Below are 57,147 nucleotides of genomic sequence, written 5' to 3' on the forward strand. Positions count from 1 at the left end.
AGGGCCCGGGGACGGACCGCCGCCGAGATCGACCTCGATATCCAGATGCGCACGGCTCAGCACATTTTCGAGGTGCTCGGCGAGCTCAAGGGGTGCGCCGCGAAACTCGGGCAGTTGCTGTCGATCTTCGAACTCGCGCTCCCGCACGGCGCCGCCGAGCCCTATCGGCATGCGCTCACCCGGCTGCAGGAGGCCGCACCGATCATGTTGCCCGCCACGGTGCGTGACGCCATGGCCGCCGGGCTGGGCAACGACTGGCACGACAACTTCCGCGCCTTCGACGACAAGCGGGCGGCCGGAGCCTCCATCGGACAGGTGCATCGCGGTATCTGGCGCGACGGGCGGCCGGTCGCGGTGAAGGTGATGTATCCGGGCGTGCGAGCCTCGGTGCTCGACGATCTGGATCAGCTGCGGCGCGTCTCGGTGCTGGCGAGCGTGTTCTTCCCGGCGGCGGACGTGAAGCCGATCACCGAGGCCGTATGTTCCGGTATCGCAGCGGAACTCGACTACGCGACCGAAGCCGACACGCAGCGCCGCTTCGCCGCGACCTACGCCGACGACCCCGATTTCGTGGTGCCGCGGGTGACCGCCCAGCGCGGCGATGTGATCGTCACCGAATGGCTCACCGGCACACCGGTATCGCGCATCCTCGACTCCGGCGCACCGGAGGAACGCAGCCGCGTCGGCATGCTGATCGCACGGTTCGTGCTGTCGTCGGGCGTGCGCACCGGCTGGGCCTACTGCGATCCCCATCCCGGCAACTTCCGGGTGCTGCCCGACGGACGGCTCGGCGTCGTCGACTTCGGGGCGTGCGCGCCGTGGCCACCCGCCGATTTCGGCGATCTGGTCACCGACGTCGTGGGCGCGACCGTCAACGGTCTACCGCATCAGCTCGAAATCGCCTTCCGCCGCCACGGATTCGCGGCCGCGGGCCGGCCAATCGAGCTCGAGCCGCTGGCCGAAGCCCTGCGCATGGTGCTCGAGCCCCTCATGACACCGACCTTCCGCATCGATGCCGACTGGCTACGCAGGCAGGTACGGCGCTTCATGGAACCGCGCCTGAGCAACGCCAACCGGCAACTGACCGCGCCACCGGCACTCGTCCCGTTCGGCCGCGCCGTGCTCACGCTCATGGGCGTCGCCGCGCAACTCGGCACCGAGGGACCGATCCGCACCGAAATCGCGCGCTGGGTACCGGAAGTCGCGGCGGTCCTGGAACGCTACGACGCGTGCCACGCCAACCCGACCGACCTCGGTATCGCGCGGCACCTGCGCAGCGTCCCCGCGACCGGGCGGCGGTCCGAGGCCGGCTGAGGCAAGTATCGTCGGAACCGCCGGTCGAGTCACCGGCGGATCGGGGGGGACCGTGACCGAAACAGCCGAGGACACCCGCCTCACGCCCGACGCTCGGGTGACGAGAATTCCTTACAGCGCCGTCACTTTCGGCGTCTGCCTGGCAACGGCGCTCGGGCTGGAGGTGTGGGTACTCACCGGTTGCCCGGGTGGAGCACTCGCGTTGACCGCCCTCGTCCTGCCGACAGCATTGATCTTCCCGGTGTTTCCCCGGCGATTCCGGGAGTTCGCGACCGGCATTGTCTTCGGCTGGATCACCGTGCCGTTGAGCATGTGCCTGGCACCCGCGATGATCCTGGTGCGAACGTTCGGTTGGATGAGCAGACACAGCGACGATCGCCGACCACGGCCGCGCACCGACGACTCGTTCTGGCGGCTCGCCACCACCGCGGTACCCGTCGGCTGGTTCGCCGCCTTCTGGCTGATGACGTTCACCACCTCCGCGATCACGGGATGGATTGTGCGGCAGCCCCATCCGCTGCCACCCGAGCTCGGGGCACTCACCGGCGTCCTCGGGGTCCTGGCGATCGCCGGATTACTGCTGGTGGACGCGGCGCGCGTCCCCGCCCGGTCCCGCGTGCTGCGCACGTGGGCGCTGGCCCTGGTCGCGGGGCTGCTGCTGACACCGATCCCCTGGTACCTGAAGGAGAACTTCTACGGCCACTGGACCGGGCGACTGGGCGAGGATCGGGCGCGGAGTGAGCTGCGGGACTTCGACATCGACGTGCCTGCCGCGTATCACCTGGTGGTGCTGACCCGGGACACGGCGGATTTCGGCTTCGATTCGGTCTTCGACGGCCGATTCACCGGGCCCGCCACCGCCTTCGACGAGCACGATCGGGTGATGGCGGGCTCTTTCCTGCAGCACCCCCGTCGGCCCCACCCGGTGGCCTGCGACGAGATGAAGTGGCGTCCGGCGGGACTGGACTGTTCGGCCCGGGAGTTGCTGCTCGACAACTCCGCCCCGCCGCAGCGGATCCTGCTCACGCGGTCGGACCATTCCTCTGACCTCTACGTCCATCTGGAGACGCACACGGACTACTGACGTATTCTGTCTGAGACAATCAAGGGGAAGGGGTCTCAGGAATGCTCACCATCATCATTATCGCGGCCGTGATCATCGTGCTCGGCGCGATCGGCGCGGGCATCGCCGCACTGATTCTGCGTGGCTGGGCGAAGGGGGTGCTGGCCGGTGGCGGTTTCTCGGTAAACCCGCTGACCGCCGCGCAACTCGACACATTTCTCACCGACGCCGCCTTCACCGTGACCGCGCGGCGCGAATTCCCCTACCCCGCACACAAAGTCTGGGATGCGCTGCAACTCAATGGCACCTTCTCCTGGATTCCCTTCGTCAACGGCATTCGCTATCGCGACGACTATCGCCGCGAGGGCGCGTCGCGCAGCTTCGACGGGATGCTGTTCGCATGCGAGGAAAAGACCGTCACCATGGCACAGAACACGCGACTCACGGTTACGGGTACAAAGATCTCGATTCCCTTCCTGATCAACGCTTTCGCACAGGATTACCGGCTCACCGAGAGCGAGGGCATCACCACCCTGAACTGGACCATCGCCGTCAGCCCCCGCATCGGATCGTTCCTGCCGATGCGCTGGGCGGCGCCGTTCGTGCGGCCGTTCCTGACGATCGGCATCAAGGGATTGGCGGCGCGCATCTGAGTGTCGGCGCGCCGCAATGGAATTCTCGGGCTAGCCTCGCAGCAGCTCGCGAATGTTCTGCAGGACTTGCCGATTGCTGGAAAAGGATACGAAAAAGTGAATAGCCTGGCAGATTTTTCCACCCGCAACGGCGGATTCCGCTCCGTCGTGGTGACCGCGGTCGAGATGACCACCTCGATCGCCCCCGATACGGAAGGCACCTGGCAGGGCCTGCTGGCGGGGGCGAGCGGCATCGCCACCCTCACCGATCCGGAAATGACCAAGCTCGCACTGCCGGTCACCATCGGCGGCAAACTCGCGGCGGATCCGACGAACGAATTGGACCGGATCAAGAAGCGCCGCATGTGTTACGTGCAGCAGATGTCGTATGTGATGGGCAAACGCCTCTGGGCCACCGCGGGCAGCCCCGAGGTCGACAAGGACCGGCTCGGCGTGTGCATCGGCACCGGGCTCGGTGGCGCGGACACCATCGTGGACGCCAATGACGCCATGCGCGATCACGGTTACCGCAAGGTGTCGCCGTTTGCGGTCCCCATGTCCATGCCCAACGGTGTCTCCGGCGTGGTCGGGCTGGAGCTCGGGGCGCGCGCCGGCCTGGTCACCCCGGTCTCGGCGTGCGCGTCCGGCAACGAGGCGCTGGTGCACGCCTGGCGGTCCATCGTGCTCGGCGAGGCCGACATGGTGGTGGCCGGAGGCGTGGAGGGCTACATCAATCCCGTTGCCATTGCCGGATTCTCCATGGCACGCGCGCTGAGCACCCGCCTCGACGAGCCCGAACGCGCCTCGCGGCCCTTCGACCGCGATCGCGACGGATTCGTCTTCGGTGAGGCCGCCGCGTTGCTGCTGGTCGAATCCGAGGAGCATGCGCTGGCGCGCGGGGCCAAGCCGCTGGCGCGACTGCTCGGGGCCGGGCTCACCGCCGATGGCTACCACATGGTCGCCCCCGATCCGGAGGGTCTGGGCTGCGCGCGGGCCATGCGCCGGGCCCGGGAATCCGCCGGTGTCGCCGCCGCCGAGATCGACCACGTCAATGCGCACGCCACCGGCACCAGCATCGGAGATCTGGCCGAGGCCAAGGGGATTGCGGCGGCCATCGGCAATCACCCCTCGGTGTACGCGCCCAAATCCGCACTGGGGCATTCGGTGGGCGCGGTCGGTGCGCTGGAAGCCATCATCTCCGTGCTGACGCTGCGCGATCAGGTGATCCCGCCGACGCTGAACCTCGAAAACCAGGACCCCGAGGTCGATCTGGACGTGGTGCACACCAAGCCGCGCCACACCGATGTCGAGTTCGCGATGAACAACTCGTTCGGGTTCGGCGGCCACAATGCCGCCGTCCTGTTCGGCCGGTACTGATTCTCGGCCGCTACTGATTCTCGAAACGCTCGAGTTTGCGGGCCAGATAGTCGTCCATCCGGGTGAGCACTCCGCGGCTGCTCACCCGGGCACGCAAACCGGTGAGCCGGTCCGGCTTGAAGATCCGCGCCGCCAGGCGCGCGCCACCCGGTGAGACCCGGGTGGCGAGGTAGAGGGCGCGGGCCTCGATGGGCGTCGGCACCACGGCGGGATTGCGGCCCGCCACCCGGACGATGGTGCGCGCGATACTGTCCGGACTGTGCGCGACGAAGCGCTGCGCGAGCGCCGAGACGCTCAGCGTGCGCGCGGCTTCGGCCGAGTCCTCCGCATCGGCGTCGGCATCCTCGTAGAGGCCGGTGTGCACCAGCGCGGGGCAGACCGCGGTGACGCCCACCCCGGTTCCGGCGAACTCCAATCGCAGTCCCTCGGTGAGCATCTGCGCGGCGGCCTTGGTGGCGCAGTACGGGGTGCTGAGCGGGATCGGCGTGAAGGCGGCCACCGAGGTCACATTGATGATGCGACCGCCACGTCCGGATTCACTCATCTGCCGCCCGAAGTAGGTGCAGCCGTGCACGAGTCCCCAGACGTTCACGCCCATCAGCCGTTCCCATTCGTCGAGGGTGTGCTCGAGAAACGGTCCGGCCGTGGTGTATCCGGCATTGTTGACCAGCACCTTCGGGGTGCCGAATTCGGCGTGCACGTCCTCGGCGAAGCTCTCCATGGCCCGGGCGTCGGCCACGTCGACCGCGAACGGCGTGGCGTCTCCACCGAATTCGGTGATGGCCTCGGCGGTCTGCACCGCCCGGTCCTTGTCCAGGTCCGCGACGATGACCACGGCCCGTTTGCGCGCGAAGCGCTGCGCCACCGCGCGGCCGATGCCCGCGCCGGCACCGGTGATGACGACAACCTCGTTGTCGAAGCCTGTCATGAGTGGTTCCCCTGTTTCCGCTGCGGTGCCGCTACCGGTGGCGTCTACTGTCCCAGACAGTGTACACTCTGATCTCTCCACCGGAGGAGCAGAATGCGGAGACCATTTCCCCCACGGCGACCACTTCGCCCGAAGATCGCCGTGGTGACCGGAGCAGGCAGCGGCATCGGACGCGGCACCGCCAAGTCCCTCGCGGCCCGCGGCGCCGAAGTCGTGGTCGCCGACATCAACTACGCGACCGCCAAAGACACAGTGGCCCTGATCCGTTCGGCCGGAGGTGCGGCCGTCCCCTACGCCCTGGATGTGGGTGATCCGCTGGCCCTGGAGGCCTTCGCCAACTATGTCGCGGCCGCGCACGGCGTCCCCGACGTGGTGGTCAACAATGCCGGAATCGTGGTCGGCGGACCGTTCTTCGATATCCGCCCCGCCGATCTGCATCGCATCGCCGACGTCAATCTCACCGCGATCGTGCACGGCTGCAGGCTCTTCGGCGCGCAGATGGCCGAGCGGGGCCACGGTGGGCACCTGGTCAATGTCTCCTCCATCGCCGCCTTCGCCCCGGTCCGGCTGGGCACCCCGTACGCATTCACCTCGGCCGGGATCAAACACTTCAGCGAAACCCTGCGCACCGAACTGGCTTCCGAGGGCATCGGGGTGACCGTGGTGTGCCCCGGGCTCATCGCCACCAATCTGGCGGCGACCGCGACCCTGGCCACCCTCAGTCCCGAACAGGTCGCCATCGCCCGCCAGATCGTCGTCAAGGGAATGAGCCTGATCGGTATGCACCCGGATCGGGCGGGCGAAAAGATCGTGGCGGCCGCCGAAAACAATCGCGCGCTGCTGGCGCTGCGGCCGGAATCGTGGCTGGCCTACGTGCTGACGAGAGCCTTCCCCCGCACCAGCCGCACCCTCATGCGGGTGATCAGCGGACCCGAGGTAGAGCGGGTCGCACGATTCGTCATCGACCACCCCGGTTTCCTCGGCGTGGCCCGGGAAGCGGCCGAGATAATGCCCCAACGTCGCGGACTCCAAACGTATTGGGAGCCGCCCGAATACGATGACCCTCCAGCACCCCCGATTCCCCTGAGGAGATGACGTGAATATCGATCAGCCGCCCGCCGAGCCACCGACCCGCGGGGCCCGGGTGATCCTGGTCGTCATGGCCATCACGGTGATCACCGCGCTGGTCACCGCCGCCATGATGGCGGGATGACCGGCGCGGCCGCGCACCTCGCGTGCTAGGCCGCCTCACCCTCCACGGCGTAACCGGGTAGCCACTGCTGCACCAGCCCCACGAACGGGCCCTCGGCATCCAATTGCGCACAGACACCGATGATTCCGCCCAGCACCCGGCCCAGCATCACCAGGTCGGGCAGCTCCGGCGGCGTCCGGACCGCGAAGGTGTTGTTCATCGACATGTTCTTCACGTCCATGGCGCGGATCATGTGCTCCTGCAACATGCGGCGGCTGAGGTGCACGGTGTCGCCGCTCAGTTCGGCGACGATCGGCGCGACCACGTTCTTGACCGGATCCAGGTCGAGTTCGTGACCCGGACGCACGAAACCGTTGGCGCGCAGCGTCGCCAGCAACAGGTCGTAGTCCTCGGCCATGGCGTGGCGGGCCAGTTCGCCGACCACCGGCGGCAATCCGTCGGGCAGGGCGATGGTCGCACCGAAGTCGATGATGCCCAGCCGGCCGTCGGGCAGCAGCTGATAGTTGCCCGGATGCGGATCGCAGTGCAGCTGGCCGACCCGCGCCGGACTGCTGAGCCCGAATTCGGCCAGCAGCAGTCCGGCCCGATTGCGCTGCGCGACCGTGCCTTCGGCGATGACGCGGCTCAGTGGCACCGCCTCCATCCATTCGGTGACCAGCACCTTCGGCGCGCTGGCGATCACCTTCGGCACGAAGAACCGCGGGTCGTCGGCGAAGGCGCGCGCGAAGGTGCGCTGATGGTCGGCCTCGATGCGGTAGTCGAGCTCGTCGGCGGTGCGGTCGATGAACTCGTCGATGAGCGACTTCATGTCCACGCCCGGCATGAAGACGCCGAAGGTGCCGGTGAGCATGCGCAGCAGTTTGAGGTCCGACAGCAAAGCCACGTCGGCGCCGGGGTATTGGATCTTCACCGCGACGACGCGGCCGTCCTTCCACACCGCGCGGTGCACCTGGCCGATGCTGGCCGCCGCCACCGGCTGATCGTCGAATTCGGTGAAGCGCTCGCGCCAGCGGGTGCCCAGCTGCTCGTCCAGCACGCGGTGCGCCTGGTGGGTGGGCATGGGCGGGGCCTGATTCTGCAGGCGGGTCAGCGCATCCCGATAGCGGTCGGCGAATTTCGGCGGCACCGCGGCCTCGGCGACGCTGAGCGCCTGCCCGAGTTTCATGGCGCCGCCCTTGAGTTCGCCCAGTACGCGGAAGATCTCGTCGGCGGCCTTGTCGATGAGCGCCTCGTCGACGGTGCCGCGTTCCGCGCCGGTCATGATGGCCTTGCCGGTGGCGGTCAGGCGGCGGGCCATGATCCCCATGGGCAGGGCGGCCAGTTTCGCCGAGCGGGCCAGACCGGTTCGTCTCTTGCCTGCCATGGGGTGCCTCGATTCGTTCGCCGTTGAATACCGTGCCGGGGGCACATGCCGAACATAAATTGTCTGAGACAATCAGTCAATCGGTGTGCGCCACACCACTTTTGCGAACGGACAATACGCACAAAAGGCAATCCCGGCCCCGCGTGCGCGCGGAAGCCGGGATCGAGACGGATGGGTGACGGCGCGATCAGGCCGTCGCGCTGTGCCGCTGCTCCCCGGAATCGGTGTCGAGACCGACCAATTCGTCGAACCGGGCCAGCACCTTCGTGTGGTACATGGCGAACAGATCCTCGAACAGCGCCAACTGCGCCTGCGAGGGCCCGGTCTCGGACTCCCACACCGCCAGCAGCGCGCGCCACACCAGCACGTGCAGATCGGCCGACACCGCGAAGTAGGCCTCGACCGCCTCCGGCACCTCGAACAGCATCTCCCCCACCGAGTTCAGCACCGCGCGCTGCAGGGTGTGGCCGAGATCGGTGAGCACCGTGCGCACCAGATCGACCTCGAGCTCGAGCATCCGGGCGTGATCGGGTTCGGCGCTGCGCGCCTCGGTCTCGAGCTCGTCGACCGCGGCGGTCAACGTGGCGGCATCGGCGGATTGCTCACTCGCGGTGTAATCGAGCAAGGCCTCGAGCACGATGGCGCGTTCGGCCGCCACGATATTGCCGAACATCTCCGCGGCCAGCTCGGGCGCGGGCATGGACAGCCGGAACAGCCGGCGGTACACGTCCACTCCCCCGGCCCGGCGCACATCACGCACCGTGAAGCCGCGGCCGCGATGCGCGTCGACGAAGCCGTAGGATTCCAATCGGCCCAGCACCAATTGCGCCGTCGCCCGATTCATCTCGAATTCCTCGGCGACCTGGCGGACCGACGGCATCAGATCGCCCGGCGCGAGCTCTCCGGTCGCGACACGGCGAGCGAGCTCGTCCGCGACATCGGTGACCACCGTCTGGGCACCCATCCCGTCACCTTTCGACAACTATCGGATACGTCCCAGACAGTTTATGCTGTTGTGTGCCAAACTGCACGTGCATACGCGCCGTTCGGCCCGGAATCTGATATGACGATCGCCACGTATCGTGGAGACGTAAGGCACCCGGGCAGTGGGAATCGGGCCGTATGCCGCGCACACGACGAGGTGAGCAATGTCGATTCGGCGGATCGGTGGACGCCAAGGGGGAGACGGGCCGCCGGTGCGCGCCGCCGTCCGCAATGCCAGGATCGCCAGTCTCCCAGTCGCATTCGCCGGACGTCAGGCCGCCGGGGTGGGCAAGCGGGCGCTGGGGAAATCCGCCGCCGAGGTCAATCGCGATATCCAACTGCGTACCGCCCAGCACATTTTCGAGGTGCTCGGCGAATTGAAGGGCTGTGCCGCCAAACTCGGGCAACTGCTCTCGCTCTACGAACTCGCACTGCCCTCGGAGATCGCCGCACCGTATCGGACAGCGCTGACCCAGCTGCAGGATTCCGCGCCGACCATGCTGCCCGCCACCGTGCACGAGGCCATGGCCGCGGGCATGGGCGAGAACTGGCGCCGGCATTTCACCGCATTCGATGATCGCCGCGCGGCGGCCGCCTCGATCGGGCAGGTGCATCGCGCGGTGTGGCGCGACGGCCGCCACGCCGCGGTCAAGGTGATGTATCCCGGCGCCCGCCAGGCCGTACTCGCCGACCTCGAACAGCTGCGCCGGATCTCGGTGCTGGCCACCGTCTTCGCGCCCGGCGCGGACGTGCCCGCCGTGACCGAGGCCCTGTGCACCTGTGTCGCCGAGGAACTCGACTACGCCGCCGAGGCCGAGCACCAGCGTCGCTTCGCGCAGGCCTACGCCGACGACCCCGACTTCGTGGTGCCCGCCGTGCTCGCCCAGCGCGGCGACGTCCTGGTGACCGAATGGCTCAACGGCACACCGGTTTCCCGGATCATCGAATCCGGCGCACCCGAGGAACGCAGCCGGGTCGGCATGCTCATCATCCGATTCCTGCTGTCCTCGTGGTCACGCACCGGACTGCTGTACTGCGACCCGCACCCGGGCAATTTCCGGGTGCTCCCGGACGGGCGGCTGGGCGTGGTGGATTTCGGGGCCTGCACGCCCTGGCCGCCCCCGGGATTCGAGGAGTTGGTCGGCGAGCTGATGGATGCCGCGTTGAACGGCGGCACAGCCGAATTGGACGCCGCGGTCCGACGGCACCGCTTCGTCCGCCCCGGCCGCAGCTTCGACGTGGCGGCCCTCGCCGAGGGACTCGAGGCCGCGGGCGAACCGCTCACGGCCCCGACCTTCCGGCTCTGCACCGCCTGGCTGCGCGGCCACGTCCGCTCCGCCCTCGCCCCGCGGCTGTCGAACGTGAACCGCCAACTCGACATGCCCGCCTACTTCACGCCCTTCGCGCGCTCGTTCCTCACCGCGCTCGGCGTGGTCTGCCAGCTCGACACCGACGGCCCGATCCGCGCCGAATTCGCGCGCTGGTCACCGGAATTGGCGGCGGTGTTCGAACGCTACGACAGCCGCCGCGCCCACCCCACCGATCTGGGCATCGTCCGGCACCTGCGAGCGGTCCCCACCGAACGACGCGCCTCTTCGGTCGGCTGAGCGTCCCGTCCGAAAACCCGCTGGCGCACAGCACATCCCGATACCATTTTCCCGGGAGGTGCGCCATGACGAAGGTGCTCGTGATCACCGGTGACGCCGCAGAAGACCTCGAGGTCATGTACCCGTACCAGCGCCTGCTGGAAGAGGGATACGAGGTCGACATCGCGGCCCCGACAGCCAAGAAACTCCAGTTCGTAGTCCACGATTTCGTCGAGGGCTTCGACACCTACACCGAAAAGCTCGGCCGCACTTGGCCCGCCGACCTCGCCTTCACCGACGTCGACCCCACTGCCTACGCGGCCCTGGTCATCCCCGGCGGCCGAGCCCCCGAGTTCCTCCGCAACAACGAGGACTGCCGCCGGATCGTGCGCCACTTCACCGACACCGACAAGCCGATCGCCGCCCTCTGCCACGGCCCCCTCATCCTGGCCGCCGCCGGCGTCCTGAACGACCGCACCTCCAGCAGCTATCCCGCCCTCGAACCCGACATCCGCGCCGCGGGTGCCACGTGGATCGACAGCCCCGACCACATCGACGGCAACCTGGTCACCGGCCGAGCCTGGCCCGACCACCCCCGATGGATGCGAGCCTTCCTCGAAGTCCTCCGCAAATCCGCACCCCCGCCCACCGCCTGATCGAACCGTCAAGCGGATTCGGAGGCGGAACCGAGGCGAGGAAAGGGCGTGGTGGAGAAGATGATCTCCACCGGCACTTCGAAATAGGCGGCCAGCCGCAACGCGAGGTGCAGGCTCGGGCTGTATTCGCCGCGCTCCAGGTAGCCGACCGTTTGATAGTGCACTCCCAGTGCTTCGGCCAGTGCCCGGCGCGAGACGCCACGCTCGGCGCGCAGCATCGCGATGCGGTTGTAGATGACCTCAGTAGGCACTCTGGAGTGCCTTCTCGCGGCGGCTCGCCACCTTCGAACCGGATTCGTGCCGCGCCATCCGACGCAACACGCTCGGCGCCAGGAGCAGTCCGACCAAGGCCCAACCACCCAGCACCGCAGCGGTTTCCAGATGCCGCCAAGACTGATCGAGCTCGATCGCCACGGTGTCGGCGGGCAGCAGGGCCGACCGCATACCGAGTCCGACCCAGTACATCGGGAACACCTGGGCCAGGCCCTGCAGCCAGCCGGGCAGGGCGGTGATCGGATAGTAGATGCCCGAGATCGCGGTTAATCCCATCAGCGGCATCGTCAGGAAGAAGGTGGCGCGAGGGCCCTCGAGGATCGCGCCCAGTACGGCGCCCAGCGGCAGCACGGCGAGCAGGCCGAGCGCGACCACCCACACCAGGGTCAGCCAGTGGCCGGTGCTGCCGAGCGAGAGTCCGCCGACGATCACGGCTCCAACGCTCAACAGTAGGGCCACCTGGACCAGCACCAGGCCCGCGCTCACCCCGATCTTGCCGATGAAGAAGGCCACCATTCCGTTCGGTGTCGCCTTGGCCCGCAACAGGGTTCCGTCCTCCCGGTCGAGAACCAGGTAGTTCGCGATCCCGTAGAGCCCGTTGAAGACGATCATGCTGCCGAGCACGCCCGGCAAGGCCAGCGCACCGAGTTTCAGCCCGGTCTGGTGGAACGACCCGTCCCGCATGAAGTACAGCGCAATCAGGATCAGGATCGGGAAGAAGAGCAGATTGACCAGATCTGTTGCGTTGGTGAAGGACTGCCGTAGCTCGATTCCGGCACGGGTGATTCCCGCGCGGATCGCGACCATCGTCGGACTCATCGGGTGATCTCCTCCAGCGTGTGCGCCTCGGCCACCTCGAGGCCGGACTCGAATCGGCGAACCAGTGTCATGTACGTGTCTTCCAGGGACGCCCGGCGCACCTCGAGTTCATCGACGCGCTCACCGTGCTGCTTGAACAGTTCGTAGACGAACTTGGTCGACTCGGCGGTGGTATCGACGAATCGTTGCCCGTCCACCGTCCAGCGCACCTCCGCTTCGGTGGCGACACGCCGGGAGAGCTCATCGGGCGAGCCGTCGGCGACGATGCGCCCACCGGCGAGGATGAGAATCCGGTCGGCGAGCTTCTCCGCCTCGTCGAGGTCGTGGGTGGTGAGCAGGATGGTGGTCTGCTGGTCGTCGGCGAGCCGGTGCACCAGGTCGTGGAATTCCCGCCGCGCCTGCGGATCGAAGCCCGCGGTCGGTTCGTCCAGGAACAGGATTTCGGGGCGTCCGACGACACCGATCGCCACATCCATCCGTCGGCGCTGACCGCCGGACAAGGCGCTGATCTTGGTACTCGCCTGTTCGGTGAGCCCTACCAGCGCGATGAGTTCGTCTGCGTCCCAAGGGCGTCGAGTGCCCTCGGTGCCGTAGGGCGTGTAGAACGACCCCAGGTAGGTGAGCAGTTCACGCACCCGCCATTTGGCATGATCGCGCCACGACTGCAGCACCACCCCGACTCGTGCTCGCCATTGCTCGTCACCCTGCGCAGGGTCGGTGCCGAGCACGACGACCTCGCCCGCCGACCGGGCTCGGAACCCCTCCAGGATCTCGATGGTGGTGGTCTTGCCCGCGCCGTTCGGCCCCAGCAGCACCAGGACTTCGCCCCGGTGCGCCTGAAATGTCACGTCGCGCAGAACGTCGGTAGTGCCGTACTGCATGCGTAGCTTCTCGACGCTGAGAACCACGCCCTCACCCACTGCCATGGTTTCCCTCCCGTTGTGGGTCGATGATGATATGTAGCATATCTACTACATTCCGACGCGGCAATGCTCTACTACAAACTGTCGTTATCAGGACGAGAGTGGGGCATAGAACCGTTCTATGCATCCATCGAATCATGGCCGCTACCGGGCGAAGTCCATCTGACAGAGGGTGGATACATGACCACAGTGACCTTCCGCCGGACCGTTGAAGCCGCACCCGCCGCCTCTCGGCAGGCGTCCGCGGCGGCCGTCGAGGGGCGGGAGCCCCTGCGCCACCTGGCCCCGAACTGGTTCGCGGTGGTCATGGGTACCGGCATCGTCGCCAATGCCGCGGCCACCCTGCCCGCTCAGTTCCCCGCTCTCCGGCCCGCCGCCACCGTCATCTGGGCACTGGCCGCCGGACTGCTGGTCGTCCTCGCCGGGGCCTGGCTGCTGCACTGGCGTCGCTACCCCGAAGAGGCTCGCGCACACGGCCGGAACCCCGTGATGATGCAGTTCTACGGGGCACTTCCCATGGCGCTCATGACCGTCGGCGCGGGCACCCTGCTGCTGGGCAAGGACGTCATCGGACTGTCCGCCGCCGTGGCCGTCGACTGGGTCCTGTGGTCGGTCGGCACCGTGATCGGTCTCGGGACCGCCGCGAGCATCCCCTACCGGATGATCACCCGCCACAACTTCAACCCCGATTCCGCCTTCGGCGGCTGGCTGATGCCCGTGGTTCCTCCCATGGTCTCGGCCGCCCTCGGCGCCCTGCTGGTCCCCCACACCCCCGCCGGACAGCTGCGGCTGACCATGTTCGTGGCCTGCCTGGCCATGTTCGGGCTGAGCCTGATCGCCGCCTTCGTCACCACCACCCTGATCTGGTCGCGACTGCTGCACCACGGGCTGCCTCCCGTCGGGATGGTCGCCACCGTCTGGCTGGTGCTGGGCCCCCTGGGCCAGGGCGTCACCGCCGCCGGGTCGCTGGCCAATGTGGCTCCCAGCGCCCTGAATTCGAGCGACGCCGCCGGGTTCCAAATGTTCTCGCTGCTGTTCGGCATCCCCACCTGGGGCTTCGCAATGCTGTGGCTGGCCCTGGCCGTCGCGGTCACCTGGCACGCCCGGAAGTCGATGCCCTTCAACATGACCTGGTGGGGCTTCACCTTCCCCGTCGGCTGCTGCGTCACCGGCAGCACCGCCCTGTTCCAGCACACCGGCGCGGACCTGTTCGCCGTCACCGCGGTCGCCCTGTACGCCCTGCTGGTCGCCGCCTGGGCCGTGGTCGCCGCCAAGACCGTGGGTGCCGTGATGCGCGGCGAACTGCTCGCCACCGCCCGCTGAGATAGCCCTGACCACCCTCGTCCCGGAGTGATCGAAAGATCACTCCGGGACGATTCGTGCCGGAAACTTCCGAAACCTGCCCGCTGTAACCCCTTCCGCTATCTACTGACAGACGTGAACACGCGTCGATGTTTCCGGTGGATGCAGAAAGCGGCGGTTCATGGTGCGACGGGTCGAATCCGAGCGCCGGACGCAGCCGGTCACGAGTACTGGCTCGGGTCGGGAGTTGCGGCTGGTGTCCGGTGACAGTTACGCCGGCTGGGATGCGGTGTACAAGGACAATGTCACCTGGGTGTACGCATTGATGTTCGGCAAGGTGGGCAATCGCCCCGATGCCGAGGATCTCACCACCGAGGTGTTCATGGCCGCACTCAAACCGCTGCGCATCACGGCCAGCGTCCCCGAGGTGCGGGCCTATCTGCGTGCCACCGCACGCACCGTCCTGGCCGCGCACTGGAAGGCGCGCATGGGCCGGGAGATCACCACCATCGACGGCGATATCGCCGATGATCCACCCGAGGAACTGCCCGATTCGGGGGCCGAGGCTCGCGCCAAGGCCGTGCTGTCCGAGCTTCCGGACCGGTATCGGAGCATTCTGGAACTGAGATTCTTGCAAGGGCTCTCGGTGAAGGAGGCGGCGCAGAGCCTCGGCGTGACGGTGGCGAATGCGAAGGTGTTGCAGCATCGGGCGTTGCAGATGGCGTCCCAGTTGAACGAGGGAGGTGTGCGGTGAGCGGGCGGGAAGTGCGGCGTTTCGTCGACGAGCTACTGGCCGGAAAGCAATCGACCGGTTTCCGGCCCGATGAGGTCGAGGCCGAGGAGATGCGCACGGCCATCGAGCTGCGCTCCGCGCGGCTGGGCAGCGACGCGCCCAGCGAAGAATTCCTCAGCGGCCTGCAACGCCGGCTCGCGGCCGAACTGGACGACGAGCCCGCCGAGATCCGGCCCGCCAACGGCTACCGCCGCCGCAACCTGCTGATCGGCACCTCCGCCGCCGCGGCCGCCGCGACGGTCGGCGCGGTGGTGGACCGCACCCTGATCGGTCATGGTCAAACCGGTGCTCCGCCCGCCGCGCAGCAGGCTCCGCTGGCCCCGAATACGGGTGCGTGGCTGCCGATCGCGCGCGCCAGCGACCTGCCGGAGGGTTCGACGATCGCTTTCGATGTCGGCACGGTGAACGGATTCGTGCGCCGCGACAAGGGAAACCCGGTCGCGGTTTCCGGCGTGTGCACCCATCAGGGCTGCAAGCTGTGGCTCGACGCTCCGGCCGAGCGCCTGCGCTGCCCCTGCCATTCGACGTCGTTCTCGGTCGAGGGTCAGGTGGTGTCGCATCAGCTGCCCGTCGCACCTGCTCCACTGCCGACCGTGCAGGTGCGCGAGAACAACGGCACCATCGAGGTTTTCGCACCCACGGAGCCTGCCTAGTCGTCAATAGTGTTCGCGCGCAGCGGTTTCCGACTCGTGTAACCCCCGCCCCTATCTAAAGATGACCGGTTCGCAGCAGCGAACGGACCCATCCCGGATGGAGGCCCGGACACCCATGAGACCCACCCGCAGCCCTCGGCGAGCAGTGCCAGTCAAGCGCACAGTGATCGCCGTCAGCGTCGCCGCGGCAGCCCTGCTGACGGCGAGCGCGTGCAGTTCCAGCGGTGGCGGCAAAGCCCCCGACAATGCCGCCCCCGGTTTCACTTTCGCTTCCGGCACCGCTACGCCCGGCATGGTGCCGGACGGCAGCGGGCCGACCGGTATGCCCGGCATGTCCATGCCGAGTACGTCCGCCGCAGCGGCGGCACCGGCCGGCCCGAATGCTGTCAATATCGACAACTTCGCCTTCGGGCCCAGTTCCCTGACCGTGAAAACCGGTACCACGGTGACCTGGACCAACAAGGACGAAGAGCCGCACACCGTGGTCGCCAACGACGGCAGTTTCCGCTCGCCGACCCTGGGCACCGGCGCGACCTACACCTTCACGTTCACCAAGGCGGGCAGCTTCGCCTATGTCTGCTCGATTCATCCGTTCATGCACGCGACAGTGGTGGTGACCCAATGAGCTACGAGGACGAGGCCCACGATCCGCAGAAGATGACCCGCCGCCAGCTCATGCGCCACAGCGCGTGGTTCGGTGCCGCGGTGGGCCTGGCGGTGGTGGGCGGTGAGGTGGTCTCGCATGTGGCGGGCACCGCGCTCGCCGATTCGGCGCGGCCGACGCTGCGGTTCGCGCAGGTCAGCGACAGTCACATCGGGTTCACCGGTACCGCCAACACGAGTGTGACCGATACCTTCACCGAGGCGATCTCACAGGTGAATTCGCTGGGGTACGAACCGGATTTCGTGATCCACACCGGTGATCTGACCCATCTGTCCACCCAGGAGCAGTTCGATCAGTGCAAGCAGATGATGCAGGGGTTCAAGACTCCGCATGTGTTCACCGTTCCGGGAGAACATGATTCGAGCGATGACGGCGGCTCGCGCTACCGGTCGACCTTCGGTGGCGGGACGCGTGGCGACGGCTGGTACAGCTTCGATATCGCGGGCGTGCACGTGATCGGACTGGTCAATACGTTGAATCTGAAGAACCTCGGACATCTCGGACAGGATCAGCTGGACTTCATCCAGAAGGATGTGGCCGGATTGTCCAGTGACACACCCCTCATCGTGTTCAGTCACATCCCGCTGTTCGCCATGTACCCCCAATGGGGCTGGGGCACAGACGATGCCACCCAAGCGCTCAGTTACATGAAGCGGTTCTCCTCGGTGACCTGCCTCAACGGCCATGTGCACCAACTCTTCACCAAGACCGAGGGCAATGTCACCTTCTACAGCGGCACCACCACCGCGTATCCGCTGCCCAAGCCCGGTGACGGCCCCGCGCCCAAGCCGGTGACGCTGCCGGCGGGGCAGCTGCATCAGGCACTGGGGATCCGTGAAGTCACGTATCAGAAGGGGCAACAGCAACTCGCTATCAAGGAACAAACGCTGAAATGACCGCAGCGCGACGGCGTGTCGTGCGCGGGTCTCACAACGTTGTGATTTCGTCTGCCCGACCTGGCGATGGAAGATCGAAAACGGAGGGTAATCTACTACGCTGGGCAGTAACAAGATGCTGTGCAGCAGTGCGGCGCACGGCGATTACAGGAGGGAGAGCCCATGCCACCCCGCCGTTTTCGGACGAACGCCGCCGCGAGCGTTTTAGTGGCGCTCGTTCTGGTGGTGACGGCATGCTCGTCGAACCTTCCGGGGGGAACGGTCGGTCCGCGCACTCCGGTTGCGCAGTCCATCACCGTCAAGCCCGCGCAGGGGGCAGACAAGGTGGATCCGTCGGCGCCGGTCGAGGTCAGCACCACCAGCGGTGTGCTGACCGATGTCAGCCTCACCAATGAGGACGGCAAGGCCATCGACGGCACCTACACGCCGGACAAGACCGCGTGGAAGCCGAACGAGCAGCTCGGCTACGGGCGCACCTACACGCTGAAGGCGTCGGGCGAGGATATGACCGGTCTGACCGGACCGGTCACCTCCACGTTCACGACCATCACGCCGAAGAACCAGACCAAGGTGTATCTCACGACCACCGGCGGTCAGGCCATCGTGGACGGCAACAGCTACGGCGTCGGCACGGTCATCGTCGCGCATTTCGACGAGGACATCCCCAACCGAGCGGCGGCCGAGAAGCGCATGGTCGTCACCGCCGACCCACCCGTCGAGGGTGCCTGGTACTGGATGGACAACCGCAACGCGCACTGGCGGCCGAGGGACTACTGGAAGTCCGGCACCAAGGTGAACGTGGCGGCCAGCCTCTACGGCATCGAGGTCGGCAACGGCCTGTTCGGCCAGGAGGACACCAAGGCCAACTTCGTCATCGGCCCGTCCCACGTGTCGATCGCCGATGACAACACCCACCAGGTCCAGGTCTTCGAGAACGGTCAGCTGATCCGCACCATGCCCACTTCCATGGGCCGAGGCGGCAGCGAAACCATCGCCGGAAAGACCTTCACCTTCTGGACCATGCCCGGCACCTACACGGTCATGGACAAGGCCAACCCGGTCATCATGGATTCGTCCACCTACGGCCTGCCGGTCAACTCCCGCCTCGGCTACAAGGAGGCGATCAGCTGGGCCACCCGCATCAGCACAGACGGCATCTACCTCCACGAACTGGACACCACCGTCTGGGCCCAAGGCAACACCGACACCTCCCACGGCTGCCTCAACCTCAACGCCGACAACGCCCAGTGGTTCTTCAACTTCGCCCAACCCGGCGACGTCGTAGAAGTCCACAACACAGGCGGTGCCCCGCTACAGGTCTGGCAGAACGGCGACTGGACCCTCAGCTGGGACGACTGGCTCGCCGGTTCGGCCTCCCACTGAATACCCTCGCGCGCGGCGGCTCACCCCGCCGCGCGCGAGACCTCAACCCGCAAACCAACATTCGATGCCCCGTGTGCGTCGAAAATCGATAGCCTGACCGGCAGCGCCGAACGTACGCTGCGCGAATGTGTATCTACCCGAGCCGAACGCACCTGGTGTGTCTCCCCTGCCGGGTTTCGCACAAATCCACGATCGGCCACGGCCCCACCCGCTGCCCGCAGTGCCAGGGTGAATTCATCGATGCCGGGCCGGATCTCGCGGTGCCGAGGAAAGTTGATCGCGCCGGGTGGCGCGCCCTCGAGGCAGTACTCACCTCGGGCCTCGATTTCTATGGTGGCTGCTGCGGCACCGGCTCCGGCTATCGGCCTCGAACACCGCATGAGGTGCGGCAGCGTCTGCTTCTCGCCGAGCGCACGGGTATCGCGGTCTCCGACGCGTTGGGCCGGCCGGATCTCTGAGAAATCCGTAGGCCCGTAGGGGGATTCAACCGGCTCGGGGTCAGGCTGCGGCGGCGTTTCTCAGGCGGCGGGCATTGGTTGCGAGTTCGACGGCGTCGGGGCCGCTGATTCGGCGTTCGATGGCTTCGGCGAAGCGGCGGATGGTGAAGGCGCGTAGGGCGGGGCGGGTCAGAGTCAGGGATAGGTTCAGGAAGGGGTCGAGCAGGGCGGGGATGCCTAGGTTGCGGCGGGCCGGGCGCGGGATTGTGGCGATCAGTTGGGGAGTTATCAAGGCCGACAGGAGGAGTGGGGTCAGTTCCTGGAGTTGGGAGAGGGTGAAGCCGCGCAGGAGGGCGAGGGCGGGAGCCAGGGCGACGGTGGGGGTGAAGGAATCGATTACGCCGTAGCGGTGGGAGATGGCGGCGTAGTAGGTGGCCACTTCGGCGCAGGTGGTGGGGATTTCGTCGGGGGTTGCGCCCATGAGGAGGCCGAATTGCTTTGCTTCCAGCCAGAATTGGTCGCGGTCGGCGGGGGGTAGTTGGCGGGGTCGGTGGATGCCCTCGTAGGCGAGGTTTTCGTAGCAGAGGAGGGCGGCTTGCATGATGGTGACGTGGGCGAAGAGGACCAGTTCGGGGCCTTGGGCGGCGTACGGCTCGCCGGTGCCAGGGATCGCACCGGTCATCGGGCGATGGTAGCGGCGTAGGTGGGCGGCCACTCGGTCGGCGGTGGGCTTGTCGCCCAGGATGATCGGGACGGGGACGCCCACAGTGCGTTGGGCTCGGCGGACCGCCATGATCGGGCTCATGCTGCGGTGGGTGCGGGCGGTGACGGCGAGGGGGTCGTGGTCCAGCAGAACCGCTTGCAGGGGGATGTGCGGGAGTTCGAGGAGGGCGGTCACCGAGGCCAGGAAGGGGGTGACCGCCGGGTGCAGGAGGACTCGCCAGACTTGGGAGCCGGGGCCGAAGTAGCCGTAGTCGGTGGGGCCGGCGGGGGTCGGAGCGGGACCGCGTCGCCAGATCCGGATATCGTCGGATGCCATGTTGATCACCTCGTCGTGATGCCATATCGACTGTGAGACAAGCGTATTGACCAGTCGGCCGACTTTACAAGTCATATGACTTGTTCGTTGCCGGAACGGTATCGTGGGCTGATGCCGGTCACGACGGGAAATAGCAAGCGGGACAAGGCCGAGCGCCCGTCCGCCAAGACCGAACCCGTACCCGCCAGACTCGAGTCCGCGCCCACCAGAACCGAGCGCACGCCCGCGAAAGCCGGTCGCAGTCGCGCCGCACAGCGCGAAGAGACGCGGGTCGCGATTCTGGACGCCACCCTCGCGAGCCTGGTCGAGCTCGGGCATGCCGCCACCACGACCCGCGGTGTCGCCGAACGCGCGGGCGTGAGTCAGGGCGCGCTGCAGCACTACTATCCGACCCGCGCCGAACTGCTGGACGCCGCGATCCGCCATATCGCCGACATCATGGCCGACGCCGTGGTCGAAACCTATTCGACGGTAACGGGTTCCGACCGGGAGCGGGTCGGGGTCCTGGTCGACGAGCTGTGGACATTGGCGCAGGTCGCCCCCGTGAGTGTGGGTTTCGAATTCCTGGCCGCGGCCCGCACCGACCCCGAGATGTCCGCCACCGTGGCGCATCTGGCGGAACACCTGGAGGCCACGGTGTTCTCGGTGGCGCAGCAGATTCTCGGCGAGCTGGCCGACCGGCCGGGCGCGCGGGACTGGATGCGCATCACCCTGCTCACCATCTCGGGTGTCCTGCTGACCGCGTCGGTGCCCGCCGCGACCAGTCTGGTGCCGGAATGGGCGGTGGTCCGTCATCACATCATGACCAGTTTCGATACCTGGCGCGCGGAACCATCCTGACACCGGTCCACAATGTCCAGAATGTAGGGATCGCCCAGAGAAAGGTCGTTCCGACGATGAAGTCGACCCGCATAGTCCTGGCCTCCCGCCCGATCGGCATGCCCGAGCAGGAGAACTTCCGCACCGAGACGGTCGAGCTGGAGCCGCCGAAACCCGGCCAGGCGCTGTTGCAGACGCTGTACCTGTCGCTGGATCCGTACATGCGCGGCCGCATGAGCGACGCACCGTCCTACGCCCCGCCGGTCGAGGTCGATCAGACCATGTGCGGCGGCACGGTCTCGCAGGTCCTCGAATCCACCGATCCCGCACTGCGTTCCGGCGATATCGTGCTCGGCTACGGCGGCTGGCAGACCCATTCGGTCGAGTGGGTGGCCGGCCTGCAGAAGCTGGATCCCGCGCTCGCGCCGCTCACCACCGCCCTGGGTGTCCTGGGCATGCCGGGTCTGACCGCCTATTCCGGCCTGCTGACGATCGGTAAACCGCAGCCCGGTGAGACCGTCGTGGTGGCCGCCGCGACCGGCCCGGTCGGCGCGACCGTCGGCCAGATCGCGAAGATCAAGGGCGCGCGGGCGGTCGGCATCGCGGGCGGCCCGGAGAAGGTGGCCCTGCTGCGGGAACGCTTCGGCTTCGACGCGGCCATCGACCATCGTGCCCCGGATTTCGCCGAGCAGTTGGCCGCCGCCACCCCCGACGGTATCGACGTCTATTTCGAGAATGTCGGCGGCGCGGTCTTCGACGCGGTCCTCCCCCGCCTCAACCAGTACGCCCGAATCCCGGTGTGCGGCTTGATCGCCAACTACAACGACACCGATCTCCCGCCCGGCCCGGACCGCCTGCCGCTGATCATGTCGGCCATCCTGCGCCGCAGCCTGACCGTGCGCGGTTTCATCGTCTCCGAATTCATGAATCAGGCCGCCGAATTCATCCCCGCCGCCGCGCAGTGGCTCGCCGAGGGCAAACTCACCTATCTCGAGGATGTCGTCGACGGCCTCGACCACACCGTCGAATCCTTCCAGGGCCTGCTCACCGGCAAGAACCGGGGCAAGCTGGTCATCAAGGTGTCGGAGTAGCCGCTACTTCATAGCGGTCATGTAGGGCCGCAGGCCGAGCGTGATGTCCACGCACGCACCCAGCAGGACATCACGCTCGACCGGGTCGAGCGGATGCTTCAGCCACAGCCGAGTGCCCAGGATCGGAACCGGCAGCGCCTGCCCGGCCCGATCCCACCAGAACGTTTCGTTGTAGAGATCGCTGACGATCCGCCGCACAGTCCACCCGCCGACCGTGCGCACCACGTCGAGACGGGCGTTCTCCTCACCCATGCGGTCGAGCACAATCATGCGGAACAGCTCGGGGGTGCGGGGTTCCTCGGGGTCGGGCACGAAGTGGAAAAGCGTTCCCGCCGTGGACCCTACGGCCGTCGAGGTGTCCGCGCGCTGGATGGTGCCGATGGCGGTACCGTCGCCCCGGCTCAGCACGGTCGGGGCGGCATCGCGCGACTCCACCCACACCACGGAGCCGTCGGCGTAGGTGATGCGATGCTTGCCCGCGCCACCGTTCTTGAACCCGAAGAGGATGGCCGTCTTGGCCCCGAACGCGTTTCCGGCCCCCTGTACCCCGACGGCGAGCGGATCACCGGGCCCGGCGTTGAACGTGATCTTCAAGGCGTTGCTCGCCTTGTGAACGACCCGGCCCTCGATCATCGTCGAGCCGTCCTGCGGCGCTGACATCGTTCGATGGTAGGCCCGCCGCAGCTGGTCCGAGGGGGTTTCGGCGGGCCACGCCGGAGGCGACGCGCCGCCTAGCCGTTCGGGAAGCCGACCTTGGCCAGTGCCGTGGTCCAGTCGGTGGCGATGGCCACCTGGGCGTCGACGAGGGCGACCTTGCCGCTGCAGATCAGGGTGTGCAGCTTGTTCTCGACGCCGTCCTTCGGATTGTTGGGTCCGGCGCCGGCCTGGTGGCCGGGTGACGGCGGTTCGACCCAGATATTGCGGGGATCGTTGGGGTCGCCGCCGATCTCCAGGGAGATGAGGTGGTCGTACTCGGCGTCGTGGGGGTCGCCGGTGTAGTCGTAGGACTTGATGTTGGCGGCCTTCTCGGTATTGGTGACCGAGCTGCTGGGCCGAATCGTGGCCGTGTAACCGGATTTACAGATGGTCTCGGCCAGATTCGCCGCTGTCACTTTGGGATTGGTGGCACCGGGGGTGCAGGCCGGGTCCGGCAGTGGCTCACCGGCGGCGGTCTTGCGGTAGTGGCAGCTGCCGGGCGCGGGCTGCGCGGCCGCGGTGTAGCTGGACTGCGGACCGGGACCGACCGGTATGGTCCCTTCCTTCTCCTTGGCCGCAGGCTGCGGAACCGCCTGTGCGGGAGCATTGGCGGGCTTGGCCGCCTCCTTGGAACATCCCGCGATCAATCCCACGACCAGCAGAGCTATCGCAAGCCCTTTGTGCGCCTTCATAACTTCCCCTGCTCGAGCCGGACAGCAGCCTAATTGTGCGTTACCACTTGGCGATCGGCTACCCGCACCGACGACACACCGGGAGGAAACGCGGAAAACGACACCCACCCGGCCAATACAGACCGACCAGTTATGCTGCAGCGATGGCAGCAGATCCGACCGGTAAGTCCGGAGTACGCACCCGCGCTCTCGCCCTCGGTGGCCTGCTGCTCGGTACCGGCACCTTGCATTTCGTCATCCCGAAGTTCTTCGACGGGTTGATCCCGCCCGAGCTGCCGGGCGAACCCCGCACCTACACCCAGGTTTCGGGCGTGGCCGAACTGACCGCGGGCACGCTGCTGCTGGTCCCCCGCACCCGCAGCCTCGGCGCGCGCCTCGCGGTGCTCATCTTCCTCGCCGTCTTCCCGGGCAACCTGCAGATGCTGCGCGTCTGGTGGCCCAGCGATATGCCGATGGTCATGAAACTCGGTGCCGTGCTGCGGCTTCCGCTGCAGATTCCGATGGTGACCACCGCGCGCAGGGTGTACCGCGACGCGCGGTGATCGACCGGTTCAGTCCCGGGTCACGAACTCGTCGAAGACCGGGTCGGGCAGTTTGAGCTGGGCGTGAATATCACCGCCCAGCCCGAAATGTCCTATCGCGCCGCCGTAGTTCTGCTGATAGCTCTGCCAGAGCACCACCACGCTGATGATCCGGTTCGCTCCCGGTAACGCCGGATCCGGGAACGGGTTGGGCAGCACGGCCCGGTAGGTCGCCGTCCCGTCCGCATCGGTGATGAAGACATTCGGGACACCCAGCGGCCCGGGCCGGGTCGGTGCGTCCCGGTCCAAGTCCTTGGCACGCAAGGACATCACCGTGTAGAGCGAGTCCGGGATGAGCCCGCTGAACTCGAACCGGAACTCACCGTGGCGAGCCTCCTCGTCGACCGTCACCTCCAGGGTGCCGCGTGCCTTCAGCCACTCCCCCAGCGTCACCGCCGTGGTGAGCTTGCGCCCGTCCTCCGGTCGGATATCCGGAATCGGTGTCTCGTGGAACGGGTAGCTCGGCCGCCGCACCGTATCGGCGTCCGGCCGCTGGTCGGGGGCGAACACCATCGGATAGTTGTTGGCGGGCAAGGGCAGTGGCAGCGTGTGCAGCACGCTCCCGGCGTCCGCGTCCGGCAGTTCCTCGGGCAGTTCCCGCACGATCGTGTACGCCGCCAGGTCACCGAACTTCGGTACGGCGGTGTCGGCGGCGACGATGGCCCGCCCCCACCGCCGGGTGACCGTCCCGTCCGGACCCGGCACGGTGAGGTAGCCGACGACGATGAAATTGCCGTCAGCGTCCAGGACTTCGCTCGGCGGATACAGCGGCCCCTGCGTGGTCGGGGTCAGGTCGTAACTCTTGCTCACCATACGGACAGTGCTTCCTGCTCGGAGAGAAGGCGACCCGGATCGTCGACGCTGTCGCCGACCCGATCGCCGAGATGAATCCACCCGGTGCTGCCACCACGGTCTGCAGAAGCATGCGCGGTGAGGACCGCGTCGTCACCGCGAAAACCCGGGTGCCCCACGGCTTGTAGGAACGGCAGATCGCTGGCGTGATCGCCGTAGCCGTAACTGTGCTCGCGGGCGATCCCGTGCTCACGCAGGTATTCGGCCACGGCGGCGGCCTTGGCATGGCCGATCATGGGCCGCCACACCTCGCCGGTCAGCACGCCCTGCTCGTCGACCACCGGGGTGGTGGCGATGACCTGGTCGGCCCCGAGCGCCGCCGCCACGGGCGCAATGGCCGCCGGGAACGATCCCGACAGCAGCACCGTGGCATGTCCCGAATCGCGGTGTGCGCGCAGTGTTTCCACCGCCTCGGCGTAGTAGCCGCCGCCTCCCGCACCGAACTGCGCGAACCAGCGTCGCCCGGCCTCGGCCAGCGCATCGGCCCGTGCCCCGCGGTAGGCCCGGTAGTAGTGCCGGTTGACCTCCTCCCGTGGTGTCCCGGCCGCGGCCCGCTGTTTGATCTCGTCGCTCAGTCGCGCGTATTCGCTGCCATCGTCACCGTTCTCGGCCAGCCAGAAGCGTTGGAAGGCGAACATGCTCTTGACGGTGATGAGGGTTTCGTCGACGTCGAAGAACGCCGCGCCGGCGGTCATGCCACTTCCAGGTAGGCCGCGATCGCCTTGGCCGCCTTGTGCCGTTCGATCTGGGAGATGCGCTCATTGGGCAGTGCGGCATAGGTGATGCGGGTGGTGGCGACGCTGCGGTCGAGCTGGCGCACATCGACCTCGATGGCGAACTCCAGCTTGGCCGGATCGGTGACCGAGATCGGAGTGAGCACCGCGTGCAGCGTGGCGGGCAGGGGAAACAGGAAGGACTTGAACTCCAATTCGATGCTGTTCCACACGATATAGAAGTGCTGTTCGGGCCAGCGGCGGCCGTACTCGAGTTCGAACGCGCCGAGGAACAGCTGCCGCACCGCCTCCACGATCACGATGCCCTGCACGTGTTCGCCGGTCTGATGGTCGAGCAGCAGTTCATTGTCGCCGTGGATGCGCAGGTCCGCCCGGAACTCGGTATCGGACTCGCGAATCAGATTGGCCAGCAGCACATTCGAGTGCTGATACTTGTGCACCTGGTGGCGCGGGGCCGGTTCGTCGACCGGTCCGCTGACCCGCAGTCCGGCCGGGGCGTGCACCAGCGCCACATGCTCGACATAGTCGAGATCGTGGCGCGTGACCCCCTGGCCGAGCCGCACGGTCAGCGGCCGGTCCGACTCCCGCCACCGGCCGCCCCGTAGCGCGGCCACCAGCCCCGACACCGTGAAGGCCCGGTCGTCCGCGGCGATGCCCCGGAAGCGGTCGGCCACCAGCAGCACCTCGCCGACGGCCACCTCCTCCGCCACCGCGGACACCGAATCGAGCTGGGCTACAGACATTTTCCCTCCGAGAGCAAACGCAAGACGCTTATGGCGACGCTCGCCGCCATCCGGTCGTCACCCGGAGCACCCCGCCGCCGTGGAGGGTTGCCGCCCAGCCAGCCGGGGCTTGACACTGGAACTCATGACCGTGATCGAAAAGTTATGCGGCCCAGGGAATTTCAGAAACAGTTTCAACCACACCGATCGAAACCCGGACACGAAGGACGCCGCTGTCCCCCGCGCTCCGATTCACTCCGCGGCAGCCACGCCCACGCGCGTCGAGGCGGCAGCCAGTGCCGCGCCCACCGCCGCCAGCACCGCGATGGCTAGCGCGACGGCCGAATAGCCGTGGTGGGCCACCAGATTGGCGATCTGCGGGCCCGCACTGGCCCCGACGAACAGGGCGAAGGTGTACAACGCCGTGGCGGTGCCCCGCGCCGCCCCCGCATGCACCGCGATCGCCTGCACCGCCGTCGGAGCCGCCACCGCGATCGCCGTGACGAATACGAACAGCCACACCGCAACCCAGACGCCGCCGAACGGCACCGCCGTGATCGCCGCCGCGCCCGCCGCGATCGCCAGAGCGACGATCAAGCGGATGGCCGGGGCGATAACGCCCAGCCGCCCGGCCAGCAACGGCACCGCCACCATGGCCGGAATCGCACTGGCGCGCAGCGCAAGCAGGGCAGCATTGCCGGACCCCACCCCCTCCGGCGGAGCGAGCTGAACACCGGTATAGATCCCCACGAACGAACCCAGAATGGCCAGGCAGCTCAGATAGAGCAACGCCAGCCGGGCCTGCCCCAGCAGAATCCCGAAAGGCGCGAAGACACTACGCACCCCGCCGACCGGCGCAGCATCCGGTACCGGCACCGCGACCGACACTGCCGACGGCGCGACCTCCGCCGCCTCGGGCACTGCCTCCGCGACCTCGACGGCCACCGGCATGCCGTCCGCCGACTCCGCACCTACCGCCGATGCCGACCTCGGTCCGGCCTCCGGTGCCCCATCCTTCGGAGCAACCCGTAATGGCGGTGGCACGGCCGCCGGCGTGGCGGCCGGCGCCTCCAGCACCACGTGGAGCAGCGCCGCCGACAGTGCGAAAGCGATTGCGCCCGCGATGAAGATCGCGTGCCAGCCGAGTGCGTTGCCGATGAGCTGGGCCAGGACCTGTGCCACCACTCCCGCTCCGAGGAAGGAGCTGGTCAGGCAGGTGAGGGCGAAGATCCTGCGCTGCGGGGCAATTCGCTCGGACAGGTAGGCGAAGGCGGCGGGGGCGAAGAAGGAAGCGGTGAGCCCCTGCAGGATTCGCGCCGACAGCCCACTCACCAATCCGGGTGCGAGCGCCACCAGCAGTGAGCTCACCACCGTCGCCAACAGCCCGCCGACAATGACCGGCCGCCGCCCCCACCGGTCCGACAGCGGCCCCGTTACCAGGAATCCCGCCCCGTAGGCGAGCCCGAACGCGGTGGTTGTCCAGGTGGCCGCAGACTTGGACGTATCCCAGTCCACCGCAAGCCGATTCAGCACCGGCAACACCGCATACAGCTGCCCGACCACCAGAATCCCGACCGCACACACGGCCGCAACCGTGCGCCCGGTCGGTGCCCATTCCGACTCGGCGGTACCGCGCACCGCGAGAGATCCATCGACCGCGGGGGCTACATCCACCTCCAGAGATACGCCCGCCGCTGCCGGTATGTCCGCCGCAGTAGATACGTCGACCTCGGAAGCCCCTTCCCCCTCTGGAGATACGTCCGCCCCGAAAGGTACGTCCACTGCCGCAGATACGTCCGCCTCGGGAGATACGTCCGCGGCGGAGGTTGTGTCGGCCTCGGGCACCGAATCTGTTTCGAGGGCTGTGTCCGTGCCGGACGGGCGGTTCGGGTCAGTAGTCGGCGGCGAGGTCACGGGCACGCTCCTGGGCGGCGATGAATCCCGCTTCCGGGTTGTCGGTGAGCACGGTGGGTGCGAACCGGATTTCGGCAATGTCCTTGATGCCGACGAAGTTCAGCCAGTCGGCGACGAAGGGGGTGGCGAAGTCGGAGCCGAATTCCACTGGGACGCCGGGCTGGTGGACGCCGCTGGTGTAGACGGTGACCGCGCGTTTGTCGGTGAGCAGGCCCGAGTAGCCGGTCTGGGGGTCGAAGTTGAACGCCCAGCCGGGCTGGGTGATGATGTCGACCCACTGTTTGAAGATGTAGGGCACGCCCGCGTTCCAGATCGGGATGTTGAGGACGTAGAGATCCGCGGCCGCGAAGCGGTCGAATACGGTGCGCGCCAACTCCCAGGCGGCGAGCTGCGGGGGCGTCTGGTCACGACCGGTGAACAGCGCGAGCTTGGCTTCGGCGGCGTGCGTGCCGAAGTCGGGCAGTTCGGCGTCGAACAGGTCGAGGGTGTCGACGGTGAGTTCCGGATCGCGAGCGGCCAGCCCGTCGATGAAGGTCTGGGCCAGCGCCCGGGACTGGCTGTGCGCACCGCGCGCCGAGGCATTGACATGCAGCAGGGTGGTCATCGAATTCCTTTCGTGGACAACGAAGTCCACGTCTATCAAGATCCACCCACCCGGCACGACGGTTACGTGCGCGCTGATCCGAAGCCCGGCTGCGTTCAGGCCAGGATGAAGCTGAGCTGCAGGGCGTAACCTCCGCCCTGGCGCATCCACGAGTACCCGAACCAGACGCCCGGGGTGACCTCACGGATTTCGTCGTAGAGCTGCGGGACCGGTGACGGCGCGTAGTCGAGGACCCAGGCCGGGCCGCCGTCCACCACCGAGGGCCCGGTGAAGACATTCGCTTGGAACCCCTCGATCCCGGCGGCGGTGAGACGGTTGAACAGATACCCGCCCCCGGGGTTCGTGTAGAAGTCCTTGCCGATCCAGAACAGCGGCGCCCACGACTGCATGTCCCGCGGCGAGGCCACCCAGCCGTCCTTCGACCCGATCGGGACATCACCGCGCGGGGCGTCGCGGTAGATCGCGTCCTGCTGCGCCGGGCTGCATCTGAAGCGCAAAGAGTCCACTGTTGCTGATGTGTTGTTGGAGAACAAGACACAGCCGCCGCCGTAGTCCGCGTCGGCGTGAGCGAGCGCCGGAACGGCCAGCGATAACACCCCCAGACCGAGGATGGCGAGGCTTTTTATCAGGGCATTTCGGAAGAACTCACGCCTTGTACCCATCACTGTCTCCATCGGGATAAGTCCCGACCCACCAGTGATCTTAGTTCGCGCCAAATTAGCTGATCAGAACCGATTCCGAACCGAGACCAGATCGGTTCGCAGTTAACAGGAAATTGACAGGCTTCAACTGGAAATGTCTCGAGGTTCGTGTCGATGTAATGGACTATGACCTCGATTCAGGCCCGCACACCGCACGCTCGGTGGACTTGGATCGCGGCCGGCAGTTTCGTCGCCGTGATCTCGTTGGCAGCATTCAGCGCCCCGCGCGCATTCGCCACTTCTCGTGACCAGATAGGTCAAGACCAGGTACCGGAGACCCCGCCGCCGGGAACGACGCTCGTCGTTCCGCACCCGATCGCGGTGACCGCGATCGCGCAGCAGATGCAGGCGGCCATCCAGGCCGCCTCGCCGGGCACCAGCGTGGGCATCGACGTGGTGGACACCACCTCCGGCACCCCGGTCGCCAGCCTCAATGCCGATCAGCAGTTCTACACCGCTTCGGTGGTGAAGCTGCTCATCGCCCTGGACACCTTGAAAACCCAGAACTGGCAACCGGATCCGGATACCACCGACCGGCTCACCCAGATGCTGTCGACCAGCGATGACGATATCGCCGACGAACTGTGGGACGAAGGCGGCAACGACGCCATCATCGACCGGATGGTGAGCACCATCGGCCTGACGGCCACCACCGCGCCGGAGGACACCGCGCAGTGGGGTGAAACCCTCACCACCCCACGGGATGTGGTGGCGATCTTCCACTACATCACCGGCTCGGTCCCGGCCTCGGCGCGGGATCTGATCATCGGTGCGCTGCACAACACGTCCGAGACCGCCGCCGACGGCACCAACCAGTACTTCGGCATTCCCGACGCGCTGACCGGTGCGAGCTGGGCGGTCAAACAGGGCTGGATGGATCTGGATTCCTCGACCACCCTCGACACCACCGGGCTGGTCAGCCCCGCCCCCGATCAGCCGTATCGCTATGCGGTGGTGGTGCTCTCGCAGCAACCGGCGGGCACCAGCTGGTCGGTGGCGGGGTCGGCCCTCACGGCCGGGGTACAGCTGCTGCACACAGTGCTGAAGTAGGTCTCAGGACACCGGCATGGCCGCGCCGATGCCGATGGCCGCCAGCGGGATTGCCGCGATGGCGGCCAGCGGCACCCAGATCGGCGAGGTGAGCAGACCCAGCAGGATCAACATCGGATTCCTTTCGTCGGGTCGCGGGGCTGGCCCGCGACCTATTGACCGGCCTTCAGCTGCTGGACGTAGATGATCGGCAGGTATTGGCTGACACAGTCGGCCACGACGTCCTGGCCGGGATTGAACTGCGCGTAGGCCGGTGGGGTCGAGAAGCCGCCCGTCCCTTGCTGATCGGCGGGCGGAGCCCAGCGCGGCGAGGGATCGGGGTAGGTGACCACCGGCGGTGCGCCGACGAGGAAGGGTTCCTGCGCGCTGTAGAGCGAGCACTTCCACCATTCCCCCGCCGGCGACTCGATCTTGATAACGCCGCCGGGCTGCGGGGTGAGGATCGGCTGTGCCGACGCGGTCGCGGCGGTACCGAGCAGGACCGCTCCCACCGCACCGGCGGTGCCGAGAACCCGGAGGGTGCGCGACATTACGCCGAGCCCCAGGCGTGCATCAGGTAGGTCCACTGGGCCAGGATCGAGGTGATGGTGTCGGTGAGGTTGATGGCCGCCGAACCGAGATTGATGACCGGATGGTTGTTGTCCACGATTTCTCCTTCGATGCGAGGTGTCAGCAGCCGGTAAATACGAACCGGCCGGGCTTACTGCCACGCTATTGCAGCAACACTGCAATAGCCAAGAGATTGCCCGATTTTGTGACACACCGCACCGGCAGCAACATCCGGGGCACAGGCGCGCACGGTAAACCTCCTTCATCAGCTTTCAGCCAGGTCGGACCGGGCCGACCGTCCGAAAGCTACCCCGGAAGCAAGGTTCGCTGAAAGGTGTCTCGATGGTGTGTCGCGCATGGTCCGCCGGGGCAGGTTAGGGTCGGCCGTGCATCCGGACACCGGCACCCGATCGGTGCGACTGCGGACCATCGCCCGTGAATGGGGTCGCATCGGCTGCCTCGGCTTCGGCGGCCCGCCCGCCCATATCGCGATGCTGCGCACCCTCTGCGTCGAGCGCCGCGCCTGGATCAGCGCCGCGGATTTCGAGGACGGCATAGCCGCGACCAACCTGCTCCCCGGACCCGCATCCACCCAACTCGCGATCTACACCGCCTGGCGACTGCGCGGTACCGCCGGCGCGCTCATCGGCGGATTCTGCTTCATCACACCGGGTTTGACCCTCATCCTGATCCTCGCCTCCGTCTTCCTCGCCACCGACAGCCCACGCTGGGTGCACGGCGCAGCAGCCGGAGCCGGGGCAGCGGTCGCCGCCGTCGCCGTCCACGCCGCCACCGGCCTCGCGCCCGCGAGCTGGCAACGCGCCGGAACCACCCGGTCAGCCCGAGCCCGCTGGATCGCCTACGCCACAGCAGGTCTGGCGGCGGCCACCTTCCTCGGCCCCTGGCTGGTCCTCGTGCTCGTCGGCGCCGGCCTCCTGGAGGTCCGGTCACGCGGCACCGCCACACGCGCCCACTCGGGTCGCCTCGAGGACGGGCTCGACAGCCGGATGCCCGCGGAGTCCGACCGCACCGAACCGGGTGCGGACCAGACTGGGCGAGCCGCGCACGACGAAACCGTATGCGACCGTCCGGGACCCGAAGAGACCGAGCGCAAACGGTTTCGGGCCTGGCCTCTCGCGATGACGTGGGTGACCGGCGGTGGGATGGCTGCGGTGGCGTGGGTGGCGTTCAAGGTGGGGGCGCTGTCGTATGGCGGTGGGTTCGTGATCATTCCGCTCATGCAGGCCGATGCGGTGGACCGGTACGGGTGGATGAGTGGGGCGCAGTTTCTGAATGCGGTTGCGCTGGGGCAGATCACGCCGGGACCGGTGGTGCAGACGGTGGCGGTGGTGGGGTACGCGGCCGCGGGCCTTCCGGGCGGATTGCTCGCCGCCGCGGTGGCTTTCGCTCCGTCGTTCGTGTTCGTGCTGGCCGGGGGCCGGCATTTCGACCGGCTGCGCGCCGATGCGCGGGTGCAGGCGTTCCTCACGGGCGCGGGCCCGGCGGCCATCGGTGCGATCGCCGGGGCCGCGATTCCGCTGGGCCTTGCGCTGCATCACCTCTGGCAGTTCGCGGTGCTCGCCGCCGCAGCACTGTGGCTGCTGGCCGCCCGGCGCGGTGTGGTGAGTGCGCTGCTGGGCGCGGGAGTCGTCGGGGTGGCCGCTGCCGCCGCAGGGTTACCGATCGGCTGAGGCGACGGCAGTCGGTCAGGTGCAAGAGATTGCAGTTGGCTCGAGGCAAGAGACTCCGGACCGAAGTGATTCCGGGCTACACCCTGATGCCCAGTGCGCCCGCGACGGCGCGAGTGAGGTGGTCGGTGACCTCGGCGGGGGTCCAGTTCCGGTGTTCGGTGAGGTCGTAGACGACGCGTTCGTCGAAGATGGTGATCCACAGCAGGACCGCGTAGGTGAGGTCGTATTCGGTGGTCTTGGCTTGCAGGGCAAGCGAGTTCAGGACTTCGGTGAGGATGTCGTGCAGGGCGGTGATGGATTCGTCGCCGGCGGCGAGGCGTTCGATGAAGCCCTTGGAGCTACGGATGTAGCGCACGGCCGGGCCCCACTGCCCGGCCTGGTCCACCCAGGTGCGGCAGCAGCGGTGGAAGCGGTCCACCGGGTCGGGTCCGGCGTCGACGGCCGCCAGCGCCTCCACCAGTTGTTCGATGGCGCGGCGATGGAACGCTTGCAGGGCGTCCTGCGGGGTCGGGAAATGCCGGTACGCGGTGGCCACCCCGACGCCCGCCGCGGCGGCGAGTTCGGGGATGGAGAAGCCGATCCGGCCCGCCTGCAGCAGGCTCTGGACGGCGTCGACCAGCAGCACGCGGCTGCGCTGGGCGTCACTGCGGGTGTTCACGGGCACGCCTCCATCCTGCGCGAACGCGGGCCGTGATCGCCGCGCGGCGCTCGAGTAGAGAAGTTCTTCTCAGTTAAGTATTCTGCAACAGAGAAGATCTCCTCACTTAGGAGGCCGGGATGCGGGCAGCCGCACCGGGCGCGCTACTGGTGTTGATCATGGCGCAGCCGAACATGGCGACCGGGATGATGCCGTACTACCGGCATGCCTGGACGCTCGCGCCGCTACTCATCACCGCGATCTTCGCCGCCTACCTGTTCGCGCTCACACCCACGCTCGCCGTGCTGGGCACGCCCGCGTCCCGACGGGACTGGTGGTGGCGCATCGGCGTGGGCAGCGCCTTCGCGATCGCCGCCGATGCGGCCATGGCCGTGGCACATTCGCCGTGGCCGGTGGTCGCGGCGCGGCTGTGCGCGGGGTTGTCGGTCGGGCTGGTGACCGGATCGCTGGCCGGATTGATCCTGGAACGCCAGGGCGAACGTGGCCGCACCGCCATGGCCGTGGCGACCGTACTGGGGTCGGCGTTGGGAACCCTTGCGGCGGCGGTGATCGCGCAGTATCTGCCCGCGCCCGGAGTGACCGTGTATCTCGCGCACGCGGCGCTCCTCGCGGTCGTCGCGGCGGCGGTGCTCGCCGATCGGGCGGCACGTCCGGCCGGGGCCGCGCGGGCCACCGTGTCCACTTCCGTGTCACGGGAGCCGCGAATTGCCGGGTACCTCAGCGGAATCGCCGCCTGGGTGTCGGCGGGACTGGTGGTCGCACTGCTGCCGAGCTACGGGGCCGAATTGCTCGGCACGAAGAATCTGGCCCTGCTGGCGCTGCCGGTGACGCTCTACCTGACGACCGCGTGGTTGGCCCAGCGGCTGTTGCCGCCGGATCGGCTGCCCGCCGAACCGCTTGCGGCACAGGCGATGATCATCGCCGGAGTCGTCCTCGCGGCGGCCGTGTCCTGGCTTCCCAGCCTGACGCTGCTGCTGTGCGGCGGCGTGGTGGCCGGGTTCGGGCAGGGCATCGCCTATCGGTCCGGGCTCCGGATTGTCAGTGCCGCAACACCTCCCGATCAACATGCCCGGGCCGCATCCAGATTCGCGGGTGTGGCGTATGCGTGCGCGGCCGTCGCGACGCTCGGTTTCGGCGCGATCGCGACCCTCGGATCCATGCGTGACGCGGTGCTCGCCGCCGCGGCCGTCCTCGTCCTGGTGGCCGCGGCCACCGCCGTCGTCCGCCGGCGCGCAACGGCGCGTGCCGCGGACTCCCTTCCCGTTCAGCAGATCTCGACAACCGCATAGTTTCGCCTGTCATATTCGACAAACCGAATTCGAAGGCGCAATGGCTCACGCGTGAATTCCGATCGCGTGCCATTCGGCATGCGCACAATACATTTCGTTTTCGAACATGCGGGAATTCGACGAAACGAATTCGTTACGCGAGTTCATCGGCACATAAACTCCGGGAGTTTCACTGGAATACATCAGCTTCAAAGACATTCTCTCCGAATGGATTCCAGAAATGGCAGCACACACTACAGCCGCAGCAGACGCGACGCTCACCCGCAGTCTCGGCCGGCTGGATCTCATCGCCATGGGCGTCGGTACCATCGTGGGCGCGGGCATCTTCGTCACCACCGGCATTGCCGCCGCGACCAAGGCGGGCCCCGCCATCGTCCTATCGTTCGTGCTGGCCGGGGCCATCTGCATGCTGGTGGCGCTGTGCTACAGCGAACTCGCGTCGATGACACCACTCTCGGGCAGCGCGTACACCTACACCCGAGGGACGCTGGGCGAGGTGCCCGCCTTCCTGGTGGGCTGGAATCTATTGCTCGAATACGCCGTGGCGGCCTCGGCTATCGCCATCGGGTGGTCGGGATTGTTCGGCGCAGCCCTGAACTCATTGTTCGGCGTGACACTGCCCAAAGCGATTTCGGCGGGACCGAGCGACGGTGGTGTCATCAATCTACCGGCGGTTCTCATTGTCGCCGTGGTGATCGGCGTTCTCGTGCTCGAGGTCAAACTCACCGCCGTCGTGGTGAAAACCTTGGTGGCCTTGACCATCGGCGTGTTGATTCTCGTGATCGCGATCGGCGCACCGCATGTGCACGCCGGAAACTGGTCGCCTTTCCTGCCGTTCGGCGTGCACGGGATCGCCGCCGGGGCGGCGCTGGCGTTCTTCGCGTATCTCGGTTTCGACGTCGTCGCAACCTCCGCCGAGGAGACTCGCGATCCGCGCCGGGACCTGCCCTGGGGGATTATCGGCTCGGTGGTCATCGCCACCGCCCTGTATGTCGCGGTGAGTGCCGTATTGACCGGTGTCGCACCGTATTCCACCCTCGGCAATGCCGCGCCGGTGGCGACCGCACTGGCCGCGGTGGGTGCGGGCTGGATCGGGAAGGTGATCCTGGTGGCCTCGGTGATCGCGCTCACCAAGGGTCTGCTCATGGTGTGTTACGGCCCGACCCGGCTGGTGTTCACCATGGCCCGCGACGGCATGGTGCCGAAGGCCCTGTGCCGCACGGGTTCCCGTGGCACACCGGTGCGCCTGAGCTTGCTGCTGGGCACGGTGGTGGCCGTCGTCGCCGGGTTGTTGCCCATCGGCACGGTCGCGGAACTGGTCAATATCGGCGCGCTGTTCGCCTTCGTCATCGTCGCGCTCGGCGTGCTCATCCTGCGCCGCACCGCACCCGAACGCCCGCGCCCGTTCCGGGTACCCCTGCTGCCCGTGGTCGCGATCGCCGCGATCGCCGGATGCATCTGGCTGGCCACCACATTCGAGGCACTGACCTGGCTACGGTTCGTGGTGTGGAGTGCCGCCGGGGTGACGCTGTACGTGTTCTACGGCCGCCACCACGCCACCGCCCTGCCGGACACGGCCACGGCCACGGCGACACCCGATCCGAGTCCCAACCAGGATCCGAGTCCGACCGAAGGGCCGAGTCCCGCCGCAGACGCGAGCTCCGCACCTGCGGACGCCGCCCTGACCGCCGCCGCGACCGTGCCCGCCGGAGGTGCCGCGTGACCGCGCAACTCGACAGCTTCTACCCCACCCGCGTCGATTTCGGCACCCTCGACGAGATCCATCGCGCCGCTGCGGCCGCGCTGCCCGCCGACGTCCTGGACTTCCTGGAAGGCGGTGCGGGCAAGGAGCTCACCCTGCGCGACAACCGGTTGGCGTTCGATCGCTGGCGCATCCTGCCCGCGCCCATGAGCGGGGTGGGTGCGCCCTCGACCCGCACCGAGTTCCTCGGCATGCCCTTGGCGACACCGATTCTCACCGCTCCGTTCGGTGGTGACGCGCTGTTCCATCCGGACGGGCATCCGGCGGTGGCCCGGGCCGCCCAAGCCCGGGGAGCGCTGTCCGTCGTGCCGGAGGCGGGCAGTTTCTCCTATCAGCGGGTGCGGGCGGCCGCGCCACAGGCCGCCCGCATCGCGCAGGTGCATCCCTTCGGGCATGCCGCGCTGGTGGCCGAGCGGGTGGCCCGCCTGGGGTACGAGGCGCTGTGCGTCACCCTGGACTGCCCGGTCGGCGGATTCCGCACCCGCAATATGGCCAATCGGTTCGACCCGGATCAGCGGCATTTCGCGGGCAATCTGACCGGCGCGGACGGTACGCCCGGTGTCGCCGAGGTGTTCGGCCAGCTGCTCAAACGCGGTGGCATGGTGTGGGATTGGACCGAGCTGGCGGGCGCGGCGGCCGGGTTCGGGCTGCCGTGGATCGCCAAGGGTGTGCTCACCCCCGCCGCCGCCGAACGGGCCCTGGACATCGGCGCGAGCGCGCTGGTGGTGTCCAATCATGGTGGACGGCAAGTAGATCCGGCTCCGGCGAGCCTGGACATGCTGCCGCGCATCCGCGCGGCCGTCGGCCCGGAGGTGCCGCTCCTGTTGGACAGCGGCATTCGCACCGGCAGTGACGTGTACACGGCGCTGGCGCTGGGCGCGGACGCGGTGATCGTCGGCCGCGCCGCCATCTATGGGCTGGCCGCGGCCGGGCAGGCGGGGGTGGATCGGGTGCTGGAGCTGCTCACCGAGGAGCTGCGCACCCTGATGATCCTCTCCGGCGCGCACACCGTCGCCGATATCGATGCCACCCGGATCACGCGGGCGGTGTCATGAGCGCATTTCCCCTGGCGCGCAGTGCCTCCGGGCTCGTGTTCACCTCCGGTCTGGCCGCCGTCGACCCGGAGACCCTGACCGTCACCGACGACACTTTCGACGGTCAAACGGCCGAGGTGTTCCGCCAACTCGACGCCGCCCTGGCCGCCGCGGGCAGCACCCGCGATCAGGTGCTGCGGCTGGACTGCTATCTCGCGGACCGCCGCTGGTTCCCCGACTGGCACACCGCTTTCCGCCATTACTTCTCGACGGCCGCACCGGCGCGGATCACCACCGTCACCACCCTGCCCATCGACGGGCTGCTCATCGAAATCCAGGCGATCGCCGTCGCCACGCCCGAGGAAGATCGATCATGACCGCAGTCACTCCGCTCGTCCATTCCCCTTCTCATATCGGTGATTTCACCATTCGGGACGTCATCGAGGGCCAGACCGCCGGCCAGCTCATCGTCGCCGCCGACGACTGGGGGTGGTGGGTCACCCTGCTGGGTGGCGACGCCATCGTGCCCACCACCGGTATTCAGCACACCGTCGCCGAGGGGCTGGAGCGCGCCGGATTCCTGATCCGGCGCGGACACCGGTACCAGCTGACCCACACCGGGCACGATGTGGGCAAGAATCGCGGCTTCGTGCGGGTCGCGGTGCGCGGCTGGGAGCCCACCTTCCGGCAGCTGTCGGACAGTCCGCACCGCGAATACATTCCCGCCGCAACCGAACCCGGGGAGGTGGCCCGGGGCTGCACGGATATCGCGCGGCGGCGGCCGGAGATCTTCGACGCCATCGGCCGCGCCATCGCGACCGGAACACCGGGCACCACCATCGATCTCGGCTGCGCCGACGCGGGACGGGTGCTGGCGCTGTCCGGGATCGCCGGTGCGGAGCGGTTCCTGGGCGTCGATATCGAGGACGGCGTGATCGCCGACGCCTCCGACGTGGTCGCCGCGCGTGGGCTCGCCGACCGGATCACGCTGCTCGCCGGTTCGGTGCAGCCCGGGGCCGAGCCGCCCGCGTGGCTGGCCGCCGTCGACCGCACCGCCGTCACCACCGCCATGTCGTTCTTCCTGCTGCACCAATTGGCCAGCGACGGTGACGGTATCGCGGCGGTGCTGCGCGGCTGGATGGACTGGTTTCCCAACCTGCGGCGCCTGGTGATCGGGGACGGGTATCTGCTGGAGGCCCCGTCGTGGACGCAGCAGCCGTGGTTCTCCCCCACCTACGAGATCTATCACGCCGTGACCGGGGTGCGGTTGTGGACGCGGCACGAGTACGAGCAGGCGTTCGCCGAGCTCGGCTGGACGGTGCGGCGGCGACTCGAGGATCACACCATGCTGGTGACCAGCATTCTCGAACGGGAGTGAGCCGCCCGGCTCCCGACTCCTGCCGCCGAGGGCCCCGGCTCCCGCCGGATCGATTCGTTTGAGGGGGATCGGACGGATCGGTACGGTGGGAGTCGGGGCGAGGAGTGCGGTCGATGGAAGTTTCCCGGGTGCTCGATGCCGCGAGCCGCATTGTGGTGGTGTCACCGCATTTCGACGACGCGGTGCTCTCGCTCGGCGGATTGATCGCGACGCGGGCGGGGCGGGGGCAGACCGTCGAGGTGCTGACCGTGTTCTCCGCGGCCGGGGCCACGCTCACCGGCGGTGCCCGGATGCGGGCGTTCTCCGATTACGGGCCGCGCGTCGCGGAGGATGATCGGGCGTTGGCGCTGCTGGGAGCCCGTCCGACCCGACTCGGATTGTCCGAGCGGCTGTTTCGTGATCCGCCGCCGCGCGGGCCCCTGCCGCTGTTCCACACCTCCCCCGAGATGGCGCGCGGCGCATACCCGGAGAAGGTCCGGCAGGCGATCACGCGACTGCGGGAGTCCCCGGGCACGATCGTGCTGGCCCCCTTGGGGATCGGGCATCATGTGGATCATGTGATCGTCGCGCTGGGCGCGCTGCGGGCCGCGGCCGAGGGGCCGGGCGTCCTGTTCTACGAGGACTACAACGCACTGTCCGAACGCAATCGCCGACGCCATCCCGTCACCCGGTTGCGGCCGTTCCCGTATCGCGCCGCGCCCGCCTGGGGCAGCCCGCGTGCCGGGTTCGAGCTGGAGGCCACGTCCCTGCTGGCCCGCGGACCGGATCCGATCGCCCTCGCCGGGTTGACCGTGCGGCGCGAGCAGTGGCAGCTCTCGCCCGCCCCGGTGGATGCGGCGGCGGAGTCGGCCAAGCTGCGCGCCATCGCCGAGTACCGGACGCAGACAAAGGCTTTGGGTGGCGAGTCCGCGCTGCGGGAGCTGTTGCGCCGGGCGCACGCGGTGCGCGGGGGCGAGTCCGTCTGGCAGTTCCGGCCGGGAGGCGGGCGATGAGGTGGCTCGCACTGCTGGCGGTGTTGTTCGGGGCCGCGGGCCTGCCGGTGACCGCGCACGCCGATGACATCGCGCGCATCGATCACATCGTCGCGGTCACCGATCGTTGGTGGCAGGTGTTCGTCGACTCCCCCGCCATGGCGGGCACGGTCCAGATCGATGTGCTGCTGCCGGCGCATCGCACGGGCCCGCATCCCACCGTATACCTCCTCGAAGGGATCGACTCCGCGCGCGCCGACCAGAACGACTGGACTTTTCAGGGCGGCGCGGTCGACTTCTTCGCCGACAAGGACGTGACCGTGGTGCTCCCGGTCGGTGGTGCGGGCAGCTTCTACACCGATTGGCAGCGTCTGGATCCCGTACGCGGGCAGCAGCACTGGGAGACCCTGCTGACCCGCGAGCTGCCCCCGCTATTGGACGCCCGCCTCGACGGCAACGGCCGCAATGCGATCGTCGGCATCTCCATGGGCGCGCAGGCCGCCATGATGCTGGCCGAACGCTCCGGCGACCTGTACTCCGGGGTGGCAGCCCTGAGCGGCTGCTACGACACCGCCGACGCGATCGGGCAGGCGGAGCTGCGCTACATCGTCAGCAGCGACGGCTCCGACCCGGACGATATGTGGGGCCCGGCAGACGATTCCGACTGGACTGCACACGATGTGCTCGCGCACGCGGACGCGCTGCGAGGGAAGTCCCTCTACGTCTACGCGGCATCGGGCCTGCCCGGCGAGCACGAGAACGCCGGAACTCCGGATCTGCCGGACGTCGTGCTCGAGGGTGGCGCAATCGAATTCGGCACCCGGCTGTGCACCGGGATCCTCCGGCAGCGGCTGGACGCGCTGAGCATCCCCGCCACCTACGATCTGACCGCGGCAGGCACGCACAGCTGGCCCTATTGGCGCGACCATCTCGCCGCGGGCTGGCCCGTCCTGGCCGCCGCGCTCGGGCAATGACACTGAAAATGTCGGGGAGAACAGGGGTTACAAGGTGCGAGTGTTGTTCGTCGCCACCCCGCTGATCGGTCACGCGTTTCCCATGCTGCCGCTGGCGTTGCGGCTGCGGGCGGCCGGACACGAGGTGGTGCTCGGGTCGGGCGACGAGGTGGTGTCGGTACTGCGCGACCTCCTGCCCACGGTGACCGTCGCCGACCCCATGAGTGTGCGAGTTCCCATCCGCGCCTTGGCCTTGCATCCGCTCGCGGCCCGCAATGCGCTCGCGGGTTCGGCGGATCCGATGGTCGCGGCTCGCGTCTTCGCACCGGTGAACGAGGCGATGCGGACGCGGGTACTCGCGCTGGCCCGGCATTTCGCGCCCGACCTGATCGTGCACGAGCCGTTCGCCGCGGTCGCCGCGATTGCCGCCGACCGGCTGAAAATCCCTGCGGTATTGCACAATGTCGGCCTCGATCACGGCGAACGGGTCTGCGCGCGCCTACTCGAACGACTCTCGGCCCCGGAGGTCCGCGACACTGTCGCCCTGAGCATCGCGCCGCCCAGCATCGTCGCGATTCCCGGTCGGCCCATGCAGTACGTGCCCTTCTCCGCCCCCGGCCCGCCCATGCCCGACTGGCTGACCACCACCACCGACCGCCCGCGAATCCTGGTCACCCGCAGCACCATGCTCGGTGACAAACCCACGCCCTTCCTCACCGCCGTGCTGCGCGCGGCCCCCGCCGTCGATGCCGAATTCGTCATCGTCCGCCCGGATCTGGGTGTCACCCGCCGCGTGACGTTGCCGCCGAATGTCCGCACCGTCGGCTGGACGGTCCTCGGCGACGCGCTGGTCACCTGCGACGCCATGATCAATCACGGTGGCGCGGGCTCGGTCTACGCCGCCCTGCGCGCGGGACTGCCGCAGATCCTCACCCCCGACACCGGTGACCGCGGCTGGAACGCCGCCCTCATCCAGGCCCGCGGTTGCGGCCTGTCGGTTCCGCCGCGCCGCATTACCGCCGCCCACATCACCCGGCTGATCACCGAGGCGGGCCTGGCCTCGGCGGCGCGTGAGGTCGCGGCCGAAATGGCGGCCATGCCGACCCTCGACGACATTGCCGCCGAGCTCGAGGCCCGTTAGGCTCGCCGGGTTCATTCGATGTTGAAGGAGAGTTCGTGGGTAAAAAGAGCCGTCTCGCTTCGGGTTTCGGGGCGTTGACTGCCGGGGTGGTAGTGCTGGTGGGGGCGGCTACGGGGGTCGCCGGGGCGGAGCGGGCGCTCACGGCCCAGGAGCAGGTGTTCGTGAGTTACCTGCAGGCGCACGGTGATCTGCTGCCGGACCTGGATCAGCAGCTGGCGGCCGTGGATCTGGGCAAGGCCGATTGCTCGGCGCTGGCTTCGGGGATGACCCGGGAGCAGCTGTCGGAGGGTCTGCCGGGCGGGGCGTCGGAGAAGGAGGAGGCCGTGCTGTTCCTGGACGCGGCCACCGCCCCGGGAAGCCTGTGCGGCTGAGCAGTTTGCGGTAGAGAATTCGCGGGCGCTGCCGGATCGGGTAGCGCCCGCACTTTTTCGGCGACTGCGCCGCGCTATCCGCTTGGCGGCCTTGCCAATTGCATACCTTGCGGAATTCTTCAGCAAACCTCTACCACGTGATCCGGGCGGGCGTAGCGTCACCGCGCGAGGGACCCGTCACGGCGCAGGAGAGGAAACTCCCATGGCGGAGTTGGATATTGCTCTGAAGGACATGATGATGCTGGACGGCGCGATCGGCGCCAGTGTGGTCGACTACGGCAGCGGGATGCCGCTGGGCATGCTCGGTGGCACGAAAACGCTGGATATGGAGATCGCCTCGGCCGGCCTGACCGAGGTGGTGCGCGCCAAGGTCCGCACCATCGAACAACTCGGCCTCAATGAGGAGATCGAGGACATTCTGATCACGCTGGGCAGCCAGTACCACCTGGTGCGGCCGTTGCGTGGGCGGCGTTCGCGCGGGCTGTTCCTGTATGTCGCGCTGGATCGCACGCGCGGGAATCTGGCACTGGCCCGGCATCGGCTCAAGGACATCGAGGAGAACCTCGAGGTCTGAGAGATCTTTTTCGCGGTGCTGTCGTATTCGTGATCGCCCGTTCGTGTAGTGGATGACCCGGCATTTCGGCCGGGCATCATCCAAGGAGCGAATATGGGCAGCATCGTGGCGGTCGTCAACCTCACCCTGGACGGCGTCATGCAGGCGCCGGGGCGGGCCGACGAGGACACCCGCGACGGATTCACCGCGGGCGGCTGGGCGGCGAGCTATGCGGATCCGGTCCAGGGCCGGGTCATTGCCGAACATATGGCCACCCACGGTGGTCACGGTCTGCTGTTGGGGCGGCGTACCTACGAGGACTTCTACGGTTTCTGGCCGCAGCAGACCGGTAATCCGTTCACCGAGGTGCTGGACAAGACCCGCAAGTTCGTCGCGTCCCGCACGCTCACCGAACCGTTGCCGTGGCAGAACTCCACCCTGCTGCCCGGTGACGCCGTCACCGCGCTGCGGGCGTTGCGCGCCGAGCAGCCGGACCTGGATCTGGTGACGCTGGGCAGCGGCGAGTTGCTGCGTAGCCTCATGCGCGCGGGCATGATCGACGAGTATCTGCTCTCGATCCACCCGCTCACGATCGGTTCCGGTACCCGGCTGTTCGACGGTGTCGAACCGGGCGCACTGCGGCTGATCGACGCCGTCCCCACGACGACCGGTGTCCTGATGGCCACCTATCGTCCCGCCGCAGAGGAGTCGCTGTGACCCGGTACCTGCTGAGCATCTACCAGCCGGAGAGCGACGCGCCGCCCCCGGATCTCGACGTGATCATGAGTGAGCTGGCGAAGCTCAATGACGAGATGCGGGCCGCGGGGGCGTGGGTTTTCGCGGGCGGGCTGCACGCGCCCAGCACCGCGACGGTGTTGCGGGCCAAGGGGTCGGAGGTGCTGGTGACCGACGGGCCGTACGCCGAGAGCAAGGAGCACATCGGCGGATTCAGCGTCATCCAGGCCGAAGATCTGGACGAGGCGCTGGTGTGGGGCAAGCGGATGGCGGAGATCATCGGGCTGCCCATCGAGGTCCGGCCGTTCCAGGACGCCTGAAATGCCTTCCGGCGCAACCGATGTCCCGTCCGGCGCGGGTGGTATCCCCTCCGGCGCAGGTGATGTCGAGGTCGCGGCGGTGTTCGCCGAGCATTACGGTCGCGCCGTCGCCAGTCTCATCCGCGTCTTCGGCGATGTCGATATCGCCGAAGACGCGGTCCAGGACGCGTTCGCCACGGCCCTGCGGCGCTGGCCGATCGACGGGCTGCCGCCGAGTCCACCGGGCTGGATCATCACCACGGCCCGCCATCGCGCGGTGGACCGGCTGCGCCGGGAGGCGGCCCGCGCCGACAAGTACGCCCAGGCCGCGTTGCTGCACGAGCGCGCGGAACCGATCGAGGAGGGCGCGGTGCGAGACGACCGGCTGCGCTTGATATTCACCTGCTGCCATCCCGCCCTGGCGCGCACCGCCCAGGTCGCCCTGACCCTGCGCCTGCTGGGCGGCCTCTCGACGGCCGAGGCCGCCCGCGCTTTCCTGATCCCGGAAACCACCATGGCGCAACGCCTCACCCGCGCCAAGGGCAAGATCCGCGACGCCCGCATCCCCTACCGAGTCCCCGCCGACGCCGACCTCCCCGCCCGCCTCGACTCGGTACTCGCCGTGCTCTACCTCATCTTCACCGAGGGCTACACCGCCACCGCCGGCGATCGCCTCACCCGCCCCGACCTGTGCGCCGAAGCCATCCGCCTGACCCGGCTCCTGGCCGAACTCATGCCCGACGAACCCGAGGTCTCGGGCCTACTCGCCCTGTTACTGCTCACCGAATCCCGCCGCGCCGCCCGCACTTCCGACACCGGCGCACTGATCCCTCTGCCGGAGCAGGATCGATCCCGCTGGGACCGCGCCCTGATCGACGAGGGCCACACCCTGGTCCGCGCCTGCCTCCGCCGAAACACCCCCGGCCCCTACCAAATCCAGGCCGCCATCCAAGCCGTCCACACCGACGCCCGAACCCCCGCCGACACCGACTGGCCCCAAATCCTCACCCTCTACGACCAATTGGCGGCCTTCTCCCCCGGCCCCATGGTCACCCTCAACCGCGCCGTAGCCCTCGCCGAAGTCTCCGGCCCGGCAATCGCCCTGGCCGAACTCACCCCTCTCCCCCTCACCGACCACCACCTCTACCACGCCATCCGAGCCGACCTCCTACGCCGCCTCGGCCGCCCCCAAGAAGCCGCAGCCGCCTACCACCTCGCCATCACCCGAGCCGAGAACACCGCCGAACGCGACTTCCTCATCACCCGAGCCGAATCCCTCTGACCGGCGATCACGGCCGCTCCGGTGGCGAAAACCGGTACGGCATAGGACAACATGTCGCTGACACCAACCGAAGTCGCCATGGCAATCCCGAAGGTCGCAAACACGAGCGCCGCAGCAGCAGCCGTGTAGCGGACAGCGAGCCCGAGAACCAACGCCAGTCCCAGGGCGAACTCCACCACCGTGGCACCGGCCGCGGCCGCTTGCGTTAGCGGTCCAGCCCAGTGCGGTAGCAGCTTTCGCGTGTAGTCGACGAACGCGGAGTACTCCCCCCATGACACTCCGCTACTCCCGGGCCCGCCCAGCAGCCCGAACCGGTCCGCCACCGATCCGAGTAGCAACGCGCCCAACAGGATTCGTGCCGCGATCACCAGTGGCCGATATTGCGCTCGGGTGAGCACCATGGCTGCTACGACCGCGACGACGATCGCGGTGATCCAGGCGATGGAGCCGTGGGCGAATAACAGCCATCCGATCTCGATACCCAACATCGTTGCGGCAGCGGTGATTGCGATGGTGCGGGCGGTCATGATTCCCTCCGACCCAGATAGTAAGGTGCTTGACCAAAGCGTAGAGAGGACCGCCGAAGTGGTCAAGCACCTTACTAATCCGTTGTCGGATCGCCCACCGCCCCTGGGGAATCTGCTGAGCGCGGCCGCCCGTACCTTGGCGGCCGAACTCGACGCGGGTATCGCGGCCGCCGGCTTCTCCGACATCCGCGCCGCCCATGCCCCCGTCTTCCAGGTCATCGACCCCGACGGCACCCGCTCGAGCGTGCTGGCCGATCGCGCCGGAATGACCAAGCAGGCCATGGGCGAACTCGTCCGCCACCTCGAATCCCACGGCTACGTCGAATCCATCCCCGACCCCGCCGACGGCCGAGCCCGCCTCATCCGCCTGACCCCCCAAGGCTGGTCCGTCATCGACGCCGGCCTGGCGGTGGTGAGCCGCTTCGACGCTCACCTCGACACACTGATCGGCCCCGACGAAGTCCACCGCCTCCGCTCTACCCTCCTCGCCATCATCGCGGGCGCCGCATCCTCCTACGCAACCGGCCCTGACCAGACCACCACCGTCATGCGCACCGACTGAACCTCGCGAAAATCAGCGACACCCCCTATGTTCGGCGGTATGGATTTCGGGGGTATCGAGGGGACCGCGCGCAGTTACGCCGAAGCGGCCCATGGGGATCAGAAGTACGGGCTGCAACCGTATTCGGTGCATTTGGCCGCGGTGCGAGCAGTGTTGGCGGACTTCGGATATGGCGACGATCTCGGTGTATCGGCCTGGTTGCACGACGTGCTCGAGGACACCGATGTCACCAATCCGGAAATGGAGTCGGTCTTCGGCACGCCGATCACCGAATTGGTCTGGGCCGTCTCCGGAATGGGCGAAACCCGCGAGGCCCGCAACGAGGACATCTACCGCAAGATCAACGCCCACCCCCGGGCGGTGATCCTCAAGGTCGCCGACCGCATCGCCAATGTCGAAGCGAGCGTGGGCACCCGCTTCATGACCATGTACCGCAGCGAGTACCCCGAGTTCCGCACGCGTCTGGGCAACCTCCTGCCGGACGAGGAGGCCTTGGCCCGCATGTGGAAACGCCTCGATGCCGCGTTCGGTATCGAGGCGTGACGCCGCGGCCGCAGTGCGTCAGTCGCGGAGGCGGGATTCCAGGAGCGGGGCTATCTGGGCTGCCCTGTCCGCGTTGAGCATTGCGGTGTGCCAGTCGTCGATCGAGATGCGGTCGATGCTGCCGGTGATGTAGGGACGCCAGGTTTCGGCGAGGCGGTCCCGGCCCGGTTCACGGGCAGCCGTGAAGAGCAGCGCGTCACCGGTGTAGCGGCCGGGGGTGTAAGGCAGTGGGCGGGAGAAACTGTCGAGGACGCGTTGGACTTGGTGGGGGGCAAGGATTCCGGTGGTGCCGATGCGGTCGGCGAGAAGGGCGTAGAACTCGTCGAGGGTGTCGATTTCGGGGATCTCGTCGAGGTCGAGGAGGTCGTGCCAGCCGCCGAGGATGCGGGACACGGTGGTGGCGATGTCCTGCCGGGTGGGTTCGAAGGTCTCGCCCACGGCGGTTTCGGGGGTGGCGTCGACGAGGGCCAGCAGTTCCACGCGATGGCCGAGTTCCTGGAGGCGGACGGCCATGGCGTGCGCGATCTGGCCGCCGAGGGACCAGCCCATCAGGTTGTAGCTGGTGTCGGGGAAACGCTCGAGGAGTTCGCGGACGTAGCGATCCGCGTAGGCCGCAACCGATTCCAGGCGCGGCTCGTCGGCGACGATGTGGGGGTCCTGCAGGCCGTAGACGGGACGATCGTCCTCGAGATGGCCCAGCAGTGACCCGTACACCCAGGCCAATCCGCCGCCGGGATGCACGCAGAACAGTGGCGGCCGGGTGCCGGTGGAGCGCAACGGGGTCAGCACACCCAGGGAGATGTCCGGAGCATCCGCGCCGTTTTCCAGCGCGCGGGCCAGCGCTGCCGGGGACGCGTCGGAGAACAGCTGACCGATCTGCAATTGCCGGCCACTCCGAGCCCGGATCAATGACACCACTCGCACCGCGATGAGCGAATTCCCGCCCAGGGCGAAGAAATCGTCGTCGGCGCCGACCGAGTCGGCCTCGAGGACTTCGGCGAAGACGTCGGCGACGAGCTGTTCGAGCGGTGTCGCCGGGGCCCGGAATTCCCTTGCCGCCGCAACCGGTTCGGGCAGTGCACGCCGGTCGATCTTGCCGGTGCCGGTCATGGGCAACTCGTCGAGGACCATGATGGTGTCGGGCACCAGATATCCCGGCACGCGGGCGGCCAGGGAGCGGCGCACGTCCGCCGGATCGACGGCGGATCCGTTGGCGGGCACCACATATCCGACCAGGCGGGCGCTGTCCCCGGCGCCTGGGGCCACCATGGCGATAGCCTGCTCGATCTGCGGCAATGCGGTCAGCGCGGCCTCGACCTCGCCGAGCTCGAGCCGCTGCCCGCGCACCTTCACCTGGAAGTCGGAGCGGCCCACGTACACCAGACTGCCGGTGCCCGAGCCGTTTTCGCCGATCGACCAGCGCACCAGGTCGCCGGTGCGGTACAGCCGCTGCCCCGGCGCGCCGAACGGATTCGCGATGAACCGCGCGGCGCTGAGCCCGGCGCGGCCGCGATATCCGCGGGCCAGACCGGGACCCGACAGGTACAGCTCGCCGACCACGCCTGCGGGTACGGGACGCAGGGACGAATCCAGCACCGCCGCACCGGTTCCCGGCAGTGGAGCGCCGATCTCGATGGGCTGTCCGGGGCGCAGTTCAGCGCCGGTGGTCCAGATCGTCGCCTCGGCGGGGCCGTAGAGGTTGTGCACGCGGCGGCGGCCACCGGCGTCGGTGCCCGACCACTGTGCCGCCAGCTGTGGCGGACACCGGTCACCGCCGACCAGCAGCATCCGGAACTCGTCGAGCCCGGCCGGATCCACGGTCATGGCGACCGCCGGGGTCAGCATGGCGTGCGTGATGCGTTCGCCGCGCAGGAGTTCGGTCAGGGGTTGGCCGCCGTACACGTCGGCCGGTGCGATCACCAGCGTGGCGCTCCCCGCCACCGCGAGCAGTAGTTCGAAGATGGAGGCGTCGAAGGTGCGTGCCGAGACCGCCAGCACCCGGGATTCGGTGTCGGGTGCACACCGGCGCCGATGGTCGGCGAGCACGGCGACCAGCCCGGCATGGGTGACTTCGACACCCTTGGGCAGGCCGGTCGAGCCGGAGGTGTGCACCACGTATGCCACGGAGTCCAACCGTGGCACCACATTCGGCGTGTTCGGGGCCGTCGTGGCAACGCTGACGTCTGCGATGGCCGCGGCCGTATCGGGATCATCCACAACCGTCCAGGACACCTCGCCGGGCAGTGCATCCCGGTGGCCGGATGTCGTAATACCAAGGTGCACACCGGAATCGGCGCACACGAAGCGATTGCGCTCGGCCGGATGCGCCGGGTCCACCGAGACCAGTGCCGCTCCGCTGGAGGCGATCGCCCACACCGCGAGCACCCATTCCAGCGACCGCGGCAGGGCGATGGCGATCACCGTCTCCGGTCCCGCGCCCTGCCCGATCAGCCACTGCGCCAACCGATTCGCTTGTTCGCCGAGTTCCCGGTAGGTGATGCGGCGTCCCGCGTCCACCACCGCGTCGCCGTCGGGATTCGCGACCACCGCGGCGGCCAGCAGCTCGGGCAGGGTGACGGCGTCGGCAAGGTTGGCCGCGGGTTCGATGCGGCCCCACTCGCGGAGCACCCGCGTGCGCTCGGTCTCGGACAGAATGTCGATCTCGCGCACCGGCATCGAGGGATCACCGGCGACGGCGGCCAGTACCCGGTCGAGGCGTTGTGCCAGCGCGTGGATGGTGGTCTCGTCGAAGAGATCGGTGGCGTAGCTGATGCCGACCGGGATCGCACCCGTGGTGTCGGGCGCGTCGGTGAGGGTCAGGGTGAGATCGAAACGCTCGACACCGGTGTCGGCCCCCGAGCCCGTGACGTTGACGCCGGGCAGCTCGAAGCGGACCTCGTCGAGATTGTGGAACCCGAGCATGACCTGGAACAGCGGATTGCGGGCCCGGCCGCGCGGCGGATCCACGGCCTCCACCACCTGTTCGAACGGAATCTCGGCGTGCGCGAAGGCATCCAGATCCGCCCCGCGCACCTCGTCCAGCAATGCGCCGAGGGACATCGAGTCGTCGACCCGGGTGCGCAGCACGACGGTATTGACGAACATGCCGACCAGGTCATCCAAGACGGCCGAGCCGCGCCCGGCGACGGGTGTGCCGATGGCGATGTCCGTGCTGCCCGACAGCCGCGACAGCACAATGGCCAGTGCGGCATGGAACATCATGAACACCGTCACCCCGCGATCGCGCGCCACCCGCTGCAGCCCGAACACCACGGCGGGTGCCACCGTGAAGGCGTGCGTCGCGCCCCGGTGCGAGGCCACGGGCGGACGCGGGCGATCGGTCGGCAGCGCCAGCACATCCGGCAGGTCCCGCAGTCGCTCCAGCCAGTACCGGCGCTGTGCCGAGAGCAGGGATTGCGGATCCTGTGCCGACCCGAGCAGCTCCCGCTGCCAGAGTGCGTAATCGGCGTACTGCACCGGCAGCGGCGACCATTCGGGTTGCCGCCCACCGCACCTGGCCGTGTACGCGGTGGCCAGGTCGCGGGCCAGCGGGGTCATGGAGAACCCGTCGGCGTTGATGTGGTGCACGACCATTACCAGCACGAACTCCTGCGGCCCGACCGCCAGCAGGCGCACCCGCAGTGGAATCCGTTCGGCCACATCGAATCCCGACGACACCACAGCCGCGACAGCCGAGGCCAGATCCGCCTCGGCGACGACCGCCGGTGCCGGATCGAGGTCCACCGCGCCCGGCAGTTCGGCGACCGGCACCACCACCTGGTGTGGCATGCCGTCAGTCTCCGGGTATCGCGTCCGCAGCACTTCATGGCGTGCCAGCACATCTATGATCGCCGCCCAGAGAGCGACGGTGTCCACGATGCCCGACAGTCGCAGCACCAGGGGAATGCTGTAGGACAGTGATTCCGGCGCGAACCGGTTCACGAACCACATCCGCTGCTGTGCGAACGACAACGGCACGCGCTCGGGTCGCTCCCGGGACGTCAATCGCGGGCCACTCTGGATCGCCTCGCCCGCAACGTATCCCATTGCCGCGCCGCGTGCGGTGAGCATGCCCGCCAGGTTCCCGACCACCGAAGTCTCGAACACTTCCCGCAGGGTCACCGGCACACCGACCGCGTCGGTCAGTCGCGCCGACAATCGGGTGGCCGACAGCGAGTTTCCGCCGAGCGCGAAGAAGTCGTCGTCGACGCCCACCCGTTCGAGGCCGAGCACGTCGGCGAAAACGCTCGCCACGGTCTGTTCCAGCGGTGTCGCGGGTGCCCGGAACTCACGGACGGCGAAGACCGGTTCCGGCAGTGCCTTGCGGTCCACCTTGCCGCTGCTGTTGAGCGGCAACGCGTCGAGCACGAGGATGGCGTCCGGCACCATGTAGCGGGGCAGCCGCTGCTTGACCACCCGTTCGACTGCGCCGGGCTCGAGCCCTCGGCCCGCGACGTAGCCCACCAATCGGCCACCGGCGGAGGCGCTTTCACCGGCGAGGTACACGACGGCGGCTTGATCGACGCCGTCCACCTCGCACAGTGCGGCCTCGACCTCGCCGAGTTCGAGCCGCTGACCGCGCACCTTGACCTGGAAGTCGGAGCGGCCCATGTACATCAACTGCGCCGTGGGAGAGCCTGATTCGGTCGTCGACTCGTCGACAGTCCAGCGCACCAGGTCACCGGTCCGATACAACCGTGTTCCGGGCTCGCCGTACGGGTTGGCGATGAATCGAGCGGCGGTCAGTCCCGGCCGGCCCCGATACCCGCGTGCCACACCGGAACCCGACACGTAGAGCTCACCGACCACACCGGCGGGCACCGGACGCAACCAGGCATCCAGCACCAGGGCCGACAGGCCGCCGATCGGCGTGCCCATGCTGACCCGATCACCCGCCCGCAACGGGGCGGTGCCCGTCACCCAGATGGTCGCCTCGGCGGGACCGTACAGGTTGTGCACCCGTCGACGAGCACCGAGATCGGTTGCGGCCCACCGGGAGATGAGCGCGGGCGGGCAGGCCTCACCCGCCACGGTGAGCACTTCGAGATCGTCGAGGCCGGCGGGATCGGTCGCAGCGGCGACGGTCGGGGTGAGAACGGCATGGGTGACCCGTCGCAAGCGCATCAACTCCGAGAGTTGCGGCCCGCCATAGACGTCCGGCGGTGACATGACCAGGGTCGCGGCACCCGAGACCGCCAGCAGCAGCTCGAAGATCGCGGCGTCGAAGGTGCGCGCCGCCACGCTGAGCACCCGTGAATCCGGTCCGACCCCGAAGCGGCGCTGCTGCGCCGCGCACAGGCCCGCCAGTCCGGCGTGCGTGACCTCGACACCCTTCGGACGTCCCGTCGAGCCGGAGGTGTAGACCACGTAGGCCGTACCGTCCGGCCGGATCGCGCCGCGACGTTCGGTGTCGTGCACCGCCGCGGGCGAGCGATCTTCGATGGCGGCCGCCAGATCCGGTTCGTCGAGCACCAGCCAGGACACCTCGTCGCCCGGCAGCTCGCCGGTGTGCCCGGCCACCGTGATGCCGAGCCGCACCACGGAATCGGCGCAGACGAACCGATTGCGTTCCAGGGGATGCGCGGGATCCACGCTCACGAAGGCCGCACCGGTCTTGGCGATGGCCCACACCGCCGACACCCACTCCGGGGATCGGGGCAGCCCGATGGCGATCACCGATTCCGGGGTGACCCCGCGCTCGATGAGATAGCGCGCCAATCGATTCGACCCCTCGTCGAGCTCGCGGTACGACAGTCGCCGGTGGCCCTCCACGACGGCGTCCCCGTCGGGATGCGCACTCGCGGCGGCAGCCAGCAGCATCGGCAGGACCGACCCGACGGCAAACGGCTCGGCCGTACCGAGGAGTGCCGCGGAGTCATCGCGGCCCCAGTCCGCCAGCAGCGCACCGCGTTCGGCCGCCGACAGCATGGCCACGTCGCGGACCCGCAGGCCGGGATCGCCGGCCAGCCCGCGCAGCACGACGGGCAGCCGCCCGGCCAGCGCTTCGACGGTGGCCGGGTCGAGCAGGTCCGGCCGGTACTGCAACCGGATGCGCAGGGTGTCCTGTTGAATCACGGTGCAGGACAGCGGGTAGTGGGTGGAGTCCGCGCCGCTCACCCCGGTGAGCTCGAGGCTGCCCGCATCGGTGACCCGCGCGATATTGCCGACGTCGACCGGATACGACTCGAGCACCATGGCGGTGTCGAACAGCGTGTCGTTGCCGGTGAGTTCCTGGATTTCGGTCAGTCCGAGGTGGTGGTGGTCGAGCAGGGCGGCCTGTTCGATATGCAGTCGCGCCCACAGCGCGGACACCGTCTCGGCCGGATCCAGCCGGACCCGGGCCGGGATGGTGTTGATGAACAGGCCCAGGGTGCGGTCGGCCGCGGCGAGTTCGGTGGGACGCCCGGACACCGTGGTGCCGAAGACGACATCGGTGTGACCGGTCAACTGCGCCACCAGCATCGCCCACGCCGACTGCAGGACGGTATTGAGCGTCACCCCGGCCGCGGCGGCGACCGCGAGCAGTTCCCGGGTCCCCTCGGCGTCGATCACCAGCGACCGCTCCGCCACCGTCGCGGCGGCCGTGGCGACGGGCTGGGCGAGCAGGGTCGGTTCGGCACCCGCGAGCGCGGCCGACCAGGCAGCCCGTGCGGCCCCACCGTCACGAGTGGCGAGCCATGCCAGGAAGTTCCGGTAGGAGCCGTTCGCGACGCCCGGGTCCGTGCCGGTGGCGTACCGGGTGAACAGCTCGGTGACCAGCAGCGGCCAGGACCAGCCGTCGAGGATGACGTGGTGGTCGGTGAGGATCACCGCCCACCGGTCGGCACTCAGGCGCGCGAGGGTGCAGCGCAGCAGGGGCGCGGCGGCGAGATCGAAGCGACGGGCCTGCTCGGCGGCCGCCACCTGTGCCAGCTCCGCTTCGGAATCGGGGCTTTCCCGCAGATCGACCAGCTGCCAGGGTATTTCGACCCGATCGCAGACGACCGCCACGCTGACGCCGCTGCGCGTGGTGGTGAAGGCGGTCCGCAGGCCGTCGTTGTGCGCCACCACGGCGGCCAGCGCGGCATGCAGCCGTTGCGGGTCCAGCTCGCCGGACAGTCGCAGCATCACCTGCGCGGCATACACATCCGTGCCCGCGCCGCTCGCGGCCAGCTGGGCGTGGAACAGCAGACCGGCCTGCAATGAGGTCACCGGCCAGACATCGGCCAATGCCGGGTACGCGTTTTCCAGGGCGGTGATATCGGTTTGCGGCAGGGCCACCAGGTCGAAGTCCGACGGTGAATATCCGCCCGCGCCTTCGCTTTCGGCGTGTGCGGCGACGGCGGTCACGACCTGTGTCCACAGCTCGGCCAGCTCTTCGATGTCGGCCGCGGCGAGCAGGGTGCGCGGGTAGCGGAAGGTGGCGCGCAGCCGATCGTCGACGACGATCGCGCTCACATCGACCGCCACCGTCACCGGCCCGGCCGAATCGGCGGTCACCGCCAATTCGCCCAGTCCACCGTCGATGCCGCCGGCGGCCTCCGCGCCGAGGCGGCCGAGGTAGTTGAATCCGATCCGCCCCGGCATCCGATCGGGCAGTGCCGCAGCGGTTTCGGCGTTCAGGTAGCGCAGCAGCCCGTAGCCGATGCCCTTGTCCGGGATCGACCGCAGGGTTTCCTTGATCGCCAACACGGCGTCCGCGACCGCGTTCTCCCCCCGGGCTACCGCCTCGAGGTCGATACCGGTCAGGTCGAACCGCACCGGGAACATCGAGGTGAACCAGCCCACGGTCCGCGACAGGTCGGCGCCGGGCACCACCTGTTCCTCACGGCCGTGTCCTTCCAGCCGCACCAGCACGGACGGGTCGTCGAGACCGCGTCGGGCACGCCAGATCCGCACCGCCACGGCCAATCCCGCGAGCAGGCCGTCGTTCACGCCCCCGTGGAATGCGGCCGGTACCCGGGCGAGCAGGGCCTGGGTCACCGATTCCGGCAACTCCACCCCCACCTGGTCGAGGGTGGCGGCGGTATCGATCGCCGGGTCCAGCTCGCGGCCGCCCCACAGTGGGTCGGCTCCCGCGATCATCGACTGCCACAGTCCCAGTTCCGCGATCCGTGCCGGTTCCGTTGCGGCGGTGGCCAATCCGTGCGCCCACCGCCGCATGGAGGTACCGACCGGCTCGAGCACCGGGGTGTCGCCCTGCCGCAGCTGTTCGAGCGCCGAGAGCATGTCCGGTACCAGTACCCGCCACGACACACCGTCGATCACCAGGTGGTGCGCCACGATCAGCAGCCAGCCCGGTGTCCCGTCGGCGGGTTCGAGCAGGGTGCAGCGGATCATCGTCCCGCCGCGCAGGTCCAGCCGGTCGAGAGCCGAGTTCAATTCCGCCGCCGCGATATCGGCCACGGGCCAGCGGCCGGTTTCGGTGTCGATGATCCGTCGGGTGAGAATGTCCGCACCGTTCACGGCACCGGGCGGCGCGATCTCCAGCGCCCATTCCCCGGTCGCGGTGCCGCGCAGGCGGGACCGCAGCATGTCGTGGCGATCCAGTACCGCGCTCAGGGCCGCGGTCAGTTCCGAGGCCGTGCAGGCATCCGGCAGCCGCAATGCGACGTGCTGGTCGAAGCGGTCGAATCCGCTGCCCCACTCCACCATCCACCGTGCCACCGGCAGCAGGGGCAGGTCCCCGACACCTCCGCCGGGCAGTTCCGCCAGTGCGGCGGGCAGGTCCGCGCCGGAGCGGGCGCGCAGCGCCAGCCGGGCGGGGGTGCGCTGCTCGAACACGTCCCGGGGACCGAAGACCACACCGAGGGCGCGCGCCTTGGTCACCGCCTGGATCGAGACGATCGAATCGCCGCCCAGTGCGAAGAAGTCGTCATCGACACCCACTCGTTCCACCCCGAGCACCTCGGCGAACACCCGGGCGACGAGTTCCTCGACCGCCGTGGCGGGCGCGCGGAACTCGCGGGCCGTGGCGGCGGGTTCGGGGAGGGCGCGGCGATCGAGCTTTCCCGTTGCGGTCAACGGCATGTCGTCGAGCACGAGCACGACGTCGGGCACCATGTAGGCGGGCAGCCGCTGCCCCACCAGTTGCCGGACGTGTTCGGCATCGACCGCAGTTCCCGCGGTGGCGGTCACGTATCCGATCAGGCGGGCACCGGATTCCGGCGTGTGCACGGCCGCGACGGCCTGCGCGATGCCCGGCAGGGCGGTGAGGGCGGCCTCGATCTCAGCGAGTTCGAGCCGCTGTCCGCGCAGTTTGACCTGGAAGTCGGCGCGGCCGACGAAGGTCAGCGTGCCGGTGCCCGAACCGGTTTCGTCGACGCCCTCACGCACCAGGTCACCGGTGCGGTACAGCCGTTGCCCGGCGTCACCGAACGGATCGGCGATGAACCGCGACGCGGTCAGCCCGGCGCGGCCGCGATAGCCGCGCGCGACAGCGGGACCGGCGACGTACAGTTCGCCCACCACGCCCGCGGGTACCGGACGCAGCCACGGGTCCAGGACCGCCACCCGGGTGCCCGCGATCGGACCGCCGATCTCGATCGGCCGCTGCGCCGACAGCCGCGCGCCCGTCACCCAGATCGTCGACTCGGCGGGACCGTACAGGTTGTGCACGGTCCGCCGGCCCGCCGCGTCGGTGCCCGCCCATCGCGACACCAGTTGCGGCCCACAGCGATCGCCGCCGGTGAGCACCACGCGCAGGGCGTCGAGTCCGGCGCTCTCGAGGGACAGTGCGACGGCCGGGGTCAGGAAGGCATGGGTGACGGCCTCCTGATGCAGCAGTTCCCACAGTGGTTGTCCGCCATACACATCCGGTGGCGCGATCACCAGTGCACCGCCGCCGGAGACAGCCAGGAGCAGTTCCAGGATCGCGGCGTCGAAGGTGCGGGCGGCGACCGCCATCACCCGCGATCGGGGGTCTACCCCGCAGCGGTGGACATGGTCGGCGACCAGCGCCGCCAGCCCGGTGTGCGAAACCTCCACGCCCTTAGGCTGTCCCGTCGACCCCGACGTGTACACGACGTATGCGACCGTGCCCGGATGCAGCGGCGTGTGGCGGTCCGCGTCCGTGACCGCCGCCGCGCCGATCCGCGACAGATCCAGCTCGCCGAG

53 protein-coding genes and 1 riboswitch (2 of these 54 running past the window's edge) are annotated in these 57,147 nt (G+C 68.4%); of the genes, 34 read left to right on the forward strand and 19 right to left on the reverse strand.

Annotated elements, in window-relative coordinates:
* The 4 genes from ACFXHA_RS11610 to ACFXHA_RS11625 form a co-directional block, all read left to right on the forward strand.
* Positions 1-1,314 carry the 3' portion of an ABC1 kinase family protein gene (locus ACFXHA_RS11610; protein ID WP_379355571.1) on the forward strand. It extends 135 nt beyond the left edge of the window, so only the last 1,314 of its 1,449 coding nucleotides appear in the window; the start codon falls outside the window, past its left edge; the stop codon is at positions 1,312-1,314.
* 52 nt (positions 1,315-1,366) lie between these two features.
* Positions 1,367-2,398, forward strand: a complete 1,032-nt coding sequence (locus tag ACFXHA_RS11615) for a hypothetical protein (RefSeq protein ID WP_379355572.1) — start codon at positions 1,367-1,369, stop codon at positions 2,396-2,398.
* A gap of 41 nt (positions 2,399-2,439) precedes the next feature.
* A complete protein-coding gene (locus ACFXHA_RS11620) occupies positions 2,440-3,030 on the forward strand; it encodes an SRPBCC family protein (RefSeq protein WP_379355573.1) in 591 nt (196 codons plus the stop codon).
* 105 nt (positions 3,031-3,135) lie between these two features.
* A complete protein-coding gene (locus tag ACFXHA_RS11625) occupies positions 3,136-4,386 on the forward strand; it encodes a KasA/KasB family beta-ketoacyl-ACP synthase (RefSeq protein WP_379356637.1) in 1,251 nt (416 codons plus the stop codon).
* A gap of 10 nt (positions 4,387-4,396) precedes the next feature.
* Here the strand turns inward: ACFXHA_RS11625 and ACFXHA_RS11630 are convergent, their stop codons facing one another.
* Positions 4,397-5,314 (reverse strand): SDR family NAD(P)-dependent oxidoreductase, encoded by a 918-nt coding sequence (locus ACFXHA_RS11630; protein ID WP_379355574.1) that lies wholly within the window; start codon positions 5,312-5,314, stop codon positions 4,397-4,399.
* Between the two features lie 144 nt (positions 5,315-5,458).
* On the opposite strand from ACFXHA_RS11630, the gene ACFXHA_RS11635 reads away from it, so the two are divergent.
* Entirely contained in the window at positions 5,459-6,409 is a 951-nt protein-coding gene (locus ACFXHA_RS11635; protein WP_379355575.1) for an SDR family NAD(P)-dependent oxidoreductase, read from the forward strand.
* A gap of 143 nt (positions 6,410-6,552) precedes the next feature.
* Here the strand turns inward: ACFXHA_RS11635 and ACFXHA_RS11640 are convergent, their stop codons facing one another.
* Together ACFXHA_RS11640 and ACFXHA_RS11645 are read right to left on the reverse strand one after the other, a co-directional pair.
* Positions 6,553-7,890: an ABC1 kinase family protein gene (locus ACFXHA_RS11640; protein WP_379355576.1), complete on the reverse strand. Its 1,338-nt coding sequence runs from the start codon at positions 7,888-7,890 to the stop codon at positions 6,553-6,555.
* 187 nt (positions 7,891-8,077) lie between these two features.
* Complete coding sequence (locus ACFXHA_RS11645; RefSeq protein WP_379355577.1) at positions 8,078-8,854, reverse strand: GntR family transcriptional regulator; 777 nt, start codon at positions 8,852-8,854, stop codon at positions 8,078-8,080.
* Positions 8,855-9,038: 184 nt separating this feature from the next.
* Here ACFXHA_RS11645 and ACFXHA_RS11650 point away from each other — a divergent pair, with 184 nt between their 5' ends.
* Both ACFXHA_RS11650 and ACFXHA_RS11655 read left to right on the forward strand, forming a co-directional pair.
* Positions 9,039-10,481 (forward strand): ABC1 kinase family protein, encoded by a 1,443-nt coding sequence (locus ACFXHA_RS11650; RefSeq protein ID WP_379355578.1) that lies wholly within the window; start codon positions 9,039-9,041, stop codon positions 10,479-10,481.
* Positions 10,482-10,546: 65 nt separating this feature from the next.
* Complete coding sequence (locus ACFXHA_RS11655; protein ID WP_379355579.1) at positions 10,547-11,116, forward strand: DJ-1/PfpI family protein; 570 nt, start codon at positions 10,547-10,549, stop codon at positions 11,114-11,116.
* 8 nt (positions 11,117-11,124) lie between these two features.
* Here ACFXHA_RS11655 and ACFXHA_RS11660 read toward each other — a convergent pair whose 3' ends face one another.
* From ACFXHA_RS11660 to ACFXHA_RS11670, 3 genes are read right to left on the reverse strand one after another with little or no spacing between them, the layout of a single operon-like run.
* On the reverse strand, positions 11,125-11,367 hold the full coding sequence (locus tag ACFXHA_RS11660) for a helix-turn-helix transcriptional regulator (protein ID WP_379355580.1): 243 nt from the start codon (positions 11,365-11,367) through the stop codon (positions 11,125-11,127).
* The gene (locus ACFXHA_RS11665; RefSeq protein WP_379355581.1) at positions 11,357-12,208 is read right to left on the reverse strand and encodes an ABC transporter permease; all 852 of its coding nucleotides are present in this window, start codon (positions 12,206-12,208) and stop codon (positions 11,357-11,359) included. The genes ACFXHA_RS11660 and ACFXHA_RS11665 overlap by 11 nt, the downstream gene beginning before the upstream one ends.
* Entirely contained in the window at positions 12,205-13,134 is a 930-nt protein-coding gene (locus ACFXHA_RS11670; protein WP_379355582.1) for an ABC transporter ATP-binding protein, read from the reverse strand. Before ACFXHA_RS11670 ends, ACFXHA_RS11665 begins: the two co-directional genes overlap by 4 nt.
* Before the next feature lie 177 nt (positions 13,135-13,311).
* Here ACFXHA_RS11670 and ACFXHA_RS11675 point away from each other — a divergent pair, with 177 nt between their 5' ends.
* The 7 genes from ACFXHA_RS11675 (at position 13,312) to ACFXHA_RS11705 (ending at position 19,280) form a co-directional block, all read left to right on the forward strand.
* The gene (locus ACFXHA_RS11675; protein ID WP_379355583.1) at positions 13,312-14,454 is read left to right on the forward strand and encodes a TDT family transporter; all 1,143 of its coding nucleotides are present in this window, start codon (positions 13,312-13,314) and stop codon (positions 14,452-14,454) included.
* A 160-nt stretch (positions 14,455-14,614) separates the two neighbouring features.
* Positions 14,615-15,187, forward strand: a complete 573-nt coding sequence (locus tag ACFXHA_RS11680; protein WP_379355584.1) for an RNA polymerase sigma factor — start codon at positions 14,615-14,617, stop codon at positions 15,185-15,187.
* Positions 15,184-15,879 carry a ubiquinol-cytochrome c reductase iron-sulfur subunit gene (locus ACFXHA_RS11685; RefSeq protein WP_379355585.1) on the forward strand — a complete coding sequence of 232 codons (696 nt, stop codon included), beginning with the start codon at positions 15,184-15,186 and terminating at the stop codon, positions 15,877-15,879. Before ACFXHA_RS11680 ends, ACFXHA_RS11685 begins: the two co-directional genes overlap by 4 nt.
* 115 nt (positions 15,880-15,994) lie before the next feature.
* Complete coding sequence (locus tag ACFXHA_RS11690) at positions 15,995-16,504, forward strand: cupredoxin family copper-binding protein (RefSeq protein WP_379355586.1); 510 nt, start codon at positions 15,995-15,997, stop codon at positions 16,502-16,504.
* Positions 16,501-17,439, forward strand: coding sequence for a metallophosphoesterase family protein (locus tag ACFXHA_RS11695; protein ID WP_379355587.1), 939 nt, complete (start codon positions 16,501-16,503; stop codon positions 17,437-17,439). Before ACFXHA_RS11690 ends, ACFXHA_RS11695 begins: the two co-directional genes overlap by 4 nt.
* 162 nt (positions 17,440-17,601) lie before the next feature.
* Positions 17,602-18,822, forward strand: coding sequence for an Ig-like domain-containing protein (locus ACFXHA_RS11700; protein WP_379355588.1), 1,221 nt, complete (start codon positions 17,602-17,604; stop codon positions 18,820-18,822).
* Positions 18,823-18,947: 125 nt separating this feature from the next.
* On the forward strand, positions 18,948-19,280 hold the full coding sequence (locus ACFXHA_RS11705) for a hypothetical protein (RefSeq protein WP_379355589.1): 333 nt from the start codon (positions 18,948-18,950) through the stop codon (positions 19,278-19,280).
* Positions 19,281-19,320: 40 nt separating this feature from the next.
* Here the strand turns inward: ACFXHA_RS11705 and ACFXHA_RS11710 are convergent, their stop codons facing one another.
* On the reverse strand, positions 19,321-20,298 hold the full coding sequence (locus tag ACFXHA_RS11710) for an oxygenase MpaB family protein (protein ID WP_379355590.1): 978 nt from the start codon (positions 20,296-20,298) through the stop codon (positions 19,321-19,323).
* A gap of 111 nt (positions 20,299-20,409) precedes the next feature.
* Here ACFXHA_RS11710 and ACFXHA_RS11715 point away from each other — a divergent pair, with 111 nt between their 5' ends.
* Positions 20,410-21,138, forward strand: a complete 729-nt coding sequence (locus ACFXHA_RS11715) for a TetR/AcrR family transcriptional regulator (RefSeq protein ID WP_379355592.1) — start codon at positions 20,410-20,412, stop codon at positions 21,136-21,138.
* Positions 21,139-21,194: 56 nt separating this feature from the next.
* Positions 21,195-22,208 (forward strand): NADP-dependent oxidoreductase, encoded by a 1,014-nt coding sequence (locus ACFXHA_RS11720; RefSeq protein ID WP_379355594.1) that lies wholly within the window; start codon positions 21,195-21,197, stop codon positions 22,206-22,208.
* 3 nt (positions 22,209-22,211) lie between these two features.
* Here the strand turns inward: ACFXHA_RS11720 and ACFXHA_RS11725 are convergent, their stop codons facing one another.
* Both ACFXHA_RS11725 and ACFXHA_RS11730 read right to left on the reverse strand, forming a co-directional pair.
* The gene (locus ACFXHA_RS11725; RefSeq protein WP_379355596.1) at positions 22,212-22,868 is read right to left on the reverse strand and encodes a hypothetical protein; all 657 of its coding nucleotides are present in this window, start codon (positions 22,866-22,868) and stop codon (positions 22,212-22,214) included.
* A gap of 71 nt (positions 22,869-22,939) precedes the next feature.
* Positions 22,940-23,596 (reverse strand): hypothetical protein, encoded by a 657-nt coding sequence (locus tag ACFXHA_RS11730; protein ID WP_379355598.1) that lies wholly within the window; start codon positions 23,594-23,596, stop codon positions 22,940-22,942.
* Between the two features lie 143 nt (positions 23,597-23,739).
* Here ACFXHA_RS11730 and ACFXHA_RS11735 point away from each other — a divergent pair, with 143 nt between their 5' ends.
* Entirely contained in the window at positions 23,740-24,138 is a 399-nt protein-coding gene (locus tag ACFXHA_RS11735; RefSeq protein WP_379355600.1) for a hypothetical protein, read from the forward strand.
* A 9-nt stretch (positions 24,139-24,147) separates the two neighbouring features.
* Here ACFXHA_RS11735 and ACFXHA_RS11740 read toward each other — a convergent pair whose 3' ends face one another.
* The 6 genes from ACFXHA_RS11740 to ACFXHA_RS11765 form a co-directional block, all read right to left on the reverse strand.
* Positions 24,148-24,990, reverse strand: a complete 843-nt coding sequence (locus ACFXHA_RS11740; RefSeq protein WP_379355602.1) for a hypothetical protein — start codon at positions 24,988-24,990, stop codon at positions 24,148-24,150.
* Complete coding sequence (locus ACFXHA_RS11745) at positions 24,984-25,724, reverse strand: HAD family hydrolase (RefSeq protein ID WP_379355604.1); 741 nt, start codon at positions 25,722-25,724, stop codon at positions 24,984-24,986. Before ACFXHA_RS11745 ends, ACFXHA_RS11740 begins: the two co-directional genes overlap by 7 nt.
* Positions 25,721-26,506 carry an AfsA-related hotdog domain-containing protein gene (locus tag ACFXHA_RS11750; protein ID WP_379355606.1) on the reverse strand — a complete coding sequence of 262 codons (786 nt, stop codon included), beginning with the start codon at positions 26,504-26,506 and terminating at the stop codon, positions 25,721-25,723. The genes ACFXHA_RS11745 and ACFXHA_RS11750 overlap by 4 nt, the downstream gene beginning before the upstream one ends.
* A gap of 19 nt (positions 26,507-26,525) precedes the next feature.
* Positions 26,526-26,636: riboswitch (SAM riboswitch) on the reverse strand.
* A gap of 101 nt (positions 26,637-26,737) precedes the next feature.
* Positions 26,738-28,123, reverse strand: a complete 1,386-nt coding sequence (locus ACFXHA_RS11755; RefSeq protein ID WP_379355608.1) for an MFS transporter — start codon at positions 28,121-28,123, stop codon at positions 26,738-26,740.
* Positions 28,124-28,376: 253 nt separating this feature from the next.
* Positions 28,377-29,003: an FMN-dependent NADH-azoreductase gene (locus tag ACFXHA_RS11760; RefSeq protein ID WP_379355610.1), complete on the reverse strand. Its 627-nt coding sequence runs from the start codon at positions 29,001-29,003 to the stop codon at positions 28,377-28,379.
* A gap of 95 nt (positions 29,004-29,098) precedes the next feature.
* Positions 29,099-29,665, reverse strand: a complete 567-nt coding sequence (locus tag ACFXHA_RS11765; RefSeq protein ID WP_379355612.1) for a hypothetical protein — start codon at positions 29,663-29,665, stop codon at positions 29,099-29,101.
* Positions 29,666-29,830: 165 nt separating this feature from the next.
* Between ACFXHA_RS11765 and ACFXHA_RS11770 the strand changes: the two genes are divergently transcribed.
* Positions 29,831-30,754: a serine hydrolase gene (locus ACFXHA_RS11770; protein WP_379355614.1), complete on the forward strand. Its 924-nt coding sequence runs from the start codon at positions 29,831-29,833 to the stop codon at positions 30,752-30,754.
* Between the two features lie 152 nt (positions 30,755-30,906).
* Here ACFXHA_RS11770 and ACFXHA_RS11775 read toward each other — a convergent pair whose 3' ends face one another.
* Complete coding sequence (locus tag ACFXHA_RS11775) at positions 30,907-31,284, reverse strand: hypothetical protein (protein ID WP_379355616.1); 378 nt, start codon at positions 31,282-31,284, stop codon at positions 30,907-30,909.
* Positions 31,285-31,689: 405 nt separating this feature from the next.
* Here ACFXHA_RS11775 and ACFXHA_RS11780 point away from each other — a divergent pair, with 405 nt between their 5' ends.
* A complete protein-coding gene (locus tag ACFXHA_RS11780) occupies positions 31,690-32,994 on the forward strand; it encodes a chromate transporter (protein ID WP_379355618.1) in 1,305 nt (434 codons plus the stop codon).
* Between the two features lie 76 nt (positions 32,995-33,070).
* Here ACFXHA_RS11780 and ACFXHA_RS11785 read toward each other — a convergent pair whose 3' ends face one another.
* Entirely contained in the window at positions 33,071-33,652 is a 582-nt protein-coding gene (locus tag ACFXHA_RS11785; protein ID WP_379355620.1) for a TetR family transcriptional regulator, read from the reverse strand.
* Positions 33,653-33,771: 119 nt separating this feature from the next.
* Between ACFXHA_RS11785 and ACFXHA_RS11790 the strand changes: the two genes are divergently transcribed.
* The 13 genes from ACFXHA_RS11790 to ACFXHA_RS11850 all read left to right on the forward strand — a co-directional run bounded on the left by ACFXHA_RS11790 (position 33,772) and on the right by ACFXHA_RS11850 (position 45,420).
* Entirely contained in the window at positions 33,772-34,941 is a 1,170-nt protein-coding gene (locus ACFXHA_RS11790; RefSeq protein ID WP_379355622.1) for a hypothetical protein, read from the forward strand.
* A 220-nt stretch (positions 34,942-35,161) separates the two neighbouring features.
* Complete coding sequence (locus tag ACFXHA_RS11795) at positions 35,162-36,664, forward strand: amino acid permease (RefSeq protein ID WP_379355624.1); 1,503 nt, start codon at positions 35,162-35,164, stop codon at positions 36,662-36,664.
* Positions 36,661-37,758: an alpha-hydroxy acid oxidase gene (locus ACFXHA_RS11800; protein ID WP_379355626.1), complete on the forward strand. Its 1,098-nt coding sequence runs from the start codon at positions 36,661-36,663 to the stop codon at positions 37,756-37,758. The genes ACFXHA_RS11795 and ACFXHA_RS11800 overlap by 4 nt, the downstream gene beginning before the upstream one ends.
* Positions 37,755-38,114, forward strand: coding sequence for a RidA family protein (locus ACFXHA_RS11805; RefSeq protein ID WP_379355628.1), 360 nt, complete (start codon positions 37,755-37,757; stop codon positions 38,112-38,114). The genes ACFXHA_RS11800 and ACFXHA_RS11805 overlap by 4 nt, the downstream gene beginning before the upstream one ends.
* Positions 38,111-39,115, forward strand: coding sequence for a hypothetical protein (locus ACFXHA_RS11810; RefSeq protein WP_379355630.1), 1,005 nt, complete (start codon positions 38,111-38,113; stop codon positions 39,113-39,115). Before ACFXHA_RS11805 ends, ACFXHA_RS11810 begins: the two co-directional genes overlap by 4 nt.
* 113 nt (positions 39,116-39,228) lie before the next feature.
* Positions 39,229-40,107 carry a PIG-L deacetylase family protein gene (locus tag ACFXHA_RS11815; RefSeq protein ID WP_379355632.1) on the forward strand — a complete coding sequence of 293 codons (879 nt, stop codon included), beginning with the start codon at positions 39,229-39,231 and terminating at the stop codon, positions 40,105-40,107.
* Complete coding sequence (locus ACFXHA_RS11820) at positions 40,104-41,060, forward strand: alpha/beta hydrolase (protein WP_379355634.1); 957 nt, start codon at positions 40,104-40,106, stop codon at positions 41,058-41,060. Before ACFXHA_RS11815 ends, ACFXHA_RS11820 begins: the two co-directional genes overlap by 4 nt.
* Positions 41,061-41,094: 34 nt before the next feature.
* Positions 41,095-42,180 (forward strand): glycosyltransferase, encoded by a 1,086-nt coding sequence (locus ACFXHA_RS11825; RefSeq protein ID WP_379355636.1) that lies wholly within the window; start codon positions 41,095-41,097, stop codon positions 42,178-42,180.
* Between the two features lie 35 nt (positions 42,181-42,215).
* Complete coding sequence (locus ACFXHA_RS11830) at positions 42,216-42,551, forward strand: hypothetical protein (protein WP_379355638.1); 336 nt, start codon at positions 42,216-42,218, stop codon at positions 42,549-42,551.
* A gap of 202 nt (positions 42,552-42,753) precedes the next feature.
* Positions 42,754-43,125, forward strand: a complete 372-nt coding sequence (locus ACFXHA_RS11835) for a hypothetical protein (protein WP_379355640.1) — start codon at positions 42,754-42,756, stop codon at positions 43,123-43,125.
* Positions 43,126-43,218: 93 nt separating this feature from the next.
* Positions 43,219-43,821: a dihydrofolate reductase family protein gene (locus tag ACFXHA_RS11840; protein ID WP_379355642.1), complete on the forward strand. Its 603-nt coding sequence runs from the start codon at positions 43,219-43,221 to the stop codon at positions 43,819-43,821.
* Complete coding sequence (locus ACFXHA_RS11845) at positions 43,818-44,159, forward strand: YciI family protein (protein ID WP_379355644.1); 342 nt, start codon at positions 43,818-43,820, stop codon at positions 44,157-44,159. The genes ACFXHA_RS11840 and ACFXHA_RS11845 overlap by 4 nt, the downstream gene beginning before the upstream one ends.
* A 1-nt stretch (position 44,160) precedes the next feature.
* Complete coding sequence (locus tag ACFXHA_RS11850; protein ID WP_379355646.1) at positions 44,161-45,420, forward strand: RNA polymerase sigma factor; 1,260 nt, start codon at positions 44,161-44,163, stop codon at positions 45,418-45,420.
* On the opposite strand, the gene ACFXHA_RS11855 is transcribed toward ACFXHA_RS11850, so the two are convergent.
* The gene (locus ACFXHA_RS11855; RefSeq protein WP_379355648.1) at positions 45,345-45,947 is read right to left on the reverse strand and encodes a hypothetical protein; all 603 of its coding nucleotides are present in this window, start codon (positions 45,945-45,947) and stop codon (positions 45,345-45,347) included. The genes ACFXHA_RS11850 and ACFXHA_RS11855 overlap by 76 nt on opposite strands.
* A 58-nt stretch (positions 45,948-46,005) precedes the next feature.
* Here ACFXHA_RS11855 and ACFXHA_RS11860 point away from each other — a divergent pair, with 58 nt between their 5' ends.
* Positions 46,006-46,509: a MarR family winged helix-turn-helix transcriptional regulator gene (locus ACFXHA_RS11860; protein WP_379355650.1), complete on the forward strand. Its 504-nt coding sequence runs from the start codon at positions 46,006-46,008 to the stop codon at positions 46,507-46,509.
* 39 nt (positions 46,510-46,548) lie between these two features.
* On the forward strand, positions 46,549-47,052 hold the full coding sequence (locus tag ACFXHA_RS11865) for an HD domain-containing protein (protein ID WP_379355652.1): 504 nt from the start codon (positions 46,549-46,551) through the stop codon (positions 47,050-47,052).
* Between the two features lie 18 nt (positions 47,053-47,070).
* Here ACFXHA_RS11865 and ACFXHA_RS11870 read toward each other — a convergent pair whose 3' ends face one another.
* Positions 47,071-57,147: the end of a non-ribosomal peptide synthase/polyketide synthase gene (locus ACFXHA_RS11870; RefSeq protein WP_379355654.1), read on the reverse strand. The gene runs 18,261 nt beyond the window's last position; the window shows 10,077 of its 28,338 coding nt (coding positions 18,262-28,338); its start codon lies beyond the right edge, outside the window; the stop codon is at positions 47,071-47,073.

The sequence above is a fragment of the Nocardia sp. NPDC059240 genome, assembly GCF_042753865.1.
Taxonomy (GTDB): domain Bacteria; phylum Actinomycetota; class Actinomycetes; order Mycobacteriales; family Mycobacteriaceae; genus Nocardia.

Coding starts and splice junctions, on each gene's coding strand:
- ACFXHA_RS11700 (WP_379355588.1), top strand. CDS start 17,602: ATGCCACCCCGCCGTTTTCGGACGAACGCCGCCGCGAGCGTTTTAGTG.
- ACFXHA_RS11640 (WP_379355576.1), bottom strand. CDS start 7,890: ATGGCAGGCAAGAGACGAACCGGTCTGGCCCGCTCGGCGAAACTGGCC.
- ACFXHA_RS11835 (WP_379355640.1), top strand. CDS start 42,754: ATGGCGGAGTTGGATATTGCTCTGAAGGACATGATGATGCTGGACGGC.
- ACFXHA_RS11855 (WP_379355648.1), bottom strand. CDS start 45,947: ATGACCGCCCGCACCATCGCAATCACCGCTGCCGCAACGATGTTGGGT.
- ACFXHA_RS11740 (WP_379355602.1), bottom strand. CDS start 24,990: ATGGTGAGCAAGAGTTACGACCTGACCCCGACCACGCAGGGGCCGCTG.
- ACFXHA_RS11655 (WP_379355579.1), top strand. CDS start 10,547: ATGACGAAGGTGCTCGTGATCACCGGTGACGCCGCAGAAGACCTCGAG.
- ACFXHA_RS11840 (WP_379355642.1), top strand. CDS start 43,219: ATGGGCAGCATCGTGGCGGTCGTCAACCTCACCCTGGACGGCGTCATG.
- ACFXHA_RS11750 (WP_379355606.1), bottom strand. CDS start 26,506: ATGTCTGTAGCCCAGCTCGATTCGGTGTCCGCGGTGGCGGAGGAGGTG.
- ACFXHA_RS11645 (WP_379355577.1), bottom strand. CDS start 8,854: ATGGGTGCCCAGACGGTGGTCACCGATGTCGCGGACGAGCTCGCTCGC.
- ACFXHA_RS11805 (WP_379355628.1), top strand. CDS start 37,755: ATGAGCGCATTTCCCCTGGCGCGCAGTGCCTCCGGGCTCGTGTTCACC.
- ACFXHA_RS11735 (WP_379355600.1), top strand. CDS start 23,740: ATGGCAGCAGATCCGACCGGTAAGTCCGGAGTACGCACCCGCGCTCTC.
- ACFXHA_RS11680 (WP_379355584.1), top strand. CDS start 14,615: ATGGTGCGACGGGTCGAATCCGAGCGCCGGACGCAGCCGGTCACGAGT.
- ACFXHA_RS11730 (WP_379355598.1), bottom strand. CDS start 23,596: ATGAAGGCGCACAAAGGGCTTGCGATAGCTCTGCTGGTCGTGGGATTG.
- ACFXHA_RS11650 (WP_379355578.1), top strand. CDS start 9,039: ATGTCGATTCGGCGGATCGGTGGACGCCAAGGGGGAGACGGGCCGCCG.
- ACFXHA_RS11630 (WP_379355574.1), bottom strand. CDS start 5,314: ATGACAGGCTTCGACAACGAGGTTGTCGTCATCACCGGTGCCGGCGCG.
- ACFXHA_RS11765 (WP_379355612.1), bottom strand. CDS start 29,665: ATGGGTACAAGGCGTGAGTTCTTCCGAAATGCCCTGATAAAAAGCCTC.
- ACFXHA_RS11775 (WP_379355616.1), bottom strand. CDS start 31,284: ATGTCGCGCACCCTCCGGGTTCTCGGCACCGCCGGTGCGGTGGGAGCG.
- ACFXHA_RS11865 (WP_379355652.1), top strand. CDS start 46,549: ATGGATTTCGGGGGTATCGAGGGGACCGCGCGCAGTTACGCCGAAGCG.
- ACFXHA_RS11690 (WP_379355586.1), top strand. CDS start 15,995: ATGAGACCCACCCGCAGCCCTCGGCGAGCAGTGCCAGTCAAGCGCACA.
- ACFXHA_RS11715 (WP_379355592.1), top strand. CDS start 20,410: ATGCCGGTCACGACGGGAAATAGCAAGCGGGACAAGGCCGAGCGCCCG.
- ACFXHA_RS11620 (WP_379355573.1), top strand. CDS start 2,440: ATGCTCACCATCATCATTATCGCGGCCGTGATCATCGTGCTCGGCGCG.
- ACFXHA_RS11725 (WP_379355596.1), bottom strand. CDS start 22,868: ATGTCAGCGCCGCAGGACGGCTCGACGATGATCGAGGGCCGGGTCGTT.
- ACFXHA_RS11695 (WP_379355587.1), top strand. CDS start 16,501: ATGAGCTACGAGGACGAGGCCCACGATCCGCAGAAGATGACCCGCCGC.
- ACFXHA_RS11720 (WP_379355594.1), top strand. CDS start 21,195: ATGAAGTCGACCCGCATAGTCCTGGCCTCCCGCCCGATCGGCATGCCC.
- ACFXHA_RS11810 (WP_379355630.1), top strand. CDS start 38,111: ATGACCGCAGTCACTCCGCTCGTCCATTCCCCTTCTCATATCGGTGAT.
- ACFXHA_RS11790 (WP_379355622.1), top strand. CDS start 33,772: ATGCGGGCAGCCGCACCGGGCGCGCTACTGGTGTTGATCATGGCGCAG.
- ACFXHA_RS11665 (WP_379355581.1), bottom strand. CDS start 12,208: ATGAGTCCGACGATGGTCGCGATCCGCGCGGGAATCACCCGTGCCGGA.
- ACFXHA_RS11815 (WP_379355632.1), top strand. CDS start 39,229: ATGGAAGTTTCCCGGGTGCTCGATGCCGCGAGCCGCATTGTGGTGGTG.
- ACFXHA_RS11670 (WP_379355582.1), bottom strand. CDS start 13,134: ATGGCAGTGGGTGAGGGCGTGGTTCTCAGCGTCGAGAAGCTACGCATG.
- ACFXHA_RS11710 (WP_379355590.1), bottom strand. CDS start 20,298: ATGGCATCCGACGATATCCGGATCTGGCGACGCGGTCCCGCTCCGACC.
- ACFXHA_RS11850 (WP_379355646.1), top strand. CDS start 44,161: ATGCCTTCCGGCGCAACCGATGTCCCGTCCGGCGCGGGTGGTATCCCC.
- ACFXHA_RS11795 (WP_379355624.1), top strand. CDS start 35,162: ATGGCAGCACACACTACAGCCGCAGCAGACGCGACGCTCACCCGCAGT.
- ACFXHA_RS11770 (WP_379355614.1), top strand. CDS start 29,831: ATGACCTCGATTCAGGCCCGCACACCGCACGCTCGGTGGACTTGGATC.
- ACFXHA_RS11675 (WP_379355583.1), top strand. CDS start 13,312: ATGACCACAGTGACCTTCCGCCGGACCGTTGAAGCCGCACCCGCCGCC.
- ACFXHA_RS11745 (WP_379355604.1), bottom strand. CDS start 25,724: ATGACCGCCGGCGCGGCGTTCTTCGACGTCGACGAAACCCTCATCACC.
- ACFXHA_RS11820 (WP_379355634.1), top strand. CDS start 40,104: ATGAGGTGGCTCGCACTGCTGGCGGTGTTGTTCGGGGCCGCGGGCCTG.
- ACFXHA_RS11705 (WP_379355589.1), top strand. CDS start 18,948: ATGTGTATCTACCCGAGCCGAACGCACCTGGTGTGTCTCCCCTGCCGG.
- ACFXHA_RS11760 (WP_379355610.1), bottom strand. CDS start 29,003: ATGACCACCCTGCTGCATGTCAATGCCTCGGCGCGCGGTGCGCACAGC.